This is a genomic window from Paraferrimonas sedimenticola (assembly GCF_002282855.1).
Lineage (GTDB): Bacteria > Pseudomonadota > Gammaproteobacteria > Enterobacterales > Shewanellaceae > Paraferrimonas > Paraferrimonas sedimenticola.
Window position 1 is genome coordinate 115,343 of sequence record NZ_NRIR01000007.1, and the last position, 56,420, is coordinate 171,762.

General features: G+C 51.6%; 56 protein-coding genes (2 of these 56 running past the window's edge). 25 read left to right on the top strand and 31 right to left on the bottom strand.

What is annotated here, in order from left to right:
- Nucleotides 1–1,818, bottom strand: partial view of a TonB-dependent receptor gene (locus tag CLC93_RS13050; protein ID WP_095506422.1) — the 5' portion only. It extends 939 nt beyond the left edge of the window; the window shows 1,818 of its 2,757 coding nt (coding positions 1–1,818); its start codon is at nt 1,816–1,818; its stop codon lies beyond the left edge, outside the window.
- A 330-nt stretch (nt 1,819–2,148) separates the two neighbouring features.
- Nucleotides 2,149–3,645, bottom strand: coding sequence for a tryptophan halogenase family protein (locus CLC93_RS13055; protein ID WP_095506423.1), 1,497 nt, complete (start codon nt 3,643–3,645; stop codon nt 2,149–2,151).
- A gap of 206 nt (nt 3,646–3,851) precedes the next feature.
- Between CLC93_RS13055 and CLC93_RS13060 the strand changes: the two genes are divergently transcribed.
- Nucleotides 3,852–5,471: an alpha-glucosidase family protein gene (locus CLC93_RS13060; RefSeq protein ID WP_095506424.1), complete on the top strand. Its 1,620-nt coding sequence runs from the start codon at nt 3,852–3,854 to the stop codon at nt 5,469–5,471.
- 190 nt (nt 5,472–5,661) lie between these two features.
- Here the strand turns inward: CLC93_RS13060 and CLC93_RS13065 are convergent, their stop codons facing one another.
- Nucleotides 5,662–6,534, bottom strand: coding sequence for a LysR family transcriptional regulator (locus CLC93_RS13065; protein WP_095506425.1), 873 nt, complete (start codon nt 6,532–6,534; stop codon nt 5,662–5,664).
- A gap of 235 nt (nt 6,535–6,769) precedes the next feature.
- Here CLC93_RS13065 and CLC93_RS13070 point away from each other — a divergent pair, with 235 nt between their 5' ends.
- Nucleotides 6,770–7,786, top strand: coding sequence for a linear amide C-N hydrolase (locus tag CLC93_RS13070; RefSeq protein WP_095506426.1), 1,017 nt, complete (start codon nt 6,770–6,772; stop codon nt 7,784–7,786).
- A gap of 145 nt (nt 7,787–7,931) precedes the next feature.
- Here CLC93_RS13070 and CLC93_RS13075 read toward each other — a convergent pair whose 3' ends face one another.
- Nucleotides 7,932–8,540 (bottom strand): glutathione S-transferase family protein, encoded by a 609-nt coding sequence (locus CLC93_RS13075; protein ID WP_095506564.1) that lies wholly within the window; start codon nt 8,538–8,540, stop codon nt 7,932–7,934.
- A gap of 261 nt (nt 8,541–8,801) precedes the next feature.
- On the opposite strand from CLC93_RS13075, the gene CLC93_RS13080 reads away from it, so the two are divergent.
- Nucleotides 8,802–9,707, top strand: coding sequence for an aspartyl protease family protein (locus tag CLC93_RS13080; protein WP_095506427.1), 906 nt, complete (start codon nt 8,802–8,804; stop codon nt 9,705–9,707).
- Nucleotides 9,708–9,809: 102 nt separating this feature from the next.
- Entirely contained in the window at nt 9,810–10,799 is a 990-nt protein-coding gene (locus CLC93_RS13085) for an NADP-dependent oxidoreductase (RefSeq protein WP_095506428.1), read from the top strand.
- Nucleotides 10,800–10,882: 83 nt separating this feature from the next.
- Here CLC93_RS13085 and fusA read toward each other — a convergent pair whose 3' ends face one another.
- The 3 genes from fusA to CLC93_RS13100 all read right to left on the bottom strand — a co-directional run bounded on the left by fusA (nt 10,883) and on the right by CLC93_RS13100 (nt 14,910).
- Nucleotides 10,883–12,967: an elongation factor G gene (gene fusA, locus CLC93_RS13090; protein WP_095506429.1), complete on the bottom strand. Its 2,085-nt coding sequence runs from the start codon at nt 12,965–12,967 to the stop codon at nt 10,883–10,885.
- 278 nt (nt 12,968–13,245) lie between these two features.
- Nucleotides 13,246–13,998 (bottom strand): glycine zipper family protein, encoded by a 753-nt coding sequence (locus CLC93_RS13095; RefSeq protein WP_169903018.1) that lies wholly within the window; start codon nt 13,996–13,998, stop codon nt 13,246–13,248.
- 90 nt (nt 13,999–14,088) lie between these two features.
- Complete coding sequence (locus CLC93_RS13100) at nt 14,089–14,910, bottom strand: glycine zipper domain-containing protein (RefSeq protein WP_095506431.1); 822 nt, start codon at nt 14,908–14,910, stop codon at nt 14,089–14,091.
- A gap of 344 nt (nt 14,911–15,254) precedes the next feature.
- Here CLC93_RS13100 and CLC93_RS13105 point away from each other — a divergent pair, with 344 nt between their 5' ends.
- Genes CLC93_RS13105 through CLC93_RS13115 form a run of 3 tightly spaced genes read left to right on the top strand, consistent with a single transcriptional unit; the run spans nt 15,255 to nt 16,905 of the window.
- A complete protein-coding gene (locus CLC93_RS13105; protein WP_095506432.1) occupies nt 15,255–15,740 on the top strand; it encodes a GNAT family N-acetyltransferase in 486 nt (161 codons plus the stop codon).
- A 5-nt stretch (nt 15,741–15,745) separates the two neighbouring features.
- Nucleotides 15,746–16,444, top strand: coding sequence for an aspartate/glutamate racemase family protein (locus CLC93_RS13110; RefSeq protein ID WP_095506433.1), 699 nt, complete (start codon nt 15,746–15,748; stop codon nt 16,442–16,444).
- Nucleotides 16,444–16,905, top strand: coding sequence for a DUF2306 domain-containing protein (locus CLC93_RS13115; protein ID WP_095506434.1), 462 nt, complete (start codon nt 16,444–16,446; stop codon nt 16,903–16,905). The genes CLC93_RS13110 and CLC93_RS13115 overlap by 1 nt, the downstream gene beginning before the upstream one ends.
- Here CLC93_RS13115 and CLC93_RS13120 read toward each other — a convergent pair.
- Nucleotides 16,892–17,869 (bottom strand): alpha/beta fold hydrolase, encoded by a 978-nt coding sequence (locus CLC93_RS13120; RefSeq protein ID WP_095506435.1) that lies wholly within the window; start codon nt 17,867–17,869, stop codon nt 16,892–16,894. The two genes, CLC93_RS13115 and CLC93_RS13120, sit on opposite strands and share 14 nt — an antisense overlap.
- Before the next feature lie 220 nt (nt 17,870–18,089).
- Here CLC93_RS13120 and CLC93_RS13125 point away from each other — a divergent pair, with 220 nt between their 5' ends.
- The 4 genes from CLC93_RS13125 to CLC93_RS13140 are packed head-to-tail and all read left to right on the top strand — an operon-like array spanning nt 18,090 to nt 20,027.
- A complete protein-coding gene (locus CLC93_RS13125; RefSeq protein ID WP_095506436.1) occupies nt 18,090–18,467 on the top strand; it encodes a hypothetical protein in 378 nt (125 codons plus the stop codon).
- 20 nt (nt 18,468–18,487) lie between these two features.
- Nucleotides 18,488–18,883 (top strand): GFA family protein, encoded by a 396-nt coding sequence (locus tag CLC93_RS13130; RefSeq protein WP_095506437.1) that lies wholly within the window; start codon nt 18,488–18,490, stop codon nt 18,881–18,883.
- Nucleotides 18,884–18,905: 22 nt separating this feature from the next.
- Nucleotides 18,906–19,508: a DUF899 family protein gene (locus CLC93_RS13135; protein WP_211286873.1), complete on the top strand. Its 603-nt coding sequence runs from the start codon at nt 18,906–18,908 to the stop codon at nt 19,506–19,508.
- Nucleotides 19,509–19,514: 6 nt separating this feature from the next.
- Nucleotides 19,515–20,027, top strand: a complete 513-nt coding sequence (locus CLC93_RS13140; RefSeq protein WP_095506438.1) for a GNAT family N-acetyltransferase — start codon at nt 19,515–19,517, stop codon at nt 20,025–20,027.
- Nucleotides 20,028–20,112: 85 nt separating this feature from the next.
- Here the strand turns inward: CLC93_RS13140 and CLC93_RS13145 are convergent, their stop codons facing one another.
- Genes CLC93_RS13145 through CLC93_RS13155 form a run of 3 tightly spaced genes read right to left on the bottom strand, consistent with a single transcriptional unit; the run spans nt 20,113 to nt 23,527 of the window.
- Entirely contained in the window at nt 20,113–20,841 is a 729-nt protein-coding gene (locus CLC93_RS13145; protein WP_095506439.1) for a fumarate reductase iron-sulfur subunit, read from the bottom strand.
- Nucleotides 20,838–22,811 (bottom strand): fumarate reductase flavoprotein subunit, encoded by a 1,974-nt coding sequence (locus CLC93_RS13150; RefSeq protein ID WP_095506440.1) that lies wholly within the window; start codon nt 22,809–22,811, stop codon nt 20,838–20,840. The genes CLC93_RS13145 and CLC93_RS13150 overlap by 4 nt, the downstream gene beginning before the upstream one ends.
- Nucleotides 22,812–22,825: 14 nt before the next feature.
- Entirely contained in the window at nt 22,826–23,527 is a 702-nt protein-coding gene (locus CLC93_RS13155) for a fumarate reductase cytochrome b subunit (RefSeq protein WP_095506441.1), read from the bottom strand.
- A gap of 245 nt (nt 23,528–23,772) precedes the next feature.
- Here CLC93_RS13155 and prmA point away from each other — a divergent pair, with 245 nt between their 5' ends.
- The 3 genes from prmA to fis all read left to right on the top strand — a co-directional run bounded on the left by prmA (nt 23,773) and on the right by fis (nt 26,148).
- Nucleotides 23,773–24,657, top strand: a complete 885-nt coding sequence (gene prmA, locus CLC93_RS13160) for a 50S ribosomal protein L11 methyltransferase (protein WP_095506442.1) — start codon at nt 23,773–23,775, stop codon at nt 24,655–24,657.
- A gap of 202 nt (nt 24,658–24,859) precedes the next feature.
- The gene (gene dusB, locus CLC93_RS13165; RefSeq protein ID WP_095506443.1) at nt 24,860–25,825 is read left to right on the top strand and encodes a tRNA dihydrouridine synthase DusB; all 966 of its coding nucleotides are present in this window, start codon (nt 24,860–24,862) and stop codon (nt 25,823–25,825) included.
- 20 nt (nt 25,826–25,845) lie between these two features.
- Nucleotides 25,846–26,148: a DNA-binding transcriptional regulator Fis gene (gene fis, locus CLC93_RS13170; protein WP_095506444.1), complete on the top strand. Its 303-nt coding sequence runs from the start codon at nt 25,846–25,848 to the stop codon at nt 26,146–26,148.
- Nucleotides 26,149–26,203: 55 nt separating this feature from the next.
- Here fis and CLC93_RS13175 read toward each other — a convergent pair whose 3' ends face one another.
- Nucleotides 26,204–26,740, bottom strand: a complete 537-nt coding sequence (locus CLC93_RS13175; RefSeq protein WP_095506445.1) for a hypothetical protein — start codon at nt 26,738–26,740, stop codon at nt 26,204–26,206.
- Between the two features lie 192 nt (nt 26,741–26,932).
- On the opposite strand from CLC93_RS13175, the gene CLC93_RS13180 reads away from it, so the two are divergent.
- Nucleotides 26,933–27,559 carry a flavin reductase family protein gene (locus CLC93_RS13180; RefSeq protein ID WP_095506446.1) on the top strand — a complete coding sequence of 209 codons (627 nt, stop codon included), beginning with the start codon at nt 26,933–26,935 and terminating at the stop codon, nt 27,557–27,559.
- Between the two features lie 26 nt (nt 27,560–27,585).
- On the opposite strand, the gene CLC93_RS13185 is transcribed toward CLC93_RS13180, so the two are convergent.
- Entirely contained in the window at nt 27,586–27,990 is a 405-nt protein-coding gene (locus CLC93_RS13185; RefSeq protein ID WP_095506447.1) for a DUF1761 domain-containing protein, read from the bottom strand.
- Nucleotides 27,991–28,053: 63 nt separating this feature from the next.
- Nucleotides 28,054–28,563, bottom strand: coding sequence for a YgjV family protein (locus CLC93_RS13190; protein WP_169903020.1), 510 nt, complete (start codon nt 28,561–28,563; stop codon nt 28,054–28,056).
- Nucleotides 28,564–28,728: 165 nt separating this feature from the next.
- Here CLC93_RS13190 and CLC93_RS13195 point away from each other — a divergent pair, with 165 nt between their 5' ends.
- From CLC93_RS13195 to CLC93_RS13215, 5 genes are all read left to right on the top strand, one after another.
- Nucleotides 28,729–29,007, top strand: a complete 279-nt coding sequence (locus CLC93_RS13195; protein ID WP_095506449.1) for a polyhydroxyalkanoic acid system family protein — start codon at nt 28,729–28,731, stop codon at nt 29,005–29,007.
- Nucleotides 29,008–29,162: 155 nt separating this feature from the next.
- On the top strand, nt 29,163–29,681 hold the full coding sequence (locus CLC93_RS13200; RefSeq protein WP_095506450.1) for a phasin-related domain-containing protein: 519 nt from the start codon (nt 29,163–29,165) through the stop codon (nt 29,679–29,681).
- A 30-nt stretch (nt 29,682–29,711) separates the two neighbouring features.
- Complete coding sequence (locus CLC93_RS13205; RefSeq protein ID WP_095506451.1) at nt 29,712–30,056, top strand: phasin family protein; 345 nt, start codon at nt 29,712–29,714, stop codon at nt 30,054–30,056.
- A gap of 8 nt (nt 30,057–30,064) precedes the next feature.
- Nucleotides 30,065–31,519: a wax ester/triacylglycerol synthase family O-acyltransferase gene (locus tag CLC93_RS13210; protein WP_095506452.1), complete on the top strand. Its 1,455-nt coding sequence runs from the start codon at nt 30,065–30,067 to the stop codon at nt 31,517–31,519.
- A gap of 25 nt (nt 31,520–31,544) precedes the next feature.
- A complete protein-coding gene (locus CLC93_RS13215; protein WP_095506453.1) occupies nt 31,545–32,486 on the top strand; it encodes an alpha/beta hydrolase in 942 nt (313 codons plus the stop codon).
- On the opposite strand, the gene CLC93_RS13220 is transcribed toward CLC93_RS13215, so the two are convergent.
- The 10 genes from CLC93_RS13220 to zntR all read right to left on the bottom strand — a co-directional run bounded on the left by CLC93_RS13220 (nt 32,428) and on the right by zntR (nt 41,093).
- Nucleotides 32,428–33,021 (bottom strand): TetR/AcrR family transcriptional regulator, encoded by a 594-nt coding sequence (locus tag CLC93_RS13220; protein ID WP_095506454.1) that lies wholly within the window; start codon nt 33,019–33,021, stop codon nt 32,428–32,430. The two genes, CLC93_RS13215 and CLC93_RS13220, sit on opposite strands and share 59 nt — an antisense overlap.
- Before the next feature lie 3 nt (nt 33,022–33,024).
- Nucleotides 33,025–33,528 (bottom strand): DUF2505 domain-containing protein, encoded by a 504-nt coding sequence (locus tag CLC93_RS13225; protein ID WP_095506455.1) that lies wholly within the window; start codon nt 33,526–33,528, stop codon nt 33,025–33,027.
- Nucleotides 33,529–33,539: 11 nt separating this feature from the next.
- Nucleotides 33,540–35,528 (bottom strand): SDR family oxidoreductase, encoded by a 1,989-nt coding sequence (locus CLC93_RS13230; protein WP_095506456.1) that lies wholly within the window; start codon nt 35,526–35,528, stop codon nt 33,540–33,542.
- Between the two features lie 207 nt (nt 35,529–35,735).
- A complete protein-coding gene (locus CLC93_RS13235) occupies nt 35,736–36,659 on the bottom strand; it encodes an SPFH domain-containing protein (RefSeq protein WP_095506457.1) in 924 nt (307 codons plus the stop codon).
- Nucleotides 36,656–37,573: an SPFH domain-containing protein gene (locus tag CLC93_RS13240; protein WP_095506458.1), complete on the bottom strand. Its 918-nt coding sequence runs from the start codon at nt 37,571–37,573 to the stop codon at nt 36,656–36,658. Before CLC93_RS13240 ends, CLC93_RS13235 begins: the two co-directional genes overlap by 4 nt.
- Before the next feature lie 42 nt (nt 37,574–37,615).
- Nucleotides 37,616–38,065 carry an NfeD family protein gene (locus CLC93_RS13245; RefSeq protein ID WP_095506459.1) on the bottom strand — a complete coding sequence of 150 codons (450 nt, stop codon included), beginning with the start codon at nt 38,063–38,065 and terminating at the stop codon, nt 37,616–37,618.
- A 132-nt stretch (nt 38,066–38,197) separates the two neighbouring features.
- Nucleotides 38,198–38,971, bottom strand: a complete 774-nt coding sequence (gene udp / locus CLC93_RS13250) for a uridine phosphorylase (protein ID WP_211286874.1) — start codon at nt 38,969–38,971, stop codon at nt 38,198–38,200.
- Between the two features lie 15 nt (nt 38,972–38,986).
- Nucleotides 38,987–39,454 carry a GNAT family N-acetyltransferase gene (locus CLC93_RS13255; RefSeq protein WP_095506461.1) on the bottom strand — a complete coding sequence of 156 codons (468 nt, stop codon included), beginning with the start codon at nt 39,452–39,454 and terminating at the stop codon, nt 38,987–38,989.
- A 45-nt stretch (nt 39,455–39,499) separates the two neighbouring features.
- Nucleotides 39,500–40,687 carry an SO_0444 family Cu/Zn efflux transporter gene (locus tag CLC93_RS13260; RefSeq protein ID WP_095506462.1) on the bottom strand — a complete coding sequence of 396 codons (1,188 nt, stop codon included), beginning with the start codon at nt 40,685–40,687 and terminating at the stop codon, nt 39,500–39,502.
- Nucleotides 40,674–41,093 carry a Zn(2+)-responsive transcriptional regulator gene (zntR, locus tag CLC93_RS13265; RefSeq protein ID WP_095506463.1) on the bottom strand — a complete coding sequence of 140 codons (420 nt, stop codon included), beginning with the start codon at nt 41,091–41,093 and terminating at the stop codon, nt 40,674–40,676. Before zntR ends, CLC93_RS13260 begins: the two co-directional genes overlap by 14 nt.
- 379 nt (nt 41,094–41,472) lie before the next feature.
- Here zntR and purH point away from each other — a divergent pair, with 379 nt between their 5' ends.
- Together purH and purD are read left to right on the top strand one after the other, a co-directional pair.
- Nucleotides 41,473–43,056, top strand: coding sequence for a bifunctional phosphoribosylaminoimidazolecarboxamide formyltransferase/IMP cyclohydrolase (gene purH, locus CLC93_RS13270; RefSeq protein WP_095506464.1), 1,584 nt, complete (start codon nt 41,473–41,475; stop codon nt 43,054–43,056).
- Between the two features lie 19 nt (nt 43,057–43,075).
- A complete protein-coding gene (gene purD, locus CLC93_RS13275) occupies nt 43,076–44,368 on the top strand; it encodes a phosphoribosylamine--glycine ligase (protein WP_095506465.1) in 1,293 nt (430 codons plus the stop codon).
- Between the two features lie 81 nt (nt 44,369–44,449).
- Here the strand turns inward: purD and CLC93_RS13280 are convergent, their stop codons facing one another.
- The 4 genes from CLC93_RS13280 to CLC93_RS13295 form a co-directional block, all read right to left on the bottom strand.
- Nucleotides 44,450–44,794, bottom strand: coding sequence for a hypothetical protein (locus CLC93_RS13280; protein ID WP_095506466.1), 345 nt, complete (start codon nt 44,792–44,794; stop codon nt 44,450–44,452).
- Nucleotides 44,795–44,881: 87 nt separating this feature from the next.
- On the bottom strand, nt 44,882–46,681 hold the full coding sequence (locus CLC93_RS13285) for a putative bifunctional diguanylate cyclase/phosphodiesterase (RefSeq protein ID WP_245837163.1): 1,800 nt from the start codon (nt 46,679–46,681) through the stop codon (nt 44,882–44,884).
- A gap of 174 nt (nt 46,682–46,855) precedes the next feature.
- Nucleotides 46,856–47,566 carry a phytanoyl-CoA dioxygenase family protein gene (locus CLC93_RS13290; protein ID WP_095506467.1) on the bottom strand — a complete coding sequence of 237 codons (711 nt, stop codon included), beginning with the start codon at nt 47,564–47,566 and terminating at the stop codon, nt 46,856–46,858.
- Nucleotides 47,567–47,578: 12 nt separating this feature from the next.
- A complete protein-coding gene (locus tag CLC93_RS13295; RefSeq protein WP_095506468.1) occupies nt 47,579–48,748 on the bottom strand; it encodes a glycoside hydrolase family 26 protein in 1,170 nt (389 codons plus the stop codon).
- 241 nt (nt 48,749–48,989) lie between these two features.
- Here CLC93_RS13295 and CLC93_RS13305 point away from each other — a divergent pair, with 241 nt between their 5' ends.
- From CLC93_RS13305 to CLC93_RS13315, 3 genes are read left to right on the top strand one after another with little or no spacing between them, the layout of a single operon-like run.
- Complete coding sequence (locus tag CLC93_RS13305; RefSeq protein ID WP_095506470.1) at nt 48,990–50,579, top strand: sugar porter family MFS transporter; 1,590 nt, start codon at nt 48,990–48,992, stop codon at nt 50,577–50,579.
- On the top strand, nt 50,576–51,544 hold the full coding sequence (locus tag CLC93_RS13310) for a Gfo/Idh/MocA family protein (RefSeq protein WP_095506471.1): 969 nt from the start codon (nt 50,576–50,578) through the stop codon (nt 51,542–51,544). Before CLC93_RS13305 ends, CLC93_RS13310 begins: the two co-directional genes overlap by 4 nt.
- Nucleotides 51,541–52,419 (top strand): aldose epimerase family protein, encoded by an 879-nt coding sequence (locus tag CLC93_RS13315; protein WP_095506472.1) that lies wholly within the window; start codon nt 51,541–51,543, stop codon nt 52,417–52,419. The genes CLC93_RS13310 and CLC93_RS13315 overlap by 4 nt, the downstream gene beginning before the upstream one ends.
- On the opposite strand, the gene CLC93_RS13320 is transcribed toward CLC93_RS13315, so the two are convergent.
- The 3 genes from CLC93_RS13320 to xylA form a co-directional block, all read right to left on the bottom strand.
- Nucleotides 52,416–54,008, bottom strand: a complete 1,593-nt coding sequence (locus CLC93_RS13320) for a glycoside hydrolase family 43 protein (protein WP_095506473.1) — start codon at nt 54,006–54,008, stop codon at nt 52,416–52,418. The two genes, CLC93_RS13315 and CLC93_RS13320, sit on opposite strands and share 4 nt — an antisense overlap.
- Before the next feature lie 100 nt (nt 54,009–54,108).
- On the bottom strand, nt 54,109–55,143 hold the full coding sequence (locus tag CLC93_RS13325) for a LacI family DNA-binding transcriptional regulator (protein ID WP_095506474.1): 1,035 nt from the start codon (nt 55,141–55,143) through the stop codon (nt 54,109–54,111).
- Nucleotides 55,144–55,286: 143 nt separating this feature from the next.
- Nucleotides 55,287–56,420, bottom strand: partial view of a xylose isomerase gene (gene xylA, locus CLC93_RS13330; protein ID WP_095506475.1) — the 3' portion only. Its footprint extends 180 nt past the window's final position; 1,134 of the gene's 1,314 nt are visible here — the last part of the coding sequence; the start codon falls outside the window, past its right edge; the stop codon is at nt 55,287–55,289.

Genomic DNA, 56,420 nt, shown 5'->3' on the forward strand with positions numbered 1-56,420 from the left:
ATCGTCGTTTTGCGTCACCGCAAAACCAGTCGACGACTGCTCGGTACGCACCATTTGCAAACCGAAGTTACCGGTTAGCATACGCTCAGCCAGCGAGGTGTCGATGTTAGCCATTGCAAATGCGGTAGTGGCTTTCTCTTTCACGCCCCAAGAGTTGGTCGCACGGCTAGCAACGGTCAAACCTTCGCTGGTTTCTGTGTAGAAGCCAGAGTTATACAGGCCTAGCGCGTCGTAGCTCAGAATGTTACCCATGCCGATAAAGCCCAAAGAGGTTGGGTTTAGCAGGAACTGTGACGGCACAGGCGTCTGTGCTGGGTAGTCTTTTAGGGTCAGGAAGAAGCCGCGGTCCTCTTTCGATTTGTCACGCTCGGTGTAGTTAACACCCACTTTTACGCTAGCGATAGGACCGTTGTCGATGATGCGCTGAACGCTGGCGCGAACCGCTTTTAGCTCATCTTTGATTTCTGGAGTGTTGATGAAACCGTCCTGCGCATCACCAGGGACAGTCACATTGTTACCCCAGTTGAATGGACCACCTAGCTGAACCAGGCTTGGATCGGCGTAGTTGATGCCCGGCATAAAGGTCGCGCCGCGCTCGCCATTCATTTGGAATGGAAGATCTTCACATCCGCCAGGAGTACAACCCGCGCCACGGCTGGTACCGGCATAGGTTTCCAAACCCCAGTCCTTACGGTCGGCTTTGGAGTAGGCCAAGTCGATTTCGGCGTTCCAGTTGGCATTGAATTCGTAGCTGTTGTTCCAGCCAATGCTGAAGGTATCCGCTTCACGACGGTTAACGTCGTTGCGAACCAAGACCTTAGAATTCAGGATGGTACCTGAAGTGACTAGGCCATTTTCAGTAACGGCATTACCGATACCATCGTTGGCCCAACCTGCACCCCATTGACCTGGGATTTCAGTACCGCGCAAGATTTGAGTGTCATTGAATTTGGCGTAATACACGTCCAGCATAGAGCGGAACTGGTCGTTTGGCTGGAACTCGATAACGCCCATTACACCGTCGCGCTCAAGCAAACTAGAACGAACGTATGGCTTAGCGCCACCCAGCACTAGTGGGTTGTCTTCGTTGTAATCCAGGTTTGGATAACCCCAGGCATTCCAACGCTCTTCTTGGTTTGGCGAGTACAGCTTGGCGTAACCAATAGCGATACCCACTGTGTCGTCGGCAAACTGGTCAACGTAAGAGATACTGCCGCGATAGCCAGTATCTTTGCCGTCCGGGTTCAGTTTACCTAGATCGTTTTGTTCACCGCGCAAGTTAACCGTGAAGGCTTGCTCACCAAAAGCCAGTGGGCGAATGGTTTGTAGGTCGATGGTGCCACCTAGAGCCTGAGCGGTCACGGTTGCGTCAGGGGTCTTATAAACCACAACGCCGTTAATAAGCTCTGATGGGTATTGGTCAAATTCCACGCCACGGTTATCACCAATGGTTACCTGCTCGCGGCCATTAAGGGTGGCAGTGGTGAAATCAGGTGCAAGACCACGAATAGAGACCACGTTGGCACGGCCATCCAGACGCTGCGCCGCCAAACCTGGCAAACGAGCCAAAGACTCAGCAATAGAAACGTCAGGTAGCTTACCGATTTCTTCGGCAGAAATGGCTTCAACAATCGAACTGTTTTCCATTTTCAGCTGCTGCGAACGAGCCATTGAGCCGCGAATACCTTTGACGGTAATCACTTCTACTTTCTCATCCTGTGCGCCGGCTGTCGCATCGGCTTCGTTGGCATGGGCCATGCTGCAGCAACCGGCTGCGGCCAATGCCAGCGTCAACATGCTGGGCTTAAAGTGTGACATGGTCTCTCCCCTTGGGTGTTATTAGAGTAATTTTTTGACCGGTACCGCTTCGCACCTTGATGGGGCAAGTTGCCTAACGCCTGCCTCATTACGGATCTCACCGGAACATTTCATTAACAGATGGTAAACAGCATGTAACAAATCGAACAAACTTGTGCATACGTATTCATTCACAAAAGCTAACTCAATGAATCCTATAGAATTTGATCTAGGCCTTATTTCACAAGGGTTTGCGGGCAGTTTTACAGAACAGGATAAAAACTAGGCAAGGCTGAAGAAAAAGGCCGATGGTGCGTCATTTTGGCGCCATCGACCTAGGTTTTTGCTTTTTTAGACTGCACCAAATTGGTTCAGGTACTGATCGTGAGACGGGAGTTGCTCGCTGGCGTGGGCCATGATTTGGCGAACATTGGACAGAAATTCGGCGCGATCGGCATCACTTACTGTGCCGGTGAGCGCATTGGCGCGCTCGGGCTGAAGTCCTTGACCTAGCATCACCTGCAACCAAGCCTCTTCGGCAAACAGCTCATCGCTGTTACGAGTTACTACCCCCTGTTCGGCGAATAGCGCCATTTTGAGGCGCAGTGACTCAGGAATTGTCATTTGTCGACAATGCGCCCACAGCCGACCATTAGCTCTTTGGTTGAGATGGTAGTGCAGAATAATAAAATCTCGCACTTGTGAGTATTCGAATTCGCTTTGACGGTTAAACTCGTCGGCGAGCGCTTGGTAACTGTCGCCACTCGGGAAGAGTTTGGCCAAACGCAGCACACCCGATTGAATCAAATGGATACTGGTGGACTCCAAAGGCTCTAAAAAGCCCGCTGAAAGTCCAATGGCTACACAATTGTTTTGCCAGGCCTTGCGACGACGACCGGTTTGAAAGCGAATCAGTCGAGGTTCGGCTAATGGCTTACCGGGCAAGTTGGCCATCAACTGTGCCTTGGCGTCCTCATCGCTAATAAAGCGACTGCTGTAGACCATGCCGTTGCCAATTCTGTGCTGAAGTGGGATTTGCCACTGCCAGCCTTCATCATGAGCAATCGAGCGAGTATAGGGTCTCGTGTTAGCTTGCCGCTCGCTCGGGACTGCCCAAGCGCGATCGGCCGGTAGCCAATGAGACCAGTCGTCAAATCCAACCCCAAGCGTTTTTTGAATGAGCAAAGCGTGCAAGCCCGAGCAGTCGATATAAAAGTCACCGCTGACTTGAGTACCGTCAGTCAGGGTTAAACCAGTAATGTCTCCAGAATCGGGACACTGGCTGACTTTATCGATGTGACCTTGGGTGCGTTTTACTCCAGCCGCTTGTGCTTGCTGACTTAAAAAGTTGGCATAAAGCCCAGCGTCAAAGTGATAGGCGTGCACTAATCCAGCCCAAGGGGCATTAGGCAGCTGTTCTAGCTCTGCATAATTATTGCGTTTTGCCGCTTGATAGTTCAGCGAATAATCCCAAAGGGTTTCAGCGGCTTGGCCTTGCGCCAACCAGTATTGGTGAAACGGCACTAGACCTAAATCTTTGCCAAAACGACCAAAGGCGTGCATGTAGGAATCACCCTCGCGCCCCCAACCCTCAAACTGAATGCCCAACTTAATACTGGCTTTGGTGGCCGCCATGAAATCTTTGTGGGCAATCCCGAGGCCTTGGTTAAACAGAGTCAACGGCGGAATACTGGCCTCGCCAACGCCAATGGTGCCAATTTGATCCGACTCCACCAATTCAATGTCGATGGACTTGGGCAGCAAGCGACGCAGCATGGCCGCGCTCATCCATCCGGCACTGCCGCCACCAACTATTACTAGCTTGTTATGGGTATGTTTTGAATGCATTGGTACCTCCCTATTCCGGTATAACGCCAACCCTCTGAAATAAAGCATATTTCACATCGCGTTTGGCCTGCATACGTATGCACAGTGAAAAAGCTAGCGGCAGGCATTAGGGTTATAGAGTTAATTACACCCTTGCCTGCGGCTAGCTTAACCAGTCTCGACGCATTTGACACCCACAGGCAACCAGTTTGATATAAGGAATTCGCATGAGTGCAGGCGACTGGTGGCGCGGAGCCGTCATCTACCAAATCTATCCACGCAGCTTTGCCGACAGCAACGGCGATGGTGTGGGTGATCTACAGGGGATTTATGAGAAGCTGGATTATGTCGCCAGTCTAGGCGTTGACGCCATTTGGATATCTCCTTTCTTTAAGTCGCCAATGAAGGATTTTGGCTACGATATCAGCGATTATCGCGACGTAGACCCGCTATTTGGCAGCTTAGAAGACTTTGACCGAGTATTGGAAAAAGCCCATTCACTTGGCATCAAAGTAATGATTGACCAAGTGCTCAGTCATACCTCAAACGAGCATGCCTGGTTTATCGAATCTCGCGAAGACCGCACTAACGACAAGTCGGACTGGTACGTTTGGGCAGACGCCAATCTCGACGGTACTCCACCAAACAACTGGCTATCCATCTTTGGTGGCTGCGGTTGGGAGTGGGAACCGCGTCGTCAGCAGTACTACTTGCATAACTTCCTATCGAGCCAGCCTGACCTGAACTTCCACAACCCGGACGTACAACAAGCGGTACTAGATAATGTAGAGTTTTGGCTGAAGCGCGGCGTTGACGGCCTGCGCTTGGATGCAATCAACTTCTGCTTCCACGATGCTCAGTTGCGCGACAACCCGGGCAAGCCACCGGAAGCACGAGTGGGCCGCGGATTCTCGCCTGACAACCCGTACGCCTTCCAGTACCACTACTACAACAATACACAGCCTGAGAACCTGCCTTTCCTTGAAAAGCTGCGTGCTTTGATGGACCGCTACCCAGGCACGGCTGCCTTGGGCGAGATCAGCGCTGAAGACTCGCTGGCCACAACCGCTGAGTATACAGAAGAAGGCCGTTTGCACATGGGTTACAGCTTTGAGCTGCTAACCGATGATTACAGCGCCGAGTACATTCGCAGCACAGTTCAAAACCTTGAAAAGCAAGTGACACAAGGCTGGCCATGTTGGTCTGTAAGCAACCACGACGTGGTTCGTGTTGCCAGCCGCTGGAGCCAAAACGGCGAGCTAAACCCAGCTCAAGCCAAGATGCTGGCCGCGATGATCTGCTCATTGCGCGGCAGTGTATGCATCTACCAAGGCGAAGAGCTTGGATTGCCAGAAGCGGATATTCCATACGAGTTGCTACAAGACCCATACGGCATTACTTTCTGGCCAACCTTTAAAGGCCGCGACGGCTGCCGTACGCCAATGCCTTGGCAAGCAGGCGCACAGCAAGGCGGTTTCTCAAACGCCGAGCCTTGGTTGCCTATCCCTGATGCCCACTTAAACCGAGCCGTTGACGCGCAAGAAAGCGCAGCTGATTCGGTATTGAATAGCTTCCGTCGCTTTACCGAGTGGCGCAAAGCCTTCCCGGCCTTGGTTCGCGGTGATATTCAATTCCTGGAAACTGCCGAGCCAATTTTGGCCTTTGTACGCAGTAGCGATGATCAGTCGATGCTTTGCGTATTCAACTTAGGCGGGGAAGATGTAACAGTTGAGCTTGAGCAACTAGCTAATGCAGCGCCGGTGAGCGAGCAACCTGTGCTCAGCGGTACTCCTGACGCCAACTCGCTATCGTTACCGGGCTTTGGCGCTTACTTCGCTGAACTGTAGCGATTAGCCTCGGCAGGGTATAACCCACCGCAGGGTTGGACTAATACAAATCGGGATCTAACTTGTTAGATCCCGATTTGTATTGTTTAGATAGTCGCTCACCCTCGCCCGTTAGGCTGCATGGGCGCTATATAAACCCATCCGAAGCACTTAAAACGAAAGCCGGAAAATGGCTTGAATTGAAACCACCTCACTTTCGCCTTGAATAAAGAGCATCGAGTATTTCTCGATGCACCACAGTGTCTTGACTGCCAACCGGGCGAATCGCTTCGATCCACCATTGGCTGTCGTCAACCATGTCATCATTCTCAAAACGTTTGACACGCCCCTGCGCTACGGGCAACTCGGCGAAGTGGGCTGGGATGATTGCCCATGCCATCTCTGACTCGACCAGCTCAATGGCATCATGCACGCTTTGCACCATGTGGAACTGGTCGCTGATGGTATGGTTCATCGCCGCCTCACTGGTTTGCATGTACATATAGCCCACTTGAGGCAGCTTCAGATAAGATTGATGAGTCAGCTTTTCATTCGGCCAGCTCACTGGCGCAATACAGCAAACTTCAAAGTTTTGTACATGTGAGTATTGAATGTCTCGTTCTCGTTTAGGGTAGGCAATCACCACCCCGATATCGGCCTCGCCACTGCGCACCAGATTGAAAATTTGAGTGGAGTCGCCGCTGAATACTGCCAAGTCCACATTGGGGTATTTTTTGATGACTTTGGCACAGGTGCTCGTCAAACCAATTCCACACAGGTTGGCATCAATTGCTACTGAGACTCTGGCAGGTAGCCCTTGATGAAAGCTGTCAATCTGTTCGGAGAAAGATCTATAACCATCAATGATTGGCAACGCCCGCTGATACAAAAGCTCACCGTGAGTGGTCAAAGTGAACTTTTTGTGGCTGCGATCAAAAAGCTCAAGCCCGGTATCAATTTCCAGATTGCTCACTTGTTGGCCAACAGTGGTGGGGTGTTTGCCCATTTTCAGCGCCGCTTGGCGAAAGCTACCCGCTTTGACGGTTTCGACAAAGGCTTTAATTAGCTCTATTGAGTAGTTCATTTCGTCATATCCAAATTTTTCTTAGCCTGCAATGAGCAGAAGATACGCTGCAAAAGCTGTTCTTTTGAGCCAGCATGTAACCTTACGACTATGCATTATGCAGGGTTTTATCATTCATTATGCATTTTTTATATAGGAAATTGGCATGCATCATGACCACAAGTTAACAGATGTCTGTGCCACAAATGCGCTTTGTAGATGTTGTGCACTGTACTAAAGTCACCAGGAACTCGTTATGAAATCGACCTTTAAGAAAGCTCTAATAACCGCAGTGGTTGCTGCAACGACCACTTTTGCCTGCGCTCAAGCCTCTGCTTGTACCTACATCAACTTCAAAAACGGTCAAGACAATACCTTTACCGCTCGCACGCAAGAATGGCCGGGAACGATGGACGGCAAGTTTGCCCTGGTTCCACGCGGTTTTGAAGGCGAGAATTACACCACCAAATACGGTTTTGTCAGCACCTTGTACGTCGACGTTTTGCACGATGGCATGAATGAGCACGGCCTACAGATGTCGATGTTAGCGCTAGGCGTTTCTCAATACGCTCCGGAGGGAAGTGGTGATATCAACAAAGGCGAAGTGGTCGGTTATGTACTGGGTAACTTCAAATCGGTAGACGAAGCAGAAAAAGCGCTAAAAGAAACTAAGGTACACAACACTATCTTCAAGGCCATCCCTGAGCTCGGAGAATACGTCGGCGTGCACTTTGTTATCACAGATAACAAGCGCTCAATCGTGGTTGAATACCTAGACGACTCTGGCTACCCGAACATTTTTGAGAACAAACTGGGTGTAATGACCAACGAGCCGACTTACGACGTACAGGAAATGTTGGCTAATAGCCTGCTGGATGAAGGTAAAGTGCGCTTCTCCGAAGCCAACTTCCACCCATTTGATATGTCCATTGAAGGACGTTTCCAAAAAGCGGTTGCTTTTAATCACACCCAAAACGATGACAGCGTGCAAACCGATGAGCAAGGCATTGCCCGCGCTTGGACGTTAGCCAACACCTTTGACATTCCACAAGGTGCTTTGTACTGGCGTCACGTGAGTGACGTACCGCAGTTTGTTTCTTGGAGCAGTGTAGGCGACATCGCCAACAAACGTTACTTCTACCGCACCTATGACAACATGGTAATCCGCGAAATTAACCTAGCGGAGCTAGACTTCAGCAAAGTGAAGTACGAGGAATTCCAACTGTTTGGTAAAACAGAGTTTAATAAAGTTGAGTTCCAGCAGTTCAAATAGTTGCTAAAAGAATCGCTAACAGAAAACCCAGCCTTGGGGCTGGGTTTTATCGTTAATCTAGAGCCCCATTCTAACGGGAAAAGCGGTATTCGGGTAAGCGACTCCATTGCTCAGTCTTTGCTGGCCACAAGCTGCTTGGCCGACGTTACGCTTGAAATGCCGGTCGCTTAGCAAGCCTTTGATGCCACTGTTGCAAATTGGGATACTGAGATTGCCACTCGATACCCAAGGCTTGAACCACTTTGAGCATGGCCCACAAGCTAATGTCAGCGATGGAAAACTCACCGGCGAGGTATTCAGCCTCAGCTAAGCGATTTTCCAAGGTGGGTAAGAATTCGCCAAGCCTTAGTTTGGACTCTTCGCCCCACTCGGGAATGACCCGTTCGCGATCCTGATAAATACCTGTGATATTGCGAAACGCCTGAAACCCCACCATCAAGCCTTGCAGCTCCACCATGCGGTTCCACATCTCTACCAATCCCTTTTGTTTTGGGTCGCTGCCAAACAGACCTTTGTCGTCCGGTGAAAGCGCATCGATGTAACGACAAATAGCGATAGACTCGCTCAAGTAGCTGCCGTCATCCAGTTGCAATAAAGGAATTCGACCATTGGCGCTGATTGCCTGAAACTCGACTTTAAGGTTATCCCCTTCGCGCACATTAATTTCTTCAACGGGAATCTCGATCCCTTTCTCTTTAAGGAATAAAGTCACCCGCATCGCGCTGGGCGTCATGCTGGTCTGGTAAAGCTTCATGGATTCGAACTGGCTCATAATTGAGTATCTCCTTGTCTCACAATCTCACCGGCTTGAGGCGACAAAATTTTGACTAAAGATCGTCACTTTGACGCTTTTTCAAGCAATTTTAGTCGTTACATTAGCATCACACAGCGTAGACATGAAAAATTGACGTTTTATTGCCCGAAGAAGCGCCCTCTCGTTGCGTCAAGCGTCAATTTTAGTAACAATGCCGCTACAAGACAGTATAAAAAAACCAACAATAGGGAAGTCGAAAAGATGCAGTTTAGTCGTGTGCTAAAGATTGCCGCAGTGGCAATGACTCTGCTCCACACACAAGCCTTTGCAGGCTTGGGCGATTGGGTTGAGTTCAACATTGATAACGGGCAAATCAAAATGCCTGTAACCATTGAGGGCGTGAGTGCAAACGCCATTATCGATTCAGGTGCTGAGTTGTCAGGCATTAACAATGCCTTTTTAGCAGCCAACGGCTTAAGCTTTGACAAGGGACCAAAAATCAAAGTTAAAGGCGCCGACGGCAGCCAGACACAGGCAAGCGCCAACGGTGTGCCAGTAAACATGTTCAAAGCCGCGTTCACCGTTAACGAATTGGTTAAAGCGGACATGGGCGATGCTTCTGATGCCGTGGTTTTGGGCTCGAGCTTCTTCCGCGATTTCCTGTTGCAGATCGACTACCCCAACAAGCGAATCCGCTTGCTGGACAAGAAAGCGGTTAACCTAAACAAACTGAAAAATATTGATATGCGCGCCGATCGTAAAACCGGTAGCTCAATCATCAAGGTAGCACTTGGCGGTGGCGAAGAAACTTGGATGCTTCTAGACACTGGCAGCCAAGCGGGTGTCGTAGCCAAGCGTGATACTGCTGAGGAAAACGGCTGGACCAAGTTGCCAGTAGACTCAAGCGCGGTGGTAAAAAACGTCAAGGTAGATACTTTCCGTCTGCCAAGCATGACCTTCGGCCCTTATAACCTAGAAAACGTATTAGCGGCGATCCCTGCTCAGGGCCAGTCACTGAGTAACCTAGAAAACTCGATTGGCAACTCACCGTCGTTCCGCGGTAAGCGTGTAAACGGCCTGATTGGTTACGATGTACTAAAAAACTATGTCATCACCATGGATTACTCCAAAGGCCGCATGCACATAGGTCTGCCAGAAACTATCTAACTCTAAATTAAATTAGAGTTACGCCCCGTTCGCTAGCGCTGCTATGCTGGTGTCAACGGGGCTTTTTTATGCCCTGATAACAATGATTAAGGGAGACATGTCGTGTCATTTCAAGCCATTACTCTGGCCCAGTACCCCAAGGCCTACATAGATGAAAGCACCTTTGTTACTCAAAGCTTTGAGTCGGTTGCGCTGAAAGACGGTGAGTTTCGAGTGGCGGTTAGCCACTGGTCGTTAGACCCAGCGATGCGCGGTTGGGTCAGCCCAGACACTGAAAGCTACATTCCACCGGTGGCGATTGGCGAGGTGATGCGCTCGTTAGGCGTTGGCAAGGTAGTCGAGTCCAATAACGAACAGTATCCGCTTGGCAGCATGGTCAGTGGCATGACCGGTTGGAGCGAAGAGATAGTTTCAAGCGGTGCGGGCCTGTCTGTGGTCCCTCCTGGTGTGTCGCCAGAGCTGGCTTTGTCAGCCTTGGGCATGCCAGGCATGACCGCTTATATCGGCTACGCCGATGTTCTGGGGCTAACTCCAGGGCAAACTCTGGTAGTGAGCGGCGCTGCCGGTGCCGTGGGGTCTGTGGTGGTGCAAATGGCCATCGCCGATGGGCTAAATGTGATTGGCAGTGCTGGTAGCGACGAAAAGTGCGCCTGGCTTAAATCCTTGGGATGCCATGGTGTAATTAACTACAAAACCGATGACATTGGCGCCAAACTCGATGAACTAGCACCTAAAGGTGTCGATGGCTACTTTGAGAATACCGGCGGGCCGCTGCAAGCCGAGGTGTACGCACGTATCAATCCCCACGCCAGAATTGCAGTGTGTGGTTTGATTGCCGATTACCACTCGCCTACCCCAACCCCAGCACCGAGCTGGATAAATCTTATCAAGCGCCGCGCGCGCATTGAAGGTTTTACCATTACCGACCACATGCATCGCGTCGGAGAAATTGTGCAAGGCTTGATGCCTTATTTTCAAGCCGGACAGCTGGACTTTAAAACCCACACCCTGAAAGGATTGGAGTCGGCCAAGCTTGGGGTGAATATGCTATACAAAGGCGAAAACACAGGCAAACTGATCGTCGAACTGTAAGCCTAAGCACTTAATGACAGTGCCAAACCACAGCCACAAAAAAACGCCGCTATAAAGCGGCGTTTTTTTAGGAAAGAATCAGCTTACTTAGCAGCTTGCTTCTCTTTCTCAGCAGCAATAACTTGCTCTGCAACGTTGGCAGGACACGGTGCGTAGTGGCTGAACTCCATAGAGAACTGACCACGACCAGAGGTCATAGTACGCAGGTGGCCGATGTAGCCAAACATTTCAGATAGAGGTACGTCACCCTTGATGCGAACGCCGGTAGCGCCAGCTTCTTGACCAGAGATCATGCCGCGACGACGGTTCAAGTCACCGATTACGTCACCAACGTGGTCTTCAGGAGTGAATACGTCAACCTTCATGATAGGCTCAAGCAGCTGTGCGCCAGCCTTTGGAATTGATTGACGGAATGCACCTTTAGCAGCGATTTCAAACGCGATAGCTGACGAGTCAACTGCGTGGAAAGCACCGTCGTAAAGTTCAACTTCAACGTCTAGTACAGGGAAGCCGGCTAGAACACCGTTTTCCATCATAGACTTAAAGCCTTTCTCAACTGCAGGCCAGAATTCCTTAGGAACGTTACCACCAACAACTGAAGAGCTGAAGGCAAAGCCTGATCCTTGCTCGCCTGGCTTGATGCGGTAGTCGATCTTACCGAACTGACCAGAACCACCAGACTGCTTCTTGTGAGTGTAGCTGTCTTCAACGGCTTGAGTGATGGTTTCACGGTAGGCTACCTGAGGCTTACCAACTACTAGCTCAACGCCGTAGGTACGCTTCAGAATGTCTACTTTAATGTCTAGGTGAAGTTCACCCATACCTTTAAGGATGGTTTCGCCTGAATCTTCGTCGGTTTCAACAACGAACGATGGATCTTCTGCAACCATCTTACCGATAGCGATACCCATCTTCTCTACAGAACCTTTGTCCTTAGGAGCAACGGCGATAGAGATTACTGGCTCTGGGAATATCATTGGCTCAAGAGTACAAGGTGCATCGGTAGCACACAGAGTGTGACCGGTTTGTACGTTCTTCATACCAACAACAGCGATGATGTCACCAGCTTGCGCGCGAGTTAGCTCGGTACGCTCATCAGCGTGCATCTCAACCATACGGCCGATACGCTCAGTCTTACCAGTGTAAGAGTTAAGAACGGTCATACCTTTCTCCATAACACCTGAGTAGATGCGGATAAAGGTCAGGGCGCCGAAACGGTCGTCCATAATCTTAAATGCCAAGGCACGTAGTGGCTCATCAGCAGAAACGATGGCGTGCTCGCCAGTTTCTTTACCTTCTTCGTCGGTCAGTGGCTGTGGGTCAACTTCGGTTGGGCTAGGCAGGTAATCGATTACCGCATCTAGTACCAACTGAACACCTTTGTTCTTAAACGCAGAACCACAGTAAGTTGGGAAGAAGTGCATGGTACGAGTACCTTCACGGATACAACGCTTGATGTCTTCTTCTGAAGGCTCTTCGCCGTCCATGTAAGCCATCATCAAATCGTCGTCCATTTCAACGGCAGACTCGATCAGAGCTTCGCGGTACTCGGCAGCTTTTTCTACCATGTCCGCTGGAATGTCTTGAATTTCGAAGTTTTCTGGCAGGCCAGAGTCGTCCCATACGTAGGCTTTTTGCGACAGTACGTCTACAACACCTACGAAGTCGTCTTCGATACCGATTGGCAGGGTCATAACTAGTGGGTTAGCACCCAATACGTTCTTAACCTGATCAACAACGCGGTAGAAGTCTGCACCCATACGGTCCAGCTTGTTTACGAAGATCAAACGGGCAACTTCTGATTCGTTAGCGTAACGCCAGTTGGTTTCTGATTGAGGCTCAACACCGCCAGAACCACAGAATACACCTACACCACCATCTAGTACTTTCAGAGAACGGTAAACTTCAACGGTGAAGTCAACGTGTCCTGGAGTATCGATGATGTTCATGCGGTGGTCGTTCCAGAAACAGGTAGTCGCAGCTGACTGAATGGTAATACCACGCTCAGCTTCCTGCTCCATGAAGTCGGTAGTTGACTCACCGTCGTGTACTTCACCGGTCTTGTGAATCTTACCGGTCAGCTTAAGGATACGCTCAGTAGTGGTAGTTTTACCCGCATCAACGTGCGCGAAAATACCGATATTTCTGTATTTAGATAAGTCAGTCATTAGATCAATCTACATTGTCAGGTTCAAAAATTGCGGCGTAAGTATACTGGTTTATTTGCTGCTTTTATAGCTTCTTAGAAAAAAGCCTGAGCAAAAGTGGCAAAACGTGACCCAAAATGGGTATTGGTTTGCCACAAAAGTACCGTGTAGCGCAGGTTACAGCCAAGTTACAAGCTCAGCAAAGTCGCCACTGAGCCACCTAATTTTAGCAGCAGTTTGGATAAGTAAAGGTCGATTTTTCCGCTTTGATCGCAAAGATCGCCATGAGATCCAAGCGCTTAACTCGGGTTTTGGCCGTAGACTTTGGTCATTCGATAAGACTCCAATTCCACCTCAGACGCACCAGCTTTGCCCTGATAGGTTTGCCACAGCATCACATCAGGGCTCTCAAAGGTGACCAACACGCGAAATTCGCCATCCTCGAACACAAACTGACGATTTCCGGCGTCAAAGCGGCCACCGTCGGTGCGCATTTGCTCTTGTCCGGTGAAGCTGGTGACCACGCTGTAGCCCTGATCCGTCGAGTAGCCCATCATGGATTGACCGGATAACGGCTCCTGATAAGATTCCACTTTGATGCTGGGGTAACTGAGTTGAATGGTGTTGGCCACCGAGCTGCTGCCGGTAAGCTCGCCGGTCACTTTGAGCTTTTTCCCTTGCTCGTCGACAACCCAACCATTGAGACTCCACTGACCAATGAAACGGTCCATTTGCTCAACGGCTTGCTGAGAAGCTGGATTGGTTGCGGCCTGCTCACCTTGGTTATTCGATTGATTGATAGCCGTGGCCAGCTGCTGTGTGCGCTTATCCTCTTGCTCTTGCTCAAAGCCAACCACACCGCCTTTTACAGCTCCAATGGTGGCGCCCGCCACCAGCCCGCGCTCGGGTCGCCCCGAGAGCGCGCCTAAGATGAGTCCGGCCACCGCGCCGGTTACCGCACCGGTGGCGGCGCCCTGCGCGGTTCGCGAATTACTCTCGCAGCCGATGACAAACACCAGCGCGCAGCTGATTACAGTGAGGGGTTTGAGCATGTTAATGGCCCTTAATTGATCGTTAGGGCCATTAAGTATAGGCATAAACTCTTGTTTCAGTTCAGCGACTTACATAAGAGTTAGCAGGCTTCACTCCACTGAATTTTGAGTGGATGTGTTTGCTTGAGAATAGTCCTTAGTAAGACGATAGGACTCGATCACCTGAGACTGCTGTTTTCCGCCCAAACGCTCGGTTTGCCAGGTGAACACATCCGGGTTTTCAAAGGTAACCGTGACTCGATAATCTTTGCCACTGAAGCGAAACTGGCGCTGAGCGGCATCATAATCGCCATCACCAGCTCGAGCCATGGCCTGCTGATTAGCAAAGCGGGTGACCACAGAATAGCCTTTCTCCACCGTGTAACCCATCAGCGATTGCCCCCAAAGGGACTCAGTTTGACTCTCAACTTTGAGTGCTGGGTAAGTAAGTTGCACCGTTTCTGCCACCGAGCGCTCTCCCAGAACTGAGCCTTGTACCTCAAGCTGCTGGCCATCAGCGCCGGCCATCCAGCCGGTCAGTTGCCAATTGCCGACAAAACGGTCTAATTGCTCGCGAGCTAGTTGGGCTTTTTGCTGCAGGTGAAAGGCGTGCATGGCCTCGCTGGTATAACCCTGATGACCACTGATGGCCTGGGCGAGTTCGCGATTGCGTTGGTCGGCCTTTTCCTGGGCATAGCCCACTTGGCCGCCTTCGATAGCGCCTAGGGTGGCACCAGCAAGCATGCCTTTCTCCGGTTCACCGCCAATCGCGCCGAGCAGAAGACCTGCCACGGCGCCAGTCGCCATGCCGGTTACAGCACCTTGCGCAGTGGCCGAGTTGGTGGCAGAGGTAGAGGTGCAACCGCTGAGGACTAATGTGGTAGATAGGGTGGTAAAGAGGGCAAGTGCGGTGATAATCGGCTTAACGGTCATATCTGAACTCCTTGATACTACTTATAATTTCCTTGTGCTGGCGTTAGTTATGACCTCAGAAAAAACAATAGATTCCTTCATGCTTTAGCAAAAGCTTATTGCTTTTACTTAAGGGGACCAATTTTGCAGCTTAAAAGGCTTCAGTAAACAAACACAAATCTCCGCTGCATCGACCGATTTGTTGCGTTAATCGACCACTACGTCGATTCCCAACAGTCGCTGTTAATCTTAGAACCTGAGAAGTTCTCTACGCTTTCAACGGCTTAACTGCTAGACAAACCGCTAATTGTCGACAAAGCTGAAGGTAACTAGAGTGGTAACATTGAACACCAAGGCAGTGGTTTATGAGTACACCCTTACAAATCCGTCCCTATCGTCGCCAAGACGCGAAACAGCTTACTGAGATTTTTTACCAGACCATTCACAGTGTCGGTCACCAGTATTACAACCAAGCACAGGTGAATGCCTGGGCTCCCTTACCCATTAATTACGAACACTGGCAGCAGAGGCTGGACCAAACCCCGCCCTTAGTCGCGGTCATGGGCAGTCGCATTGTGGGTTTTATGACCCTCGCCGAGAACGGCCACATTGAATGGAGCTATACCCACTCTCAGTATCAACGCCAGGGCATCGCCTCTCAGCTTTATCAAACCTTGGAGCAAAATGCCCAAGCCTTAGGCTTAACACGACTCACTGTGAACGCGTCGCGCTTTGCCGAACCTTTCTTTACTCGTCAGGGCTTTACTCGACTCAAGCAGTTACGTACGTTGAAAGACGGACAAGAACTGGTCAACTGGCAAATGGAAAAGTACCTGCCGGCAAGTGAGTAAAGGCAATGAAAACCCTGGGTATTCTCGGAGGCATGAGTTGGGAGTCCACCGCCCACTACTACGCCCTTATTAATCGCGGCATCAAACAGCGGTTGGGCGGGCTGCACTCAGCCAAAATCTTGCTGCACAGCGTGGATTTTGCCGAGATAGAAGCGCTTCAAGCCAGTGGCGATTGGGCACAAGCGGGCGAGATGTTGGCTAAGGCGGGCCTAGGTCTACAAAAAGCCGGCGCCGATGCTCTGCTAATTGCCACCAACACCATGCACAAGGTGGCTGACGCTATTGAGGCCCAATGTGACTTGCAGCTGTTGCACATCGCTGATGCTACCGGTCGCACCCTTATTGACGATGGCGTGACGCGAGTGGGGTTACTGGGCACTCGCTACACTATGGAGCAGGACTTCTACAAAGGGCGATTGACAGAAAGGTTTGGACTGGAGGTGCGCATCCCCAACGCCGATGGCATCAATGAGGTGAATCGCGTGATATACGATGAGCTCTGCCTTGGGGAGATCAAAGACAGCTCTCGACAGAGCTATCAAGCAATTGTCGCCGATCTGGCGGAGCAAGGGTGCCAAGCGGTCATTCTTGGGTGCACTGAAATCGGCCTGCTGCTAAAACCTCAAGACTGCGATTTGCCTCTCTACGACACCACAGAAATTCACGCCAAAGCGGCGGTCGAATTCGCGCTAGCGAGCGACTAATGCCGCTATTGGCCAAGATGCACATTGTCTGCGGTCTGTTCTCGATCATCAGTGGACTACTGGTACTATCACTTCCCAAAGGAACCACTAAGCACATTTGGATTGGTCGAGTCTACGCCGGCAGTATGCTCGCCCTTAATCTCACCGCCCTGGCACTATACCGGCTTACCGGAAGCGTTAACTTTTTTCACCTCGCCGCTTTGGTCAGCTTTATCACTGTTGTGGCGGCGTGGTGGCAGGTGTGGCAAAAGCCCAAAGGCTGGCCGATTGCCCATGGGCTGTTAATGCTGTGGAGTTATGTTGGCTTAATGGCGGCTACCGCCGCCGAAATCGCCTCTCGCGTGCCAGGCTGGAATTTCGGCTGGTCGGTGTTTATTTCATCGAGCTTAGTCATCGCCATTGGCGCCTGGCTGATTCGGAACTACAAACCTCAGTTGATAAGCCGCTTTAGTTCGCGCTAACCAGCCTGGTTTGTTGATGCTGACGGATAAAGGCCTCGAGGGTTCGCGCCTGCTGGCTGTCGATGGTTGCCATTCCCATGTGAGTTAAGCGCTGCACCTGCACTAACTCCACAAGTGAATTGTCGACCGATTCAAAAGCGTCCAAAGGCGACACTTTGTCTTTGGCACTGGCAAAAACCAAGCTCGGAATTGGTACCTTGGTTAACAACTCATCAGCGGCGGTTTGCTCAATCGGAACCCCTGCCTTAGCCGTTAATAACTGAGCCCCTTCGGCTATCGTTTCTTGCGAGAGCCAACGGGCATAACTCGGGCCATAGCGCTCCACGAAATTCACCACGGCCTTGTCAAACCGCAACATCGGCGCGTTAAGCACCAGCCCAGCGGTTTTGGGATAGTGCTGCACTGTGTGCAGTGCCACTACAGCTCCCATAGAATTCCCGTGTAACCACACAGGTCCTTCAACGGCATGCTTTTCAATGATTTGTGCTAGCAGCGGCGCATCGTGGACACCAAATCCTGGATATTGGGATGGACTATTTCCATGCCCGAGTAAATCGGGAATGATCACTTGAAAACCCAAATAACGATAAAAGGTGGCATCCCAAAACATGGAGCTGGCATCCATATTGAAGCCATGCAGTAACACCACAGTGCCTTTTAAGGGACTAAACTCCTCCGGCCTTTGGACTGCCAAAAACAGTATTTCGTTATTTCTGCCCAAGTCCCAATCGAACTTCAGCTTCAACGATTCCGCACTAAGCCGCTCACCCGCTAATAGATACGCTATGCAGGTTTGCTGACTATCGCAGTATTGGTGAGTTTCGTAACCCAAGTTCTTGATATGCTCGCGGTCGACAATTTCGGAACCGCTCGAGTCAGGGTTGATGGTATGAGCAATTAATGTGGCACAGCCACCACAGCTAAGGCACAGCAGGAGAACAAAAAATCTGGAGAGACACTTCATTACCGATTCCTTTCGATAAAACTGCAATAGGTCAATAAGCGCTAGAAGCGCAAGCGCCTTTCCGAGATTACAGATTCACTCAATTAGCAGTCAAGTGACTGAAATTATTTGACTATTAACCATCTAAAAACATTTCCTATGAGTTGATCTTAGCTGACCAAAGCCCGAGTTTGAGCTAGAGTAACAAGACCGCTGCGAATTCTGAGCCAAGGAGGCTGGTATGAGCTGGGTCATTCATTTATTCGCCTTGTTTCTGATCATCGCAGGCTTGAGCTTGCTGGTGAGTCCCGACTACCTAACCACCACTCTTATCAAATATCAGCACAGTCGAACGTTACACTGGATAGCCGTGCTAGGCCGCGTTGCCTTAGGTGGCGCGCTAGTGCTGGTTGCGCCCCACTCTGACTATCCCGGCGCGTTTACTTTCTTAGGCTGGTTAACTTTGCTCGCCGCACTGATATTACTGCTGATGGGCCGGCACAATTTTCAACGTTTGATTGGCTGGGCCAGCGGCCTCAATGGCGTAGTCAAACGCTCCATGGGCTTGATTGCCTGTGTAGTTGGGATTTGGCTGGCTAGTGTGCCAATTCACCTTTAACTGAGTTTTGAAGGAAAACAATGAACTCTAGAACTGCCGCTTGCAGCTGCGGCCAACTGCAACTGAGCGCCAGCGATGAGCCGGTTCGAGTGTCCGTGTGTCACTGCACCGCGTGCCAACGGCGCACCGGCTCGGCTTTCGGGATACAAGCTCGCTTTGACAGCCGGGTTATCTCTCTCAAGGGAGAGAGTAAAAGCTATCGTCGTCAGGGAGATAGCGGTCAATGGGCCGAGTTTCACTTTTGCCCCGATTGCGGTGCAACCGTCTACTATTACCTGCAAGGACTCGAGGGTTTTATGGGGGTTCCGGTGGGGGCATTTGCCGACCCACAATTCCCCTCGCCTCAGTTATCCATCTACCAAAATCGCGCTCACTGCTGGTTGACCCTAGACCCCAGCATCGAGCGCCTGGAATAACTCAGCACACAAGGAGGCTGACGTGTCTATTGAGCAAATCGCCGAACTGGAACAAGAGATATTTAACAAAGTCACCGAGCTCAATCAACTGCGCAAAGCGGTTGAAGGCGAGCCGGTTGCCGATTACGAGTTCGAAACCCTTGAAGGCAAAGTCATGCTTTCTGAGCTATTTGGCAATCAAGATAAGTTGTTGATGATCCACAACATGGGGCAAGGCTGTCGCTACTGCACTTTGTGGGGTGATGGCATCAATGGTTTGTTAGCCCACCTGGAATCGGCCTTATCCGTGGTGTTGGTATCGAAAAATGATCCGCAAACCATGCGAACTTTTGCCGCCAGTCGCGGTTGGAAGTTTCGCCTAGCTTCTCACGGTGGTGGCGCATACATGAAAGAACAAGTGGCTCAGCACGGCTACGACAATATGCCCGGCGCTGTGGTGTACGAGCGCAAAGGCGACAAAATTGTTCGCACCAATGTGTGTGCCTTTGGCCCAGGCGACCTTTACTGTGCAGCATGGCCCTTGTTAGGCTTGGCAGGTATTGGAGAAGCCGAATGGACGCCGCAATTCAATTACTGGCTTAAGCCAAAACAACTGGAAGACGGCGGCGAGAACGTATTGGAATAACAAAAAATGCCAAAGACCCCGCCCGTACTGATAGACACCCCACGTTTGCAAATGCGCCACTTTTGCATCGCTGACGTGGACGATGTGTTTGAGTTTTCCACTCACGATGAAGTTACGCGCTACACAGGTGACGCCGGCGTGGTAAAAACTCGCCAAGACGCGATGAACCTGATCACTGAGCTATGGGAAGAAGAGTACCGTCGCTACGGTTATGCCCGTTACGCCCTAGTCCACAAGGGCGATAATAAGGTGATAGGGTTTTGCGGGGTCAAGTATCTTGAAGACGAAGGTCGTCCGGATATCGGCTATCGCATGCTGCCAGAGTACTGGGGCCAAGGGCTGGCCTATGAAGCCGCGCAGGCCGCCATGGACTACGCCCGCGATGAGTTAGGGCTGACCAACATCATGGCCGAAGCCGTGGTGGAGAACATTGCCTCCAATAAGATCCTCACCAAGATCGGACTCACCCTAGTGGACACTTACCACCGCTACGGCTTCAACGTAAATCGCTACGAATAACTTAAAAGTTACCCCCAGATTTAACAAAGCTACCCACAGGGGACTGTCCCCTCCCCCGAAAACGGGGGAGGTTATCCACAGATGTTTAGATGATGCGGGCCATGCGGCGACGCAAATAGGCGATTTGTGTTTGGTGTGGCAGCTGCTTTGGGCAGGTGTCTTGGCAACCGAGTAGGGTCATACAGCCAAACACGCCATCTTGATTGCCCACTAGGTGATAAAAATCACTGTCGTCGCGACCATCGCGGGAATCCTTGGCAAAGCGTGCTAGCTTCATCATGCCCACAGCACCGACAAAGCTGTCTTGCATTTGTTTGGTGGCACAAGCGGATACACAGCAACCGCACTCAATACAACGCTCAAGCTCGTAAAGCTCATCGGCCAACTCGGGTTCCATGGGCTGCTCAAGAGAGTGAATGTTGTGGTCAGGGTTTTGCGGCTGTAGCCAAAGCTGCAAACGCTCAGACAACTGGCGCATAAACTTACCGGTATTCACCGACAAGTCGCCAATCAGCTCAAAGCCAGGCAATGGGAATAAATGAATTTTGCCGTCGGCGAACTTAGAGGTCAGGGTGCGACAAGCTAACGTCGGCACACCGTTGATCACCATGGCGCAGCTGCCGCAAATCCCGGCGCGACAGACAAAATCAAACTGCAGCGATGGGTCTTGATTCTCGCGAATTAGGTTCAGGGCGATAAACACTGTCATCCCCGGCGCTTCTTCGATTTGATACTCTTCGGTGCGCGGCTCAGAATTCGGGTCGCGCGGGTCGTGACGGAAGATGCTAAAGGTTAGGGTACGAGGCTGGCTCATGCGTCCTGCTCCTCCAATCGCTGGTTTTTCTGGGTAAATTTCTCAGGCAACTCAAATGGCATTAGTGCCTGTTGCAGCACGTGGCGGTCCACGCCCTCGCCCATCTTGGCGGTCAGAGTTTCAATTTGTTCGAGTCGAGCTTGAGTGTCCGGATGAGCAACGGCATTGTCATCACCGTAACCGCGATAGCCTGGTGGCAGTTCCATTTTCATCACATCCAGCGCTTCGTAACTCAGACTTGGCTTTAGCGCACTAGCATCCGGCCAGCTGGCCAGGGTGCGATTCAGCCAATTGGCATCATCGCGCTTAGGGTAATCTTCACGAGCGTGAGCGCCACGGGACTCGGTACGCGCCAAAGCGCCCGCCGCCACGGTAAGTGCCACGCGCAGCATGCGCGGTAGGCGTAGCGCTTCGACAAGCTCTGGGTTGGCATGGCGATTCTTGCAAGTCAGTGAGATATTGGCGCTGCGTGCCAGTAACTGTGACAACTCAGACACCGCTTTTTCAAGTTCAGTGCCATTGCGGAAAATCCCTACGTAATCCATCATGATTTCTTGCATGGCGGTTTTGAGCTGATAGACGTTTTCGCCACCCAGATTCGCAAGCAGAGTATCGATTTCCGAGGTCAGCTTTGAGGCTTGCGACTCAATCAGTCCAGTATCAATGGCCAGTGGATTTTGCTCGCAGAAATCCGCCACGTACTCGCCGACAATCATGCCCGCCACCACGGTTTCCGCTAGACTGTTACCGCCCAAACGGTTGAAGCCGTGCATATCCCAACAGGCGGCCTCCCCAACGGCAAATAAGCCTTTTAGCTGAGGGCTTTCACCGCGCTCGTTGGTGCGCACACCACCCATGGAGTAGTGCTGAGTCGGGCGCACCGGAATCCAATCTTTAGCTGGGTCGATGCCCAAAAAGTCCTGACAAATCTCTTTCACTTCGCGCAGGTTTTTGTCTATGTGCTCTTTACCTAGCAGGGTAATGTCGAGCCACAAATGCGGACCATAAGGGCTATCCACCCCTTTGCCTTTGCGCATGTGTTCTGTCATTCGACGAGATACCACATCGCGCGAAGCCAGTTCTTTTTTCTCCGGCTCATAGTCCGGCATGAAGCGATGGCCATCTTTATCGCGAAGCAGTCCACCGTCACCACGACAACCTTCGGTGGTCAAGATACCCACGGGTACGATCGCAGTGGGGTGAAATTGCACCGCTTCCATGTTGCCCAAAGTGGCTTTGCCGGTATCCAGTGCTAAGGCCGCTCCAATCCCTTCGCAGATAATGGCGTTGGTTGACACAGAGTACAGTCGACCGTAACCACCGGTAGCAATAGTGGTGGTTTTAGCAACGTATGCCTGAATCTCACCAGTCACCAAATCGCGCACGATCGCCCCTTGGCAACGCACACCATCTTGAATTAAGGCCAGAGCTTCCACTCGCTCAACCACAGGTACGCCTAGCGAGATGGCCTTGTTGTCCACTGCATACAACAGCGAGTGGCCTGTGCCATCAGCGGTGTAGCAGGTACGCCACTTTTTGGTGCCGCCAAAGTCACGGGCATTGATCAGACCGTGGGCTTTCTCGGCTTCCTCGAGAGTTACCTTTTCGGCGTTAACCACCACCTGACGAGGGCCGGCCTTTACTCGCGTCCAAGGCACACCCCAGTTGGCTAGCTCGCGAACCGCCTTAGGTGCGGTGTGGGCAAACATGCGTGCCACGTTTTGATCGCAACCCCAGTCAGAGCCTTTCACTGTGTCGTGAAAATGGACATCTTCGTTATCACCAGAGCCTTTGAGCGCGTTGCCCAAACTGGCTTGCATGCCCCCTTGCGCCGCCGCGCTGTGCGAGCGTTTGGCAGGAATCAAAGACAGAACTAAGGTGTCCAGCCCGCGCTCTTTACAAGCAATCGCCACTCGTAAACCGGCTAGTCCCGCGCCAATCACCAGCGCATCGGTATAGATAATTTTCATTCCAACAACTCCCGCTAGTGGTGTCCGCCGTAAGGCTCAAAATCCAAGGGTAAATCCATGCCGATGTTCACATAGGTCAACAGGCTAAAAATCCCCATCACCAACAGGTAAACCAACAAAATGAAAGCTAATTTGCGAGCACCTGCGCGAGCGTTAAATCCACCCCACTTAATGCACAAGCGGTACATGCCAATCACGGCGTGAAACACCACAGCCGGTAGCAAGATGGCATACAACAACCAGGCCGATTCGTGCACTACGCGAGCGGCCGAGAAGTGCGGCCCTATCTCGGGGTTGAGCATCATGGTGAACAGGTGCACCGGCACCACGAAGAACAGGCTAAAGCCGGTGATCAGTTGCCAGAACCACAACTTGGTGTCTTGATGCTGCACCACGCCCATGTGCTGCCGCAAAGCGCGCCACTGACGATAGTGAGTCGGAAAGCGGCGTAGCGCCGCAAACGCGTGCAACACCAGCACAGATAATAGGAATAAGCTAAAGACGCGAGTGACAAAAGGTTCGCCCATGCCATCGTGGGTGAACCAGCCTCCCTCAAGCATCTGAACCACCTGAAAAAAGGCTTCTTTACCTAGCAAAATGGTCGATTCAAAATGAATATGAACCAGCAGGAAAAGTGCCAAAATGGCACCAGTGAGGCCTTGTAGACCATCGAGGCGAGCGTGGACAGAAGTCAGTGGAGACTTGAGTTTAGTCATGGTTTTTAACCCTTTGGGGTTACCGCACGTTAATTATTTAGCAAGTAACGAAAAATAATAATTCACCCACTTGGATCAAAACTCGAATGTAAGTCAAAGTTTTGCCAAGTTTGCGACTGGTCTGTCCGTCTAGTGTGCGATAGATCACGCAGACAAAAGTTTCCTATCACTCAAGTCGTAGCACTCGCATTCAACTAAAATTGGTTTACAATGACGCCCCCAAATTTTTAAGGCAGATCAATCTCATGGCTTGGATTCAAATTCGCATCGATGCTACTCACGAAACCGCCGAAGGCATTAGCGACGCCCTAAGCGAAACCGGCGCCTTGTCGGTGACCTTTATCGATGCCAAGGACGACCCAATTCTGGAGCCGCTTCCCGGCGAGACTCGTCTCTGGGGCGAAACCATAGTGATTGGCCTGTTTGACGCTCTGACCGACATGGATATGGTGGTCGAGCAACTTAAGCTCTGGCCAACCATGCCAAAGGACTTCAACCACAAAGTCGAAGCGCTGGAAGACAAAGACTGGGAGCGCGAATGGATGGACAACTTCCACCCAATGCAGTTCGGTCGTCGTTTGTGGATCTGCCCAAGCTGGCGCGAAGCCCCTGAGCCGGATGCGGTAAACGTATTGCTCGACCCAGGCTTAGCCTTTGGCACCGGCACCCACCCCACCACAGCCTTGTGCTTAGAGTGGCTTGATGGTCTTGAGCTTAACGGTAAGCAAGTGGTGGATTTTGGTTGCGGCTCAGGCATTCTGGCAATTGCCGCGCTAAAGCTTGGTGCCGCGCACGTCACAGGAATCGACATCGACCCGCAGGCTATCGAGTCGAGTCGAGAGAACGCTCGCCGCAACAAAGTAGAGAACAAGCTTTCCTTATACTTACCCGATGACCAGCCAAGCGATCTCAAAGCGGAAATCCTGGTGGCCAACATTCTCGCTGGCCCCTTAAAAGAGTTGGCGCCTTTGATTGCTGAGCGCGTTCAAGCTGCCGGTAAGCTAGCCCTCTCCGGATTACTGCAAGAACAAGCTGACGAGCTTAAAACTTATTACGAGCAGTGGTTCGAAATGGACGAGCCAGCTCACAAAGAAGACTGGAGCCGCTTGACTGGGATACGAAAAAGTTGACGGCTTATTGCGTGCTAACCCCTGTTAGTACGCGATTTTCTATCAAATAGCAGCAAGTTTTTAACAAAGGATTAGAGCAAAAGTTCTTGGTCAAATGTCAAGCAAAAAACTTGCAAAAAGCTTAATTTTTAATCTTTTCTCGGTGCTAAAAAAGACGTAAGATAGCGCCCCTTTGACGAGCAAGCCAAAGCGCGAGGCGTGTATGCGGATAGGCGATTATCAACTAGATAACCCGCTGATTCTGGCTCCTATGGCCGGAGTCACCGACCAGCCGTTTCGCAATCTGTGTTTGCACTATGGTGCCGCAATGGCTGTGTCGGAAATGCTGTCTTCCAATCCCGAGGTTTGGAACAGCGAAAAAAGCCGACAGCGCATGGACCACAGTGGCGAACAAGGCATTCGCTCGATTCAAATTGCAGGTTCTGACCCACAACAGATGGCGGCTGCCGCTCAGTTCAACGTGAGCAATGGCGCGCAGATCATCGACATCAACATGGGTTGTCCTGCCAAAAAGGTTAATAAAAAGCTGGCGGGTTCGGCGCTGTTAAAAGAGCCGAACTTGGTACGTCAAATCCTCGAAGCAGTGGTAGCTGCGGTTGAGGTGCCGGTTACCTTAAAGATTCGCACTGGCTGGGATCCAGACAACCGCAATGGTGTTGAGATTGCCCGCATTGCTCAAAGCTCCGGTATACAAGCGCTGGCCGTTCACGGTCGCACTCGTAAGGACATGTACAAAGGCGATGCGGAATACGACACCATTAAAGCTATTAAGCAGGCGGTTGAGATTCCAGTAATTGCAAACGGAGACATCGTTAGCCCTGAGAAAGCGCGTTACGTGCTGGATTACACGGGTGCCGATGCCCTAATGATAGGTCGCGCGGCTCAAGGTCGCCCCTGGATTTTCCAGGAGGTGTTGCACTATCTGAACACAGGTACCAAAACCACAACAGTTGCAGCCGGTGAACAGCAGCAAGTTATGCTGTCCCATCTCAATAAGCTGCATCAATTTTACGGTGAGTTTAAGGGTGTGAGATTCGCACGCAAACACATCGGTTGGTACTTGTCGGACGATGCGCAAAAGCCGTTTCGCGCGGAGTTTAATCGATTGGAAAGTGCTCAAGAGCAGCGAGTGGCGCTTACTCGTTTCTTTGAGCAAGTTAATATTTAAATTGAAGAGCATTACTAAGCATGTTTGATCAACCTACTCACAACGAAGCTCAACTGACTGTTGGTAAAATTGAAACCGCAAACGGCACTATCAAGCCACAATTGCTACGCGACTCTGTAAAGCGTGCGGTACAAAACTACTTTGCCAACCTAGATGGCCAAGAAGCCCAAGAAGTATACGAAATGGTTCTTTGCGAAGTTGAAGCCCCTCTGTTGGACATCATCATGCAGCACACTCGTGGTAACCAAACCCGCGCTGCCAACATGCTAGGTATCAACCGCGGTACTTTGCGCAAGAAGCTAAAGAAGTACGGCATGAACTAGAAACCGTTTAGGTTTTAGTTTCAGGGCTTACTTTCGGTAAGCCCTTTTTTTTGTTTTATTGCCAAGCAATTAGCTCGATTTCTCCGTCTGCCCGCAACTCAAATGTCATATCGATCTGACTCTGAGTGTTGTTGAGCGACAGTAACGACTCACACGAAGCTGTCTCGCAAACCACAAGGTGACCGTGGAATTGATAGCCCGACTCATCTCGCAAGAAGCTGTTCTCAATCATGCGCACGGATGAGTATTTATACTGAGTGCCAACGGAATCCGACTTCACTGAGTGTTGTGCAACAAAGCGCAGTTCCAACGTTGGCCCATCTTGCATCGTTGGATGCTCGACAAACTCGACCTCGACGGTTTTTGTCGCTCCCCAAACCCCATTAAAACCGGTTTTAAAATGATAAGGCACTGGTGAGCCATCGTGATAACGCGCATCAAAACACATGTGCATGGTGGTCACACCTAATCCTCCCGCACAAATTCGAGGTTGCGAGTCAACAACCACCAGATTGTCTTCAATGGTGTCATTACAGGCGGTCATCGCAACGCAGGCCAATGCCACACCGGTGAGCTTGCACAATTTCATCATAGTCCTCCGCAGTTTATCGGAGTACTAGTGTCCGACAGTTGCGTCAAACTCCGACACTAAAGTGCAAATTTCTCGATTAGCATCACAAACTTAGCCAAGCTATTGACCCTTTATTGGTCATTGCAGCACACTGATAACCGATGAAAACTTAGCCGCTACTAACGCACAATCTGGCAACAACTAGGACGTACCATGCTAATTGACTTCAACCAGCTCTCCCCTAACCGCATCTACCACACCATGACTCAAACGCTAATCCCTCGTCCGGTGGCTTGGGTGCTTAGTGATAATGGCGAGGGCGAAGGCCAGGACAGATACAATTTAGCGCCGTTTTCCTACTTCACAGCGGTTAGCTCGAACCCGCCGCTGTTGATGATTTCGGTAGGGAAAAAGCCAGACGGCAGTCCCAAGGACACCATAGTTAACGCGAAGGCACGCAAGCATCTAGTGATTCACATTGCCAACAAGGACTTGGCTGCGGCTGTCACCGAAAGCTCACGCACTCGAGAGCACGGCGATTCAGAGCTAAGCGCCTCACAACTGGCGACCGAAGCATTTGGTGACTTCCCGCTACCGCGCCTAGCCGATTGCAAAGTGGCTTACGCCTGCGAAGTGCACAAGGTCGAAGAGATTGGTGAAACGCCGCAAACCCTGATATTTGCGGAAGTCAAAAAGGTGTATATCGATGACTCAGTGGTAATCAGCGACGACAAAGGACGCATGAAAATCAACGCCCAGGGAGTAGATGCGATTGGGCGTTTAGGCGGCAACGAATATGCCGCGCTGGGCGAGGTCATCGATGTACCTCGCCCCAAATAGCTAGCTCGTCTAGCTAGCTGATCTAACTAGCTCATCAGCACCAACACCACGCCGGCAACGCCGTACATCAGCACTTGGTGCCCGGCGTAAATCCCCCACAACTTGAGCGACTTACCTTCGTAGATAAAGTTGATGCCGGTAGACGCCGCCACCAAAAAGAAAGCCGTGAAAAGTCCAGAGTGCAGCCCTACCATCCAACTGGTTTGTCCCACCAGCAACATAGCGAGACCAAACACCACCACTATGTGTAGTAGAAAGGATTTAAGCATAATGCCTTTGGTGTCTTGGCCTACAAAGTCTTCCTCTTTGAAGCCGTGCTCTGCCATCCAGGCTTTGCCAAACAAGGGGCCAAACCACACGCCACCCACCATAAAAGCTGCCACGGCAGCCACAATAATGGCCAGCCAATCGAGTTGAGCGAGTTGGTGCATATCGCTTTCCTTTTGCTAGAGTCTTCCTCTCTAACCTAGCAAAGCTTTGAAAAAATGAGCAAATTAGGCAGCAACTGTTTCGCTTTTCGGGGTACTGCGAAGCAGTCCCCAAGCCAGCGAAATCATAGTACCTGTGCAGTACAAAATGCTCGACCAAGAGTCGATACCCACACTGTGAACCAGACTTAGCAGTATGCAGATAAAAGCGGCAATGCGAAGTTGTCGGCCCTCAAAGGCAAACAGTATCCAGCAAGCCATCATAGAGCTGGCGATACCAAAGCCGTCGTACCAACCTTCAAATAAGTAGACCCCTTGAATAAGGGTAACGATCGCAAACAAGGTACCCCATGAGGCGTGCTTGCTGTAAAGAGAAATGCCAAAACGCAGACCACTGATCAGCATTAAGCCAACGCCGACCATGGAACCCAACATACCAAAGTGCAAAGCAGCCACTAGTGCAGAAGCAAAGTTGTAGAAAATGAACTGACGGTCGTCGCTCTGGTATGCGGCATACCAGCCCATCGCCATCGAGATAAATCCTACGCCTTGTCCAATCAACTCTAGTGTTGTCACAGCTTTATCGCCTTTTTGTGGTTGAGTACCACAGTGATACTGCCCAGCTCGGCGAGTCATTTCTGTGTGATTTGTGTGTTGCGTGAACGCTTGCACACACAAGCGAAAAGAAAAAACACAAACCTGCGGGCTTGTACCTCAAAGGAGTCGCGATATACTCAAGTGATGGCTCAAATTAATATTCAACGCAGTCACCGGCTTGAGGCCCAACAATTACGGGACCTTAGCGAGCAAATGGCCCACTCTCTACAAACCCGTTATCAGCTTGACTGGTATTGGCGGGGAGAGCAGCTGCACTTTGAGCGCAGTGGTGCCAAAGGAGTGTTAACCGCCGCCGCTGACAGCTTGAATATCACTCTTAAACTCGGTTTGTTCTACCGCCCTCTCGCCGCACAAATTCAACGGGCCATCGAAGACAAACTCGACGAGATGCTGTCTCTGTAACCAGCCATTAACTGCACAAAAATTGATCTACATCAGGCTTTTACCCACCTGTCTTAACGCCGATTCTAATTGCCTTTCATAAGCTAACAATAGGGCGGGATATCGCCATCCCCCCAAGCGTAAAACGACGCGACGTATAGGAATGGGAGGCAATCATGTTGAGAAAATTTTTCCGCTCAGCGAACAAGAATCACGACGCAGTCATCGCCGAAGACGCTATGGCTCGCAAGATTTGGTTAGCCGGACTTGGCGCCTACGCCAAGGGCTTTGACGAAGTGAACCAACTATCGGCTCGCAGCCGTGAGATGTTCGCTGAATTGATAACCGAAGGACGCAAAGTCGAGGCAGACACCAGCGAGCGCATCGACGAGGCTCGCTTACAAACCCAAGATGCGATTCAGCACAAGGTCAATCAGAGAGTTGAACGGGTCACCGGCATTGAATTGTCGCAACTCAAGTCCCTAGACGACAAGTTGGCACGCTTGGAAGCCCTAGTCGAAGGCCTAAATGCAGCACCGGTTAATCCCGAGCCGGTGGAACAGGTCGTCGAGCCCAAGCCCGTTGCGCGCAAGGCTGCCCCTAAACCGGCACCAAAGCCAGCGGTCAAAGCTGTGGCTAAACCCAAGCCAAAAGCCAAGCCGGTGACCCAGACAGCACCAAAAGCCGACGCCTAAGCGCGTTTCTGGAGGATTGAGGAGGAAATTATGACCATAGATAAAAAAACCACAGGTTTGGACAACGACCAATTAGCCCGCAACATTTGGCTGGCCGGATTGGGTGTTTACCGCAAGAGCCTGGACGAAGCGCAAAACCTTGAACACAAAACCAGCTCACTGTTTGACGAACTCGTTGAGCAAGGCCGGGAAGTGGAAGAAAAGACTCGCGCTAAAGTCGAGCAAAATCTGGATAAGGCCAATCAAGAAGTTGAGAATCGCGTTCACGATATCTTCTATCGCCTGTCCGGATTCCGCCCACAACAGATCAACGATCTGAACGCTAAGGTAGACAGACTTACCGACGCGGTCGAACAGTTGGCAGCCAAGCAATAGGTCAGACTATGGCTAAGTTATCACTGCTCGACTTGGCTTTCATTCTGTTTGAAAGCAACGCGACCCCTCTGCACATATCGGGTTTGGTGCTGTTTAAGCCCAAGCCCGAGCAGGGGGACTTTGCCGAGCGGTTATACCAAAACCTAATGTCTCACCCTCAGGTCAAAAGTCCTTTTGACCGCACCGTCAAACTTGGGCTGACTCATTGGCCCAAGTGGCAACGGGTACACACGGTGGATCTCAACTACCACGTACGCCGTTCCATGTTGCCCAAACCGGGCAATCAACAACAGTTGCTTGAACTGGCAGCGCGCATTCATAGCTATCCCTTAGACCGCAGCCGTCCCTTGTGGGAAATCTGGATTGTGGATGGCTTAGAAAATGGCGACGTGGCTGTGCTGCTAAAGTTGCACCACGCCATCGCCGATGGGGTGCGCGCCACCAAAATCTTCACCGCCAGTTGCAGCGAAGATCCGAACGACATGAGCTTTGTGCCGTTTTGGAATCAAAGCGAAGCGCCAGATGCTTGCGAGAAGCCAGACCAAAGCTCACTGTTGAGCAGTTTGTTCAATCCAAGTCTCTGGCAAAAACAAGCCAAAACCAGTGTGGCCTTGGCTAAGCTGGTCAGCCGGCTGGCGCTCAATGCGGTGGACTTAGCGCCCACCAAGCTCAAAATTCCGTTCACGGCTCCGCGCACGCCATTTAACGCCAGTCCAGATAAAGCGCGTATTTTATCCTTGGTGAACTTACCGGCCTCGCGCTTTGTGCAGATCGCCAAAATGACCGGCACCACAGTCAATGACGTAGCACTGACTATCTCGGATATGGCGCTGCAAAAGTATTTGCGGGTGCACAACTGGAAAGAGCAAAAACCCTTGGTGGCGCTAATGCCAATCAATATTCGCGGACGCACCAGCACCGAAGAGGGTTGCAACAAGATGACCTTGGGGCTGGTAGAGTTAGGCCGCTCTAATCAGGCGCCGCTTAAACGTCTGCGCACCATTCGAAGCTCCACCGATGGCATCAAACAAGAAGCCCTAAGCCTGTCGCCCGATGCCTATTACCAGTATGCGATTGGGGTGAATGCTATGTCCTTGCTCGCCGGCCGCTTAGGCTTGCAGGGTTATTTGCCGCCGGCTACCAACATGCTGATTTCCAACGTGCCCAGCTCGAAAAAGCCCTTGTACTTGATGGGTGCTCGACTGAGTGAGATGTACCCTATCTCACTCTTGTTACCCGGCCAAAGCCTAAATATTACGGTACTGAGCTACGCAGGAGACCTGCACTTTGGGCTGGTGTGCTGCCGCCGCTCCTTACCCGGTTTTGAAACCATCTCGGATTACTTGATTCAAGCCTTGGACGATCTCGAAGAGGCGGCGATGACCCATCTGAGTCAGGTACTTCTCGAACAAATGTATCCACAGGAGGAAGAGCCACAAGCCCCAACCCAGCAGTACCACTAACAAGACGAATTAAGGGGAGGTTGTCATGCCCAGTTGGCGCGCCAAAGCTTTGAACAAGCTGTTGTTTCGACTGATTCGCAGCCGACTGGTGCAGTGTGAGGACATACTATCCCTACGCGCGGTTATCGCCTCGCTTGAACGCTTGTCCGGTTACGTGATGCCAATTAGCGAGCAGGAAATGATTTCCGATTGGATTGGTGGCGTGCCCTGTCACTGGTTGTCCCTCGATACGCCGAGCAGCGACAGCCTCATTGTGTATTTTCACGGCGGTGGCTTTTGCTTTCGCTCCCCTTTGTTTCACAACGCTTTGCTAGCGCGTTTGTGTCAGCAAAGCCACTGCCGTGGGGTTATGGTGAACTATCGCTTAGCCCCCGAATTTCCGTTTCCCGCCTCAGTTCATGACTGTTTTAATTTCTATCAAGACTTACTCGAGCAAGGCTTTAACCCCAACAAACTGATTTTGGCGGGGGACTCGGCGGGTGCAAACCTTGTGCTAACCACCATGATGCAGGCCAGAGATAGCGGCTTGCCGCAGCCAGCTGGAGCAATCTTGATTTCTCCGACGGTGGATCAAACCCTAAACAGTGACAGTGCCTTTGTAATGCGCAACGCCGACCCCTTTTTTGATATCGGCGCTTTGCTCTTGATGCGGATGAGCTATCTCAATGGCCACGACCCGTCAGACCCACTCTGCTCCCCCATGTACGACACGCTCGAGGGCTTAGCCCCCATGATGATTCACGTGGGTTCATTGGAGATTTTGCTCGATGATTCGGTGCGGCTGGCCAACAAAGTGAAGCGAGCCAGAGGCGTGGCGGATCTCACCATTTGGCCCGAACTGCCCCATGTGTTTCCGGTGTTTTATCAGCTACCAGAGGCCCAAGAGGCGATTCGTCGCATGGTCAGATTTATTGGGCAACAGGTGGCGGCTGCAGCCAAGGCGACAGATTACTCATCAAGTGCTTAACCCCCAGCTCAACCTGAGACTCAAGCGCCTGCCCAGGCGCTAAAATGCTGTCGTAGTTGAGCCAGCTAAGTCCAAGTAGCATCATGTTTTCCGCCAGTAAGTCGCCTTTTTCTTGGCTGAGTTTAAGGTGGCCCGAACGGCTTAAACGCTCGATACAGTCTTGGCTGAAACCCTTTAGCTTTTTGATAAGGCTCAACCATTTGCGCTTATCTGAGCTACTTTGATGGCGGAAGTACTCCTGGTCGCGAAACACAAACTGATAGTGCAGACACACTCGCAGCACCGAATGCACGAAGGGCAATACCGCTTCGGCGTCTTTGGCTTCCGCCTCAAATCGAGCGATCAGTTTGGCGAGCGCCAATTCGCACTCGTTTAGCAAGGCGCTAATTAGCTCCTCTTTGCCGCCAAAATGGTAATAGAGATTGCCCGGGCTTATCTCCAACTCGGTGGCGATCATCAGGCAGCTAACCTGAGATAGCCCCAACTCGTTGAAGGACAAGCGCGCCATTTCCAAAATTTTGAGTTTGGTGCTCATGGCTCACTCCAAGCTCTGTTCGGACACCGCGAGGTTTTTGGTCAAATAGGCATACTCAGCTTCAATCATGTGGGCACATTGATTCGCGACAAACTTTTCCAGCTGCCCACCAATCAAGGGAATGGCCGACTTCACTAGAAGCTGAATGTCGTTGGTACAACCTGAATCAGTCGGTCTAATATGCAGCTGACCTTGAATATTAATAGGCACCCCAAGCAATTTGATTTTTAACTGACACAGATGCTCAAGGCCTTCACTGCGCCAGCGTTCGCTTTGCTCTATGGTATTTCGCTGGCCCAAAATGCTTTGCAGCACCTTAGGAATGTCCGACTCCAGCTCTCGACGGGTCACTAGCTCACAACCTTCATCGCTAATTTGATGGTCAACAAACTCCACCGCATCGGCACCGAGCGCCAAGTACTTTTGTTCAACCGCTTCACCATCGGCAAAGGCAAAATAAAGCGTGTCAGGGTCGCACTGATAATCATGACTGATACGAATTTGCATAACCCCTCCTCTTAAAAATGAATGCCGCGCATCATGGCCGCCAGACTGATCATCTGCTCTTTGCGCGCTGCCGCTCGCGAATCCGACTCCTGAGTCAACTGCTCAGAATCAGGGAACATGCGATAGGCAGTATTCATAATGATTTCCGACAGTTTTGGGGCAATGGCGTGTAGCACTGCACCGAAGATGCCGAGGCGAGTGGCAATCCGCTTGGGCTGTTTTAGCACCCCCTCAATCACCATTTCAGCCGCTTCATCAACACTCATCAGCGGTACGCTGTCGTAGAGCTTGGTCGGTGCAATCATCGGCGTGTCCACCAGCGGCATATTGATGGTAGTAAAGCGAATATTGCGGTCGGAATACTCGGATGCAGCGCAGCGACAGAAGGATTCCAGCGCGGACTTTGAAGCCACATAAGCGCTGAATCTGGGTGCGTTGGTGAGCACCCCTATCGATGAGATATTAATGACATGACCCTGACGGCGTTTGGCCATACTCGGCAAAAAGCCCAGAATCAGTCGCAACGCGCCAAAGTAGTTGATGGCCATGGTGCGCTCATAGTCGTGAAAGCGCTCGGTAGAGGCTTCCACCGAACGGCGAATAGAGCGACCGGCGTTGTTAATAAGCAAATCGATGCCGCCATGCTCAGCTAGCACTTGTTCAATCAGCGCCTTGCTTTGCTCTTCGTCAGACAAGTCACAGGTGAAGGTTTGGGCAATCCCGCCACGCTCTTCGACCTGAGCTTTCACTGCATTTAGGCGCAGTGGATCGCGGGCAACCATCAATAGCTTGGCACCCGATGGCGCAAGGCGAAGTGCCGTGGCCTGACCGATACCCGAACTGGCGCCGGTAATTAGCACCACCTTGTTGGCGAGCTTGTGCTGCAAGGTACGCTCGACAAACAAGTCCGGGTCGAGGTGACGCTCCCAGTAATCCCATAGCTTCTCGGCGTAGTCATTGAGATCCGGGCAACGAATATCCGCTGCGTCCAACAACTCGCGGGTGGCACGGTTATCAAAACGGGTCGGGTAGTTAAAGAATGAAGCCATTTCTTCTGGAATACCGTACTCGTCTAGCACTCGTTGGCCAAACTCTCTGAGCGGCGGGTAGTTACTGATGGTTTTGACAAAGTGCGGCGGAATCAGGTCCACTAATCGGGTGTTAAATCTCAGTACCATAGGAGGCGCGTGAGCCGCTTTAGCGAATAGATTGAGCACCTCGCCACAGCGGTAAGGATTGGAATCGGTTAAGTGGAAACAACGCCCGTCTAAGCCTTCTTGGTGGGCCAGATAGTCCATGGCATCGGTGACAAAATTCACGGGCACCAGATTTAGGCGCCCGCCTTCGAGCCCCAGCATTGGCATCCATTTAGGAATGTTGTCGCGAATTTTTTGCAGCAGTTTAAAGAAGTAGTAAGGCCCGTCGACTTTGTCCGCCTCACCGGTGTTGGAGTCCCCAACCACTATCCCTGGCCGATAGATGCGATAGGGAATTGGGCAGCCATCCCGCACTGCTTTCTCGGCCAAGTGTTTGGTCATAAAGTAGGGATGATTTAGACGCTCGGCTTGCTCAAGCATGTCCTCGGAGAAAGCGCCGCGATACAAACCGGCCACCGCAATCGAGCTGATGTGATGAAAGCAGTCGGCGCCAATCTCAGCCGCACAGGCCATAGCATTGCGAGTGCCTTCCACATTGGTGGAGACTTGGATCTCTGCATCGGCTTTTAAATCGTAAATGGCGGCGAGGTGAAAAAAGTGACTGATTTGGCCTTTGAGAACCGCTTGAGATTCAGCATTGAGGCCAAGCCCGGGTTGCCGCAAATCTCCGTGAACCGGGATCAGCCGGTCAGACTCCAAACCCAGCTTTTGGCCAATCTCGACCAATCGTTGCTCAGAGATCTGGTCGTGGACCAAACAAAATATGTTGCCCGGACGGCGTATCAAACGCTTGAGAAGATTGCGCCCTAAAAAGCCCGAAGCGCCGGTGATGAAGTAGTGCATAGTGTCTCCTTGATAGCGATGGCTTCCTTGCATGCCTGCTTAAAATTCCAACTCCTCAGACCAGTAAACACGTTTTTACTTGAGTGTTTTTTGACCGGCATCAAGCTATTCCGCTAAATGCCGTGATCTCGATAACATTTTCACAACAAAGCAAATAAAAACCCCTGCGAGCGCGAAGCTGGCAGGGGTTTTGTCTGTTGAATTGGGTTATTTGAGCTTGATACCGCTCATCCACTTGTCGTAGTTGGTCAAATCACCTGGAATAATGACCTTGTTGTCTTTGCCTTGAATCCCCTCAATTTGCTTGAGATAGCGGCTACCCAAAGTCATCTCCAGGGCTTGGTGTCCACCGGGTGATTCAATCGCTTCGGCCAGCTTGGCAATCGACTCGGCGGTGGCCTCGGCGATCGACAGAATCTCGCCCGCTTTACCTTCGGCTTCGTTAATCCGCTTTTGCATCTCACCTTCAGAGACGTTGATCATCTCGGACTTCATACCTTCGGAGCGATTGATTTTACTTTGCTTTTCACCTTCGCTTTTAGCGAGTAATGCGCGGCGTTCACGCTCGGCGTTTACTTGCATCTCCATGGCGTTTTTCACCGTCTCTGGTGGGCTGATGTTTTTAATCTCATAACGGTGTACTTTGATGCCCCAAATCGCTCCGGCGCGATCCAGCACCTCGACTACTTTGGCGCTAATCAAGTCGCGCTCTTCAAAGGTGCGGTCGAGCTCAAGCGTTCCAATAACCGAGCGAGTGGTGGTTTGCGCCAGTTGCATGGCTGCGTAGCGATAGTCAGTAATGCCGTAACTGGCTTTGACTGGGTCCATCACAGAGATGTAAATCACCCCATCCACTTCAACGTTCACCTCGTCTTTGGAGAAACACTCCTGCGGTGGTACGTCGATGGTTTCCTCTTTGAGATCGTGAATGTAAGCCACCTTGTCCACGAAGGGGATCATGGCGTGAAAACCCGCCTCTAAAGTGCCGTGATATTTACCCAAGCGCTCTACCACATAGGCCGACTTGGTCGGTACCAGGCGAATCGAGCGAATCAGCTGAATCATGAAAATCAGGAACAAGAAGCCCCAAATACCCATGGCGATGAGATCTAAATCCATATCTGCGCTCATGACTTGCCTCCCTTAATGCTCTCGCCCACTTGGTTAATGCCCTCAAACATGCCTTGAATATTGGCTAGCTCGGTTGGCACCACAGACACCTTGGAGTTCTCCAACACCCCGCCAATTTGGTCGATAAACTCTTCCTGAAGCTGCATTTTTACTGCCGCATCACCTCCGGGTTTAGCGATTGCCTCGCTGACCATTTGCATGCCTTTGGCCTTGGCGTCGGCAATGATGGAAATTTCCCTGGCGGTACCTTGCGCTTCGTTGATGCGTTTTTGTTTCTCACCTTCAGACAGGTTAATTGCGTACTGTCGCTCACCCTCAGAAAGGTTGATCATCGCTTCTTTTTCGGCGCGAGCTGTGGTGATTTCGGCGCGCTTAGAGCGCTCGGCTTCCATTTGCTTCTCAAGAGTGTGGATCACGTGGCGCGACGGGGTAATGTTCTTGATTTCATAACGCAGCACCTTAATACCCCAAGGATCTGAAGCGATATCAATCTCTCGCACAATCGACTCGTTCAAGCGCTCACGCTCAGAGAAGGTCTGACTCAAAGTCAACTTGCCGATTTCAGAACGCATGGTGGTTTGGGCTAGATTAATCGAAGCTAAACGATAGTCTTCGATACCATAGCTGGCCTTATGACCATCGATGACCTTGATGTACACCAAGCCATCCACTTCGATTTGAATGTTGTCTTTAGAAATACAGCTTTGAGGTGGCACATCGAGCACCTCTTCGCGAGTGTCGTGCCGATAAGCCACACGGTCAAAAAACGGAATCAGAATGTGAAAACCCGGCGGTAACACAGCGCGAAACTTACCCAAACGCTCAATCACATGAACGTCGCGCATGGGCACTACTAACAGCAGCTTCCACAGTATAAACAGCAGTACTAGGACTACCATGGTAAAAGCAAACATAACCACTCCCTCGTTAGACTTGTTTCTACGGCTTGCGCCAATTTAGGCTTTTGGCTCCACTAGCAAGCCTATGTTTTCTCGACAAATAATCACAACTTCCTGACCAACCTCGATTTCGCGTCCGTCGGAAACCGCAGTCCAAGTTGTGCCTTGAAAGCGCACTCGCCCCTGAACCTGACCAGGCCCAATCGCTTCAATCACTTCAGCGCTTTGGCCACTAAGGCTTAACTCTTCGTCGGTATTTTGGTGGCTGATATCGCCACCGAAGTGTTTTTGCACCATTTGGCGCAAACTTAAGGTAAGAACAATGGAAAGGATGAACCACAGAGTAAAGGCTATGGTCCAGCTGGTGATAAGCCCTAAACCTATCATGCCGCCCACCAGCAGGGCAGACAGGCCAAGAAAGAACACCACGCCACCTGGAATTAATAATTCCGCCAGCATCATTAGAATGCCCGCGACCACCCAGACGACCGATGGATTCTGCCACATGCTCTGCCTCCTTGGTTTTGTATACACCAGTTCTAGTCTGGCGTTCGATACGTCCCTTTGCGACTCTTCGCATGAGACATATTATGTCAAAGCATGCGCCTTAAGACATAATATGTCAAATTTAACCGTATATTATTTGTGTGTACTGCCCAAAACTAGACGCTTGCTGGCAGCAATGACCGTGGCAATGGCGCGCTCTTCTGCTTGAGCAATACTGGCACTATCCGGAAATTCACCACCGCCGCGATTCACCAATACACCGGCTACACAGCCAGCCTGTAGTCCCAGTGCCGCGCACTGAGTAAACAAAGTGGCCGACTCCATTTCGTAATTGAGCACGCCCAGCTGTTGCCATTGTTTCAAGCTGCCCTGCCACTCAGGCAGCACTCGACCAGAATAAGTGTCGTAGCGCTCTTGCCCTGGATAAAAAGTATCGCTTGAGGCGGTAATACCCACGTGTGCTTTTAGTTCGAGCTGCTTTGCTGCCTCTACTAAGGCTTGGGTAGCGTAGAAATCAGACGCCGCAGGGTAACTGCCCGGTGCGAAGTGATGGCTAGCGCCATCTAAGCGCACCGAGGCCTGACTGATGATCAGATCACCCACCTTAACCTTTGGCTGAATCGCACCGGTTGTGCCCACTCGCATGAAGGTTTTGATGCCCATTTGCGCCAACTCTTCGATGGCAATCGAGGTAGATGGGCCGCCGATACCCGTGCTGCAAACAACCACTGGGCGACCTTCGATTTCGGCGCGGTAAACGCAAAACTCGCGCTGGCTAGCGAGGTGTTCAGCCCTGTCCAAGCAGTGGGCAATCTTTTCCACACGCTCAGGCGCCCCAGGTAGAATGGCTAAGCGTGCCCCTTGTAACTGCTCGGTGCTAACACCTAGATGAAATACTTTGCTCATTGAAATTCCTATTCATTATTGTGTCGGCGATGACAGGGAAAGCACCATGTCTACATGGGGAATGCCATCGTCGAGATATTCTGGTGAAGTCACCTTAAAACCAAACTCTTGGTAAAGGCGAGTGAGATGAGATTGGGCAGAAATTTTGATGTCAGTGTTGGGCCACTCGCGCTGACAAAGGTCGAGTCCTTGCATCACCAATAGCTGTCCGAGTCCTTGCCCGCGATAATCTGGATGAACCACTACCCGCCCCATGCTGGGTTGCGGGTAAGAAAGGCCGGCAGGAAGTGCGCGAAGGTAGGCGTGCAAGCGACCGTCGCCGCCGTAGCCCAATAGATGCCAAACCCCGGTGTGACGGTCTTTATTGTCTAACTCAGGGTAAGCGCATTCTTGTTCGACTACGAATACATCCACCCTGAGTTGCATCAAATCGTAAAGCTGATCCCGGCTTAGCTCATGAAATGGCAATGCCAACCATTGCATCCCAGTCTCCCTTTATTACGCGGCGCTATTGCACCTATGTTGCGCTTAGTTTTGACTGGATAGCTTGGTCCCATTTCGTTGAATTTGCAAGGCTTTGAGAAGCGCAACGCGCGCCATCAAAATTGCCAAGATAATTGAGGTTGCGTAGGTCAACCACATAGGCAGCATGCGATGCTCATGACCCACTTTAGGCTCGACCACAATACTAAAAGTGTCTACCGCCCAGTTGGTGGCTAGGCCAAACAAAATGGCACAGCCAAGCACCCCGCCTAGGTAGCCCCAAAGGGCGCGTTTACCCAGCTCTTTGGTGATAACACCCAGGGTTGCGATATTAGTCGCGGGTCCTGCCAGCATGAACACCAACACCGCTCCAGGACTGACACCGGCTAACAGCAGGCCTGCTGCAATCGGCGTAGAGGCCGTCGCACAGATGTACATGGGAATTGAGACCAGCACCATGACTAGCATGGCTAGCAATCCATTACCCCACTTGGCCAAGAAATCACTAGGCACATAGGTGGTCACCAATGCTGCGAAAAACAGACCTACCATTAGCCAAGCGGCGGTGTCTTTTACCAAATCCGTCGCGGCGAATTTAAGCCCCTGCAACAGCTTAGCCACAACCCCTTGTTTTGCCGGCAGCTCAGCCTTACTTGAGCAGCAGCCACTGGCTTTAGGTTTAGTTTCAGCTTTCGAGGCACAACAGCTGGACTCAGCTTTCAGCGGCGCGGCTTCCGCTTTGCTTGAACAGCAGCTAGAGGCTTTCACCACAGACTCGGCTTTGCTGCTACAGCAGCTGCTTTTGGCTTGTGCCGCTTCGACCTTGACCACCTCTTGCTTGTCATCGCGACCAACTAACAGGCCAGCGGTGATTGCGCTGGTGATGGCGGCGATTGGACGAATAATGGCTAAGAAGGGGCCTAGGAGCACCACGGATACCGACACTGAATCAACTCCGGTTTCCGGCGTGGCCACTAAGAAAGAGGTGGTAGCACTTTTGGATGCACCAGCGCGACGCAAGCCCACTGCAGCGGGGATCACTCCACAGGAACACAGGGGCAGTGGCGCGCCTAGCACGGCGGCTTTAAAGGTGGGCTTAAAGCCCGACCCGCCGAGTTGGCGTTGCATCCACTCCATGGGAACAAAGACTTTAATGATCCCGGCCAATACCAGACCGAGCAACAGCCAAGGGGCTGAATCTAAGAATAAGTCGACAAAATTAGCTAACAACATGCTGCGACTCCAACGCTTCTAAAATAGAGCAGTGTTCGGCGCTGTCAGGACCGCCACAACAGGCTCTCGATAAACTTTGTAATGACTGACGAAAGCGATTGAGCTCCGCCAGTTTGGCTTCGATTTCGACCAGTTTATTGTCAACCATGCCCTTCACATCGGCGCAGGCCCAGTTGGCTTTATCCAGTTCGATAGACAGCAATTCTTGAATTTCGGTCAAGCTAAAACCCACGGCTTTTGCACGCAGAATAAAGCTCAAACGCGATAGGTCAGCATCGTTGTACAGACGATATCCCGACTCACTGCGAGCCGACGCCTTTACCAAGCCATTCTTCTCGTAAAAGCGTAAGGTATCTGCCTTTACCTCAAAGCGTTTGGCCACCTCGCCAATTCGTAAAAATGCCATTGTCGAACCTTTGTTTCTTTGGTCTGAAGTTGAGTATAAACCTTGGAGTTAAATCCAAGGTCAAGGATATCCTAACCCCAGAGCGAAATATGCTACTTAGATCCCAAATCCTATTCGCTGACAACCCACAGCAGCTGTGGATAAAAGCACCCTAAAAACCGGTAGGGGACAGTCCCCTGTTAGTAACTTGACTGATTTAGTCGGAATTAGGATGAGTTATTCACAGGTTATGGGGATAATGCGCAAAAACAGCCAGTTGCAAAAACTCTCACGCTGAAACGTGTAAAAAAGCTGCAATAAAGCCACCATTTGCGGCCTATTTCAGGTAGAATACCCGCGCGAAAAAACACTAAAACCCTTCAAGCTAGGAATCTAATTGATGGATACCCCACGCCCAATTCGCCGCGCGCTACTAAGCGTTTCCGATAAAACCGGTATTGTTGAGTTTGCCCAAGCCTTGGCTGCCCAAGGTGTAGACTTGCTTTCAACAGGCGGCACCGCAAAATTGTTAGCCGAAAACGGCCTAACTGTGACTGAAGTGTCTAGCTACACAGGTCACCCGGAGATCATGGACGGTCGGGTTAAAACCCTGCACCCTAAAGTACACGGTGGCATTTTGGCTCGCCGCGGTACCGACGAAGCCGTGCTAGCGGAAAATAACATCGACACCATCGATATGGTCGTTGTGAACCTGTACCCATTTGCCCAAACCGTGGCGAAAGAAGGCTGTACTCGTGAAGACGCCATTGAAAACATTGATATTGGCGGCCCAACCATGGTGCGCGCTGCTGCTAAGAACCACAAAGACGTGACCATTATTGTTAACGCTGGCGATTACAGCCGCGTGTTAGCTGAAATGGCCGATAACCAAGGTTCTACCACCTATCAAACTCGTTTCGACTTGGCAATTGCGGCGTTTGAGCACACGGCTCAATACGACGGCATGATTGCTAACTACTTTGGTACTCAGGTCCCAAGCCACCACGATGGCGAGCAAGATTCCAAGTTCCCACGTACCTTCAACACTCAGCTAGTGAAGAAACAAGACCTGCGCTACGGCGAGAACAGCCACCAGCAAGCAGCCTTCTACGTGGACACCAACCTAGACGAAGCTTCGGTTGCAACTGCCACTCAAATCCAAGGTAAGGCCCTGTCTTACAACAACATCGCTGACACCGACGCAGCGCTTGAGTGTGTTAAAGAATTCGACCAGCCGGCCTGTGTGATTGTTAAGCACGCCAACCCTTGCGGTGTGGCTCTTGGCAACGACCTGCTAGAAGCTTACGAGCGCGCCTTTAAGACCGACCCAACCTCGGCCTTTGGCGGCATCATCGCCTTTAACCGCGAGCTAGACGAAACCACAGCCAAAGCCATTGTTGAGCGCCAGTTCGTTGAAGTCATCATCGCACCAGCGGTTAGCGAAGCTGCGAAAGCCGTAGTCGCTGCCAAAGCCAACGTGCGTTTGCTTGAGTGCGGATACTGGGATGCGCAAACCACCAGCCTAGACTATAAGCGCGTTAACGGCGGCCTATTGCTGCAAGACCGCGACCAAGGCATGGTAAGCCAAGAGCAACTAACCGTGGTTAGTAAGCGCCAGCCAACTGAGCAAGAAATGAAAGACTTGCTGTTCTGCTGGAAAGTGGCCAAGTTCGTTAAATCTAACGCCATTGTGTACGCCAACGACGGCATGACCATTGGTGTAGGCGCAGGCCAGATGAGCCGTGTATACTCGGCCAAGATCGCCGGCATTAAAGCCGCTGACGAAGGTTTGGAAGTACAAGGTTCGGTAATGGCCTCTGACGCTTTCTTCCCATTCCGCGACGGCATCGACGCCGCTGCTGCCGCTGGCATTAGCTGTGTGATTCAACCTGGCGGTTCGATTCGCGATGAAGAAGTTATCGCTGCTGCTGACGAACATGGCATGGCCATGGTGTTCACCGGTATGCGTCACTTCCGTCACTAATAATTAAAAGGGTGATTCAATGAAGGTATTAGTAATTGGCGGCGGTGGCCGCGAGCACGCTCTGGCATGGAAAGCTGCCCAAAGCGCTCAAGTAGAAACCGTATTTGTTGCCCCTGGCAACGCGGGAACTGCGGCTGAACCAAAACTTGAAAACGTGGCTATCGACGTTTGTGACGTCGACGCACTAGTCGATTTCGCCCAAGAAGCCGGTGTTGAGCTGACCATTGTGGGTCCTGAAGCTCCGCTAGTGGCCGGTGTGGTTGACGCCTTTAACGAAGTGGGTCTGTCTATCTTTGGCCCAACTCAAGCAGCGGCTCAGCTAGAAGGCTCTAAAGCTTTCTCAAAAGACTTCATGGCCCGTCAGAACATTCCGACAGCGGCCTACGGTAACTTCACCGAAATCCAACCAGCCAAAGACTTTGTTGCCCAACAAGGTTGCCCTATCGTGATTAAAGCCGACGGTCTTGCCGCGGGTAAAGGCGTGATTATCGCCGAAACCCAGGAGCAAGCCTTTGCTGCTATCGATGACATGCTAGAAGGCAACAAGTTTGGCGATGCTGGCTCTCGCGTAGTTGTCGAAGAGTTTTTGGTGGGCGAAGAAGCCTCATTCATCGTAATGGTGGACGGCGATAACGTATTGCCAATGGCTACCAGCCAAGACCACAAAGCCCGTGATAACGCTGACCAAGGTCCAAACACCGGTGGTATGGGTGCCTACTCACCTGCCCCTGTGGTTACCCAAGACGTACACGATTGGGTAATGGCTAACGTGATTCGTCCAACCGTGGACGGCATGGCTGCCGAAGGCAACCGCTACACCGGCTTCTTGTACGCAGGCCTGATGATTGCCCCAGATGGCACAGCCAAGGTACTTGAGTACAACTGCCGCTTTGGCGATCCAGAAACTCAGCCAATCATGATGCGTCTGAAATCCGATTTGGTTGAACTGTGTTTGGCCGCTTGTGCCGGTAACTTGGACAAAGTGACCGCCGAGTACGACGAACGCGCCGCGATGGGCGTGGTAATGGCTGCCGGCGGTTACCCTGAAGCCTACAACAAGGGCGACGTGATTGACGGTCTTAATAGCGAAATGGCTGACAACATGAAAGTGTTCCACGCCGGTACCGCCAGCAAAGACGGTCGTGTTGTCACCAGTGGTGGTCGCGTCCTTTGCGCTACTGCTTTGGGCCACACAGTTGCTGAAGCACAAGCCGACGCTTACAAGCTGGTAGACCAAATCCACTGGGATGACGTTTATTTCCGCACCGACATTGGCTATCGCGCCATTGCTCGCGAGCAAGGCAAGGCGTAACACCTAACGCTTGTCTGACTCAAACCAAAAAGCGGCGCTGTCCTTCGACAACGCCGCTTTTTTATGTCTTTTGCCCTAGCGCTAGTGAGCTAATTCCACCGGCCCATGATCGTCACAATGACCGTCGTGCACATGATGCAGGCGTCCATCCACTAGATAATCAAAGTGATCCCCATGTGGCACTCGCTCGTGTCCGCAATCAGGCCCATGCACATGCCCTGAGTCGCTACAGCTGGTCACCGGGTGGCAACCGTCAGGATTGGTATCACTCACTTCAATCACGTGCTCGTCGTAATGATCCCCGTGAGGACAATGCAGATGACCATCGTGGATATAATCGATGTGACCATTGTGTTTGATGGCTGTATGGCCGCAATTGGGGCCATGAGTGTGTTCTGGATGAGTGGCGGTTTTTCCACAAGACATGAGCGTCTCCCTAAACGATGTTTGCAAGCACAACCTACTGAGTATAGGTGGCTTACCAACAACCGAGGGCGGTTACTCACAAAAAATCTAACTGGCTTTTAAAGTCGCCGCGCGCTTGGACAAAATCTCTTCTAGAGGCACCGGCTTACCAATCGCATAGCCTTGCGCGTAATGCACGCCAATGTTCTTAAGACGCTCAATAATGTCTTTGTTTTCAACAAACTCGGCTACCGTCTTCTTACCCATAACCTTACATACGTCGTGTACCGAGCGAACAATGGCCAAGTCTTGCGGATTGCGGTCCATGTTCTTCACAAAGCGCCCGTCAATTTTGACATAGTCCACCGGCATGTCGGACAGATAACCATAACTGGCAAAGCCTGAGCCAAAGTCATCAAGGGCAAAGGTGAAGCCCTTCTTACGCAACTGACGCATCATGTCAAAGGCCGCTTGCTCGTTTTGTACAGCTGAGGTTTCGGTTACCTCAAAGCAGACACAGTCGCTTGGGAAGCCATAGCGCTTTTGCAGCGCTAAAATGAATTCCATTAAGCCATCTGAGCCCAAACTGGACCCGGACAAGTTAATCGACACACACAGCGCCGGCCACAATGGCTTTTGCTCGCCAAGCCACTCAAAGGCGCGACGAATTACCACTTTGTCCACATCGGTCATCAGCTTGAAGCGCTCTGCGGATGCAATGAACTGAGCCGGTGGTAGCACCTTGCCATCCTCTTGAATTACCCGCAGCAGCACTTCCATACGGATGCTCTTTTGCTGACGGGAAATCGGAGCGATGGTTTGGGCGTACAACACCACGTCGTCGTTTTGCAGTGCGAGCTTGATTTGCTGTGCCCAATGGGAGGCGTTGCGATTGAGCGCGAGCGCAGTATTGGTTGGGTCGAAGATGTCGATCTGGCTTGAGCCTTTTTTCTTGGCGGCATCGCAAGAGGTCTCAGCATCTTTGAGCAAATCCAAGGGGGATGACAGCGGGCCTTCGGCGAACGCAGCACCAATGCTCACACCGACCTTAAACACCCCTTGAGTGACCGACAGGCGTTGCTCTCGTACGATTTGGCGAATGCGCTTTAGCAGCTCTTCGACTTCAGACTGCTCAACTTGAGACAAGAGTACAGCGAACTCGTCGCCAGACATGCGCGCAATGTAATGAGGTACATCTGCCAGTGCGGTTTGAATCGCAAAGGCCACCATACGCAGCATGCGATCACCGACTTGGTGACCACAGTTTTCGTTAATCAGCTTGAATTTCTCAAGGTCCAGATACAGAACGCTGTGTAGCCCAGGAGTATTACTCAGCTGACGCAAGCGCGATTCAAAGGCGTAACGGTTGTACACCTGAGTCACCTCGTCGATTGTGGTCATCTGAGCCTGACTGTGCTGATTGACGTCCTGAGTGACATCGCGCAAGTAAATTAGCAGGGTCTGGCTGGGAACTGTGGGCAGGCCAAAGTGATAGCTGAGCTGGCGCGGGCCTTTGTACGAGCGAATTCGAATTCGCCCCTTGTCATTAAAGTTTTTGCCTTCCAAATAATCTGAAACTTGCTGGCTAAAATCTCCCTCCATGAGGGGCAAGAGTTGGTTCAAGTTTAGCGAGGTCAGGTCTGAGCGGTCAGGGGCAAGCAAGGCTACCGCCTTGGCATTGTGTTTCTCGATTCGACCCGCACCGTCGACTTCCAACAATGCCGCCGGTATCGCGTTGAACTGCAATTGAACCTTTTCAATGGCATCGCGATTATTCTGGGTCTGTTTCGTCATTTGCGCACGAATGCGCTTGTTCTCAGAGAACAAGTATCCAGCCGCAAAAACTAAGAAGCAGCACCCGCTAATGGCCAAGCCAAGTAGCAGTGGCAATATCACCCCAGAAGACATGTAATTTCGTTATTTTGTTGTTATATGGCGCCAGTGTAACAAAAGGCGAATCCAGAATGCGTGCTCTAATTAAAAAGCGTGATCCACCTGCTCAAATTATCAGCAAGCGAAACCACAAGCAATGCCTCAAAAGTGAAGATTACTTCCGATTTTTGTGGAGTGTAAGGCGAGAAATTATACCCTGTGTTCAATCACTTCCTGCGTGGAAAAGCGATAACGCATATTGGGATAAACACAAATATCGGTAATGTCATCCGGCACGCCTTTCGGGGCCGCGCGGTAATTGGTAGAGACTCGATAATCGCCAGTCACAGGCGTCACTTTGTGCCAAGTATGACCGTGCAAAAGCACCAAAGTACCTTTACGAGGTGTTAACACTACCTGCTCCGGAAACGCCATATCCGCCTCACTGGCAGGTAGCGCCCCCTTGCGATGAGAGCCGGGTACCACCAAGGTTTGACCGCCCACTTGCGGGTCGATATCCATGGTGTAAACCAGGCGATTAATATTGAACTGTGCCGGATCTTCTGGTGGGCAATCCTGATGCCAGGCTTGCCCACTGGTGCCTTTGCGAGAAAACATCACCATGGAGTACTGACTGTTCCAGCCCTCGCCCAAAATCGCTTGGGTCAAAGCACGAAACAACGGGTGCTGGTCGACAATGTCAAACTCAGCCACGCCTTCTCTTTGGGGAAACCAAGGAATGACTTCGGTCTTAGACTTGTCCAAGAATTCCTGATTGTGAAAAAACTGAGGATCTTCCCCAAAGTAATCCATGATCAGCTTTTGGTAGCTGTCCATTAGCTCTGGCTCAAAAAAACCGTCGAGTACTAGGTAGCCTTGTTGCCAAAACTGCTGGGCTAGTTGTGCTATATGCCCGCTCATAATTCCACCCTGTTAGTAATCGCCACGCTGGATCCAGCGCTTTTCATCGTTAACTTGCACAAGCCAACGGCTTTGAATTAGCGGGTTAGCCTGGATTCGAGTATCGCCCCAATTGCCGTTGTTGCAGCCGGGTTTACCGGCATCGATACCGGGCTTGCAGTACCACATCGGCTGAGTCTTCCAGTGAGTATTGATATAGGCTACCGCCCGCACCACATCCTGATTGTCGTAGATCAGCTCAAACCAAGGCTTAAACCAGGACTGCCAAATCTCCTCTGCGCTGGCGGGCTTGGCTTGATTGCGCTGAATTGGCGAGCGAGTCAACTCGCCGATATCAAACCCCTGAGGCGCGGCTTCAGAGATAAATACTGGCTTGGCCTTTTTACGAGCAAAGTCCAATACGCCCATTTGGGCACGCTTAGGCGTATCACCTGGGGTGTAGCGCCACTGACTTAAGTCGGTGTAAAAGGTCGACAAAGAGACCCAGTCAACGTAATCGTCACCTGGGTACCAGCGCGATAGATGTTTGGGGTCTCTGTGGTCATAAAGCGGCGCCCGCTCACCTGCCCCGTCGGGATCAGGCCAGGCGGCAGACTGCCAAATCATGGCGACATTATCGGCGCCCTGAGCTTTCACACCATCGACGATTTTGCGATAGGCCTGTTTGTAGGACTCAGGGTTGTAGCAATTCCACATGCCGTCGAATTCGTAGCCAATGCGCAAAAAGACTTTTCGCGGCGCGATGGATGCCAAGTACTCGCCCAAAGCGGCAATGCTCTTGTCGTAGCGACCCGCCGCAATCTCGATGGCATGATCGATGTCGTTACACGCATCAAACGCCAAACCAATTGCTAGGGCGGCTTTAGGTGATTCCGCCAACGTATAACCAAAGTCCACATCACCTGCTTGCCAATTGGCTCGCTCAAATACCGCTTTTAGGGTTTTGCTGGGATCGGCGTGTTTGATGGTGGTGTAAAGCGTCACCGCTTCAATATTGTCTTCTGGCACCGCCTTGATGTAATCGCTGATGGTGTCGCTATCTTGGCCGATGAACATTAATAGCTTGCCTTCTGGTGGCAAGAACTTGGCTTTCAATTCGGTAGCTTGGGCACAGGCCACTGAACTCACACAAACCAAGCTCACCCAAGCCAATATTTTCCATCTGCTAACGCCTTGCAACATGCTTCCCTCTTACGCCACCAATAATGTTACCGTTAACATAAAGCTAACAGCGAGCTTTAAAACTGTCAACTCGAGTCGCAGGCTAGCGCCGCTGTTAACGCTAAACCCAGTTTACAAAGCCGCTGACTGCATGCACTGGTTCGATCAGTTGTGCCGCCACAGTTTGACTCGCTTCGGCTTGTGATTTGAACCAAAAAGTGACATAAGTGTTATCGTTAACAACAAGAATAATGGCAACTCAATGCAATCTCAGACCAGATACAGTTATCAACTGGCTTTAATCGTGTCCCTCGGTGGTTTCGTTTTTGGCTTCGACGCTTCGGTAATCTCAGGGGTTATCGGCTTTGTGTCTCAAGAATTCCAGCTAAGCACCCTTGAAATGGGCTGGATTGTAAGCGCTCCCACCGCAGGCTCAGCGCTGGCTGCGCTGCTTATCGGCTATGCCACAGACTTCTTTGGTCGCAAGCGAATTCTCATCACCATTGCCGCCCTGTATTTGGTGTCGGCGGTATTCAGTGCCTTTGCCACCAGCTTCGCGGGATTAGCCACTGCGCGCTTTATTGGCGGTCTGGCATTTGCCTCGCTGATTGTGGCACCGATTTACATCGCTGAAGTGGCGCCCGCCAAAGTTCGCGGAAAAATGGTGTCCTTCAACCAAATGAGCATTGTTATTGGCTTTAGCGCCGCTTATTTTGCCAACTACACCATTTTGCAACTCAGCCAAAGTGGCGCTGACTGGGTCACTAACATCGGCCTGGACACCAACGTATGGCGCTACATGTTAGGCCTTGAAGCCCTGCCTGCGGCATTGTACTTATTGATGCTGTTCACCATTGAAGAAAGCCCTCGTTGGTTGGTGGTCAAAGGTCGCATCGACGACGCCAAACGCGTGCTGGGCAAGCTAATGTCACCAAGCGCCATCAGTGAGCAACTGGCTCAACTGCAAAGCCACTCAGCGGGTAAGAAACAAGGTTTGCTGGCCGAGTTGAAGGTGCTATTTAGCCCGCGTTTGCGACTCGCCCTGATGTTGGGTCTTGCGGTGGGCATCATCCAGCAATTCAGTGGGATTAATGCGGTATTCTTCTACGCACCGACCATTTTTGAGCAAAGTGGTGTCGGTACTGATGCCGCCTTTGCCCAAGCGGTTTGGATTGGCTTAACCAACGTCATCTTCACCGTAGTGGCTATCATGCTGATTGACCGTCTGGGTCGTAAGCCCCTTATGCTGATGGGTCTGGTTGGCGTATTTGTTTCCATGAGCATTATTGCCTATGGCTTTGCTCAGGGCACTTACGTACTGACTCCAGAGGTCATCGCACAACTGCCGCAAGCGCTAAATAGCGAGCTGCTAAACCCTCTGGTCAATCACGTGTTTGAGTCTGACATTGAATACAAACAAGCGCTGATTGCCCTGCTTGGCGATAGTGATTTCCGCGCCCACGAAAGCGCTTTGATTCAAGCGGCGGCGAACCTTAACTCCACTTTGATTCTGGCGGGCATCACCGGCTTTGTCGCCTCGTTTGCGGTATCTCTTGGTCCTGTCATGTGGGTGCTGTTATCCGAGATTTTCCCGAACCACATTCGCGGCATAGCGATTGCCTTTGTGGGGGTGTTTAACTCGGGCTCTAGCTTCTTAGTGCAACAATTCTTCCCGTGGCAGCTAGCCAACTTGGGCAGTGCCACCACCTTCTTGTGCTACGGACTGTTTGCGCTTGTGGGCTTGGTAGTGGTCAGCAAGATGCTGCCAGAAACTCGCGGCAAGTCCCTAGAAGAGCTAGAAGACATGCTGTGTAAAGAGCCGGAAGCCGAGCCGCAAGGAGTAAAAGCGTGAAAACCATTCGCTGGGGGATCTTAGGCGCCGGTCGCATTAGTGAGCAGTTTGTCTCAGATCTTCAGCGAGTCGAGGGTTGCGCGGTCACTGCGGTGGCAGCGCGTTCGCTCAAAAGCGCTCAAGACTTTGCCGAACGCCATAACATCGCCCAAGCATTGGAGGGTTATCAGGCCCTCTATCAGCACGCAGACGTCGATATTATTTATATCGCCACACCGCACACCTGCCACTTTGAGCAAGCCAGTGCGGCGCTGAATGCCGGCAAGCACGTGTTGTGCGAAAAGCCAATGACAGTGTCACTGCAGCAAAGTAAACAGCTGGCGGACATTGCCAAAGCAAACAACTGCTACTTGATGGAAGGCATGTGGACCTGGTTTTTACCCGCCATCCGTCAAGCACAAGACTGGATTGCTCAAGGGCGCATTGGCGCCATCAAGCACATCAAAGCCGACTTTGGATACCCGATTGAATACCATCCTCGTCGTCGCGAATACGACGCTGAGTTGGCTGGCGGCAGCCTGTTTGAGATGGGCATCTATCCGGTAGCACTGGCTTGGTTGCTCACCGGCCGGGCCCCCAACGCGCGCCAAGTGATGGCTAGGCATGCCGACAACGGCGTTGCGGATGACATCATTTGGCAGCAAGATTACGGCGATTGCTACGCAAGCTTGGCCACCAGCTTTCGCTGTAAGCAACAAAACTGGGCCTACATCATTGGCGACGAGGGCTATATCGCCATTCCTGACTTTTGGCGAGCCCATCGCGCTGAGCTCTACCATCTTGACGAAATGGTGGAGCATTTTGAAGAACACAGAGAGGGCTTCGGTTTTCAGCATCAAGCGACCGCGGTTTGTGAAGACCTGCGCGCAGGTCTCATAGAAAGCCAACGCGTCAGCTTAGCCGACTCCCACGCGTTTCAAGCGGAAATTGCCGACATCAATGCCATCATAGCCGAACAACAATGAGTAAGATCCACAAAGTTAGCATCAGCAACGGCCGCTTAAGCGCCGATATTTTGAGCCTAGGTGGCATCATTCAACAGCTCAATTGGCACGGCCAAGCGGGTGTCCAAGCCTTAGTACTTAGCTACCACAAGCCGCAAGGCTACCTTGAAGACCCGTATTTCATTGGCACCTTAGTTGGCCGATTCGCTAATCGCATTCGCTCACCTTTGGTTATTGACGGTGTCGAGTATCCTCTGAGTTGTAACGAAGGCAACAACTGCCTGCACGGCGGGACCGATGGCCTGCACAAACAGATTTTCGAAGTGGTCGAACAGACGGCACACTCAGTGCTGTTGAGCTGCCGTTTAGCCGACGGACACATGGGGTTCCCAGGCAATCTAGAGATTCAGGTGCGATATACGATTACCAAAGACGAGCGACTGATCACGGAAATTAGCGCGACCACTGACAAAACCACTCCGGTATCCATCACTCAGCACAGCTACTTTTGTTTAGGCACAGATCAGCAAGCCCAATTATTTGGCGAGCGTGTGTTGTGCAACGATGAAAAGGGTATTCCCAATGGCAAAAGTCTACCGTTAGCCAAGCCCTGGCCCGAGGATAACCACGTGGTTGGTGATGAATCAGGTGAGCTTTGGAAAATGGCCCAGATCAGCTCACAAGCCAACGCGTTGCAGCTTGAGATTTGGAGCGACCAACCTGGCTATCAGTTTTACCAAACCGAGCATTTAGGCGCGCCCTTTGCTCCCAGACAAGGGCTTTGTGTGGAGCCGCAGCAGGTGCCGAATGCACCGAATCAAAACCAGAGTGGATTACTGGCTGCAGGCGAGCGCTACAGCCATACCATAGAGTATCGAGTGCAAACGCTGGCCTAATCGCCAGCGTATTCTTGGTAGTCGAAGAAGCTAAAGTCGGCGTAACGCATGCGACCATCTAAGTCCTGACAACACACACCCACAAAGGCTCCGGTAAAGTTTGCACCTTCGCCTTTGCCAGCTTCATCAGAAAGTACACTGTAATCCAGTGTCGCCACTAGCTGCCAATTCTCGCCGTCCAACGAATAGTCAAACACCAACTCGGCCATCACCACAGTGGCGCGAAGCCACACAGCTCCTGACTCGGGCAATTGAATCCGATTGTTAAACCGAGGGAAGTCCGCCTGCTGGTCCAGCTTCCCCAGACAGGACATCACATCCAGCACTCGCCCAAGCTGTTGGTCATGACTGATGTGCAGATAGTGGAACTTAGTGCTGTTGTAGTAGCACACCAACCCCGCTTGCTGTTGGAAGTCAGCGGGCTGGAATTCCAGTTGAGTGGTGGCGCTGAAGCAATGACTCTGTTGACGACGAGCCACCAGTGCCGAGTGATACCAAGACCCCAAGGACTCGCGACCTTTTAAGCGCAAATACCCCGGGCGCTCTTCAAGACTTAGCCAATTCAACGGCGGTGGTGTGCGCAGCCAATGAAAGCTCTGAGGTAACTCAGGCGAGTCAAACTCACAGCGCTCACTGTTGTCTTGTTTGACCGCATTTAAGCCCTGCGGCACCAGCTCGGGCAGATGCCCACCGGCCTTTAATCGAAACCAACCGGCATCGGTAAACTCCACCGCTTCAATGGCCGTTTCACGCCCTAGTGGACTGCGGCAATTGGCCAGCGGTCGAGATGTCAGGTGAGTTAAGTACCAGTTGCCATCGGGGCTTTGTACCAGGCCACCGTGCCCGTTGCGCTGCAATGGATGGTCGCGGTCGTCTTTGGCGGTCACAATCGGACCGTTCGGGTCTAAGTGATATGGGCCGTTAATCTGCTTTGAACGCGCCATGGTACAAGCATGGTCATAGCCCGTGCCTCCCTCAGCGGTGAGCAAGTAGTAATAGCCTTGGTGAAAGTAGAGGTGCGGGCCTTCGGTGAAGCCCAGCTCACTACCCTCGAAAATTAGCTCGGGTTCCCCTAGCAAGCGTTGCTGTTTCGGACAGTACTCTTGCAGTCGAATACCTTGGAAAAAAGTGCGGTCTGGTCTGTGGTCCCACACCATGTTCAGCCACCACTTGCGACCGTCTCTGTCGTGATACAAGGATGGGTCAAAGCCACTGGAATTGATGTATATCGGATCGTCCCACTGGCCATCGATAGTATCGCAGCTGGTGAGGTAGTTGTGAGTGTCCTTAAAGTTACCGTCAAAGCGCTTCACGTCAGTGTAGGCTAGGTAGAAGCGACCGTCGCTATAGCTCAGGCAAGGCGCCCAAACCCCGCAGGAATCGGGCTCGCCGGTCATGTCTAACAGGGCTTTGCGATTGAGCGGACGCGCGGTCAAGCGCCAATTCTGCAAATCGGTGGAATGATAAATCATCACCCCTGGATACCACTCAAACGTCGACACCGCGATGTAGTAGTCATCGCCAACGCGAACAATGCTTGGGTCTGGGTGAAAACCCCGCAAAATAGGGTTCAATTGAGACTGTTGCACTTGGCCTCCAATGGGTGTCGCCGCTGTCGCATGCGATCACATTGATAATGTTAGCGTTAACATAGTCTTGCCCTACAAGACTGTCAAACCAGTAAAAAACTTAAGTAGGGGAAATTACTGAGTCCCGGGATTTGAGTTCAAAATCCAGCACCTGACGGTACTCGCTGGCCTTAGGTTTGCGCTCTTTAGAGACCTGTCCTGAGGACAGTAACTCCACCGCGCGATTGGCCATTTCCGCTATCGGCTGGCGTACCGTGGTTAACGGCGGCCACAGTGCTTGCGCAATGTGAGTATCGTCGTAACCCACCACAGATAGCTCATCTGGCACCTTGATCTGCAGGCGGTTGGCCACCGAGATAGTCGCCGCTGCCATATCGTCATTACTGGCAAACACTGCCGTTGGGCGCTTGCTCGAGGTTAGGATTTTCTCGGCCGCGCTCAGCCCTGACTTATAGGTAAAGTAGCCCTGCTCTATGGTCTCGGGCACTATTGCTAGCTTGTTGGAGCGCAGCGCATCCATATAGCCTTGATAGCGCAATCGGCTGGCCCCTTGGTTGGGGTTACCGATAATAAAGCCAATCTCTGTATGCCCCTTATTGATAAGCAATTGAGTCATCTCAAAGGCGGCCTGATAATCGTCCATACAAACATAAGGCGAGCAGTCGAGTTGCGTATCTGGCGCCACTCGAATGAAAGGCACACCAGATTCTTTTAGCACCTCAATCACCTCTGGCTGATCGCACACAGGCGGCAACAAAATGACGCCGTCCACGCGGGTTTCTTCGATCAGTGAGCGGGTGATTTGCAGCTGTTGTTCTGACTCGCCAGAGGCCTCGTCCACCACTAGGTGGTATCCCTTAGCCCGGCAGCTCTTAAGAGCACCGAGTAAAAACTGGCTGATGTAACCTTCTGAAGGGTTGTCGTAGAGTAAGCCGATAAAGTAGGACTTAGAGCTGGCCAAACGACGCGCCGACACATTGGGTCGGTAGTTCAGTTCATTGGCAATTTGCTGAACTTTTTGGCGGGTTTTGTCGCTGACCTTAGGGTCGTCATTTAATACCCGTGATACGGTCATTTTTGACACGCCAGCGCGATCGGCGACGTCTTGTATGGTCGCTCGGCGACGCTCAGACATAGTTAGCTTCCCTGTAAACAACACCACAAAACAAAGCGATGTAACATTATTGAGTTAACGCTACCAATTTTGCCCAGTGCTTGCACTATAATTTGTACAATTTGCGCGCAATCAGCAGGCTAACTCAATCCTGGTTTAGCGGGTTAGAAAATCACGCGGTTAACATAGTTTTCCAAGCGCTCTTGAGCACCAGTCACCGGCTTAGGATCCAACTCAGCTTTAGTGGCATAGTCGGCCAGGCTAGCCAAGTCGTACTTGCCGCTAAGAATGCCTTGGCCCAAATCGCCGCTCCAACCACCGTAGCGCTTTTCAACATTGGCGACTAAGTCGCCCTGCTCGATAAGCTCAGCGGCTTTCAGCAAAGCACAGGCGATGGTGTCCATGCCGCCAATATGGCCGTGGGCCAAGTCCACAGGATCGATGCTCTGACGGCGGATTTTGGTATCGAAGTTAAAGCCACCGCTAGCGAAACCGCCGCCTTTGAGAATTTCGAACATGATAAGCGTCATCTCTTCCACACTGTTGGGGAACTGGTCGGTATCCCAGCCCAACTGAGGGTCACCGCGATTGGCATCAATTGAGCCGAACAAGCCCAGCGAGAAGGCGGTGGCAATTTCGTGGTGGAAAGAGTGGCCCGCCAAGGTGGCATGGTTGGCTTCAATGTTGACGCGAACTTCGTTTTCCAAACCGTACTGCTTCAAGAAGCCATACACGGTCGCTGTGTCGTAGTCGTACTGATGCTTGGTCGGCTCTTGTGGCTTAGGCTCAATCAAAATGGTGCCGTCAAAGCCGATTTTGTGCTTGTGCTCAACCACCATTTGCAAGAAGCGGGCGTACTGCTCGCGCTCGCGCTTAAGGTCTGTGTTAAGCAAGGTTTCGTAGCCTTCGCGACCGCCCCAAAGTACGTAGTTTTCACCGCCTAATCGGTGAGTCGCTTCCAATGCGGTGCGCACTTGAGTCGCACCCCAGGCAAACACTTCTGGATCTGGGTTGGTGGCTGCACCACCCATGTAGCGCTTGTTGCTAAACAGGTTGGCCGTACCCCACAACAGCTTTACGCCGGTTTCATCTTGTTTGCGCGCCAGCACTTCTTCCATCTCGGCAAAGTTGCGCAAGTACTCAGCAATGCTATTGCCCTCAGGTGCGACGTCCACGTCGTGGAAGCAGTAGTAGGGAATACCCAGCTTGGTGAAAAACTCAAACGCCGCATCGGCTTTAGCCTTGGCTTGGGTCATCAAGTCGCCTTGGTGCCAGTTGCGATCAAAGGTCGGCGCACC

What these genes read in the sequence shown, in the direction of transcription:
- CLC93_RS13055 (WP_095506423.1), bottom strand. Translation starts at nt 3,645, where the DNA reads ATGCATTCAAAACATACCCATAACAAGCTAGTAATAGTTGGTGGCGGC.
- CLC93_RS13060 (WP_095506424.1), top strand. Translation starts at nt 3,852, where the DNA reads ATGAGTGCAGGCGACTGGTGGCGCGGAGCCGTCATCTACCAAATCTAT.
- CLC93_RS13065 (WP_095506425.1), bottom strand. Translation starts at nt 6,534, where the DNA reads ATGAACTACTCAATAGAGCTAATTAAAGCCTTTGTCGAAACCGTCAAA.
- CLC93_RS13070 (WP_095506426.1), top strand. Translation starts at nt 6,770, where the DNA reads ATGAAATCGACCTTTAAGAAAGCTCTAATAACCGCAGTGGTTGCTGCA.
- CLC93_RS13075 (WP_095506564.1), bottom strand. Translation starts at nt 8,540, where the DNA reads ATGAAGCTTTACCAGACCAGCATGACGCCCAGCGCGATGCGGGTGACT.
- CLC93_RS13080 (WP_095506427.1), top strand. Translation starts at nt 8,802, where the DNA reads ATGCAGTTTAGTCGTGTGCTAAAGATTGCCGCAGTGGCAATGACTCTG.
- fusA (WP_095506429.1), bottom strand. Translation starts at nt 12,967, where the DNA reads ATGACTGACTTATCTAAATACAGAAATATCGGTATTTTCGCGCACGTT.
- CLC93_RS13095 (WP_169903018.1), bottom strand. Translation starts at nt 13,998, where the DNA reads ATGCTCAAACCCCTCACTGTAATCAGCTGCGCGCTGGTGTTTGTCATC.
- CLC93_RS13100 (WP_095506431.1), bottom strand. Translation starts at nt 14,910, where the DNA reads ATGACCGTTAAGCCGATTATCACCGCACTTGCCCTCTTTACCACCCTA.
- CLC93_RS13105 (WP_095506432.1), top strand. Translation starts at nt 15,255, where the DNA reads ATGAGTACACCCTTACAAATCCGTCCCTATCGTCGCCAAGACGCGAAA.
- CLC93_RS13110 (WP_095506433.1), top strand. Translation starts at nt 15,746, where the DNA reads ATGAAAACCCTGGGTATTCTCGGAGGCATGAGTTGGGAGTCCACCGCC.
- CLC93_RS13115 (WP_095506434.1), top strand. Translation starts at nt 16,444, where the DNA reads ATGCCGCTATTGGCCAAGATGCACATTGTCTGCGGTCTGTTCTCGATC.
- CLC93_RS13120 (WP_095506435.1), bottom strand. Translation starts at nt 17,869, where the DNA reads ATGAAGTGTCTCTCCAGATTTTTTGTTCTCCTGCTGTGCCTTAGCTGT.
- CLC93_RS13125 (WP_095506436.1), top strand. Translation starts at nt 18,090, where the DNA reads ATGAGCTGGGTCATTCATTTATTCGCCTTGTTTCTGATCATCGCAGGC.
- CLC93_RS13130 (WP_095506437.1), top strand. Translation starts at nt 18,488, where the DNA reads ATGAACTCTAGAACTGCCGCTTGCAGCTGCGGCCAACTGCAACTGAGC.
- CLC93_RS13140 (WP_095506438.1), top strand. Translation starts at nt 19,515, where the DNA reads ATGCCAAAGACCCCGCCCGTACTGATAGACACCCCACGTTTGCAAATG.
- CLC93_RS13145 (WP_095506439.1), bottom strand. Translation starts at nt 20,841, where the DNA reads ATGAGCCAGCCTCGTACCCTAACCTTTAGCATCTTCCGTCACGACCCG.
- CLC93_RS13150 (WP_095506440.1), bottom strand. Translation starts at nt 22,811, where the DNA reads ATGAAAATTATCTATACCGATGCGCTGGTGATTGGCGCGGGACTAGCC.
- CLC93_RS13155 (WP_095506441.1), bottom strand. Translation starts at nt 23,527, where the DNA reads ATGACTAAACTCAAGTCTCCACTGACTTCTGTCCACGCTCGCCTCGAT.
- prmA (WP_095506442.1), top strand. Translation starts at nt 23,773, where the DNA reads ATGGCTTGGATTCAAATTCGCATCGATGCTACTCACGAAACCGCCGAA.
- dusB (WP_095506443.1), top strand. Translation starts at nt 24,860, where the DNA reads ATGCGGATAGGCGATTATCAACTAGATAACCCGCTGATTCTGGCTCCT.
- fis (WP_095506444.1), top strand. Translation starts at nt 25,846, where the DNA reads ATGTTTGATCAACCTACTCACAACGAAGCTCAACTGACTGTTGGTAAA.
- CLC93_RS13175 (WP_095506445.1), bottom strand. Translation starts at nt 26,740, where the DNA reads ATGATGAAATTGTGCAAGCTCACCGGTGTGGCATTGGCCTGCGTTGCG.
- CLC93_RS13180 (WP_095506446.1), top strand. Translation starts at nt 26,933, where the DNA reads ATGCTAATTGACTTCAACCAGCTCTCCCCTAACCGCATCTACCACACC.
- CLC93_RS13185 (WP_095506447.1), bottom strand. Translation starts at nt 27,990, where the DNA reads ATGCACCAACTCGCTCAACTCGATTGGCTGGCCATTATTGTGGCTGCC.
- CLC93_RS13195 (WP_095506449.1), top strand. Translation starts at nt 28,729, where the DNA reads ATGGCTCAAATTAATATTCAACGCAGTCACCGGCTTGAGGCCCAACAA.
- CLC93_RS13200 (WP_095506450.1), top strand. Translation starts at nt 29,163, where the DNA reads ATGTTGAGAAAATTTTTCCGCTCAGCGAACAAGAATCACGACGCAGTC.
- CLC93_RS13205 (WP_095506451.1), top strand. Translation starts at nt 29,712, where the DNA reads ATGACCATAGATAAAAAAACCACAGGTTTGGACAACGACCAATTAGCC.
- CLC93_RS13210 (WP_095506452.1), top strand. Translation starts at nt 30,065, where the DNA reads ATGGCTAAGTTATCACTGCTCGACTTGGCTTTCATTCTGTTTGAAAGC.
- CLC93_RS13215 (WP_095506453.1), top strand. Translation starts at nt 31,545, where the DNA reads ATGCCCAGTTGGCGCGCCAAAGCTTTGAACAAGCTGTTGTTTCGACTG.
- CLC93_RS13220 (WP_095506454.1), bottom strand. Translation starts at nt 33,021, where the DNA reads ATGAGCACCAAACTCAAAATTTTGGAAATGGCGCGCTTGTCCTTCAAC.
- CLC93_RS13225 (WP_095506455.1), bottom strand. Translation starts at nt 33,528, where the DNA reads ATGCAAATTCGTATCAGTCATGATTATCAGTGCGACCCTGACACGCTT.
- CLC93_RS13230 (WP_095506456.1), bottom strand. Translation starts at nt 35,528, where the DNA reads ATGCACTACTTCATCACCGGCGCTTCGGGCTTTTTAGGGCGCAATCTT.
- CLC93_RS13235 (WP_095506457.1), bottom strand. Translation starts at nt 36,659, where the DNA reads ATGAGCGCAGATATGGATTTAGATCTCATCGCCATGGGTATTTGGGGC.
- CLC93_RS13240 (WP_095506458.1), bottom strand. Translation starts at nt 37,573, where the DNA reads ATGTTTGCTTTTACCATGGTAGTCCTAGTACTGCTGTTTATACTGTGG.
- CLC93_RS13245 (WP_095506459.1), bottom strand. Translation starts at nt 38,065, where the DNA reads ATGTGGCAGAATCCATCGGTCGTCTGGGTGGTCGCGGGCATTCTAATG.
- udp (WP_211286874.1), bottom strand. Translation starts at nt 38,971, where the DNA reads ATGAGCAAAGTATTTCATCTAGGTGTTAGCACCGAGCAGTTACAAGGG.
- CLC93_RS13255 (WP_095506461.1), bottom strand. Translation starts at nt 39,454, where the DNA reads ATGCAATGGTTGGCATTGCCATTTCATGAGCTAAGCCGGGATCAGCTT.
- CLC93_RS13260 (WP_095506462.1), bottom strand. Translation starts at nt 40,687, where the DNA reads ATGTTGTTAGCTAATTTTGTCGACTTATTCTTAGATTCAGCCCCTTGG.
- zntR (WP_095506463.1), bottom strand. Translation starts at nt 41,093, where the DNA reads ATGGCATTTTTACGAATTGGCGAGGTGGCCAAACGCTTTGAGGTAAAG.
- purH (WP_095506464.1), top strand. Translation starts at nt 41,473, where the DNA reads ATGGATACCCCACGCCCAATTCGCCGCGCGCTACTAAGCGTTTCCGAT.
- purD (WP_095506465.1), top strand. Translation starts at nt 43,076, where the DNA reads ATGAAGGTATTAGTAATTGGCGGCGGTGGCCGCGAGCACGCTCTGGCA.
- CLC93_RS13280 (WP_095506466.1), bottom strand. Translation starts at nt 44,794, where the DNA reads ATGTCTTGTGGAAAAACCGCCACTCATCCAGAACACACTCATGGCCCC.
- CLC93_RS13285 (WP_245837163.1), bottom strand. Translation starts at nt 46,681, where the DNA reads ATGTCTTCTGGGGTGATATTGCCACTGCTACTTGGCTTGGCCATTAGC.
- CLC93_RS13290 (WP_095506467.1), bottom strand. Translation starts at nt 47,566, where the DNA reads ATGAGCGGGCATATAGCACAACTAGCCCAGCAGTTTTGGCAACAAGGC.
- CLC93_RS13295 (WP_095506468.1), bottom strand. Translation starts at nt 48,748, where the DNA reads ATGTTGCAAGGCGTTAGCAGATGGAAAATATTGGCTTGGGTGAGCTTG.
- CLC93_RS13305 (WP_095506470.1), top strand. Translation starts at nt 48,990, where the DNA reads ATGCAATCTCAGACCAGATACAGTTATCAACTGGCTTTAATCGTGTCC.
- CLC93_RS13315 (WP_095506472.1), top strand. Translation starts at nt 51,541, where the DNA reads ATGAGTAAGATCCACAAAGTTAGCATCAGCAACGGCCGCTTAAGCGCC.
- CLC93_RS13325 (WP_095506474.1), bottom strand. Translation starts at nt 55,143, where the DNA reads ATGTCTGAGCGTCGCCGAGCGACCATACAAGACGTCGCCGATCGCGCT.